Annotated in this window: 50 protein-coding genes, 1 tRNA gene and 1 pseudogene (1 of these 52 running past the window's edge); 22 read left to right on the plus strand and 30 right to left on the minus strand. The window is 69.0% G+C overall.

All coding sequences use genetic code 11. From position 1 onward, the window contains the following. Nucleotides 1-2,040 (plus strand): ABC transporter permease (locus GPY60_RS12890; protein ID WP_231639631.1); only part of this gene is annotated, 2,040 nt, incomplete at its 5' end. A 124-nt stretch (nt 2,041-2,164) separates the two neighbouring features. After that, a complete protein-coding gene (locus GPY60_RS12895) occupies nt 2,165-4,105 on the plus strand; it encodes an acyl-CoA dehydrogenase family protein (protein ID WP_156688069.1) in 1,941 nt (646 codons plus the stop codon). A 100-nt stretch (nt 4,106-4,205) separates the two neighbouring features. Here GPY60_RS12895 and GPY60_RS12900 read toward each other — a convergent pair whose 3' ends face one another. Beyond that, the gene (locus GPY60_RS12900) at nt 4,206-4,670 is read right to left on the minus strand and encodes an LppP/LprE family lipoprotein (protein WP_156688122.1); all 465 of its coding nucleotides are present in this window, start codon (nt 4,668-4,670) and stop codon (nt 4,206-4,208) included. A 305-nt stretch (nt 4,671-4,975) separates the two neighbouring features. Between GPY60_RS12900 and GPY60_RS12905 the strand changes: the two genes are divergently transcribed. The 6 genes from GPY60_RS12905 to GPY60_RS12930 all read left to right on the plus strand — a co-directional run bounded on the left by GPY60_RS12905 (nt 4,976) and on the right by GPY60_RS12930 (nt 14,568). Then, a complete protein-coding gene (locus GPY60_RS12905) occupies nt 4,976-9,124 on the plus strand; it encodes a bifunctional nitrate reductase/sulfite reductase flavoprotein subunit alpha (protein ID WP_156688070.1) in 4,149 nt (1,382 codons plus the stop codon). Between the two features lie 103 nt (nt 9,125-9,227). Further along, a complete protein-coding gene (locus GPY60_RS12910; RefSeq protein ID WP_231639632.1) occupies nt 9,228-9,512 on the plus strand; it encodes a hypothetical protein in 285 nt (94 codons plus the stop codon). Between the two features lie 221 nt (nt 9,513-9,733). After that, nucleotides 9,734-10,798: a sulfite oxidase gene (locus GPY60_RS12915; RefSeq protein ID WP_156688124.1), complete on the plus strand. Its 1,065-nt coding sequence runs from the start codon at nt 9,734-9,736 to the stop codon at nt 10,796-10,798. Nucleotides 10,799-10,818: 20 nt separating this feature from the next. Next, complete coding sequence (locus GPY60_RS12920) at nt 10,819-12,174, plus strand: MBL fold metallo-hydrolase (RefSeq protein WP_156688071.1); 1,356 nt, start codon at nt 10,819-10,821, stop codon at nt 12,172-12,174. Between the two features lie 61 nt (nt 12,175-12,235). Beyond that, nucleotides 12,236-12,832: a rhodanese-like domain-containing protein gene (locus tag GPY60_RS12925; protein WP_156688072.1), complete on the plus strand. Its 597-nt coding sequence runs from the start codon at nt 12,236-12,238 to the stop codon at nt 12,830-12,832. An 89-nt stretch (nt 12,833-12,921) separates the two neighbouring features. Continuing rightward, entirely contained in the window at nt 12,922-14,568 is a 1,647-nt protein-coding gene (locus GPY60_RS12930; protein ID WP_156688073.1) for an NAD-dependent malic enzyme, read from the plus strand. 5 nt (nt 14,569-14,573) lie between these two features. Here GPY60_RS12930 and GPY60_RS12935 read toward each other — a convergent pair whose 3' ends face one another. From GPY60_RS12935 to GPY60_RS12985, 11 genes are all read right to left on the minus strand, one after another. Next, nucleotides 14,574-15,080: a CAP domain-containing protein gene (locus tag GPY60_RS12935; RefSeq protein WP_231639633.1), complete on the minus strand. Its 507-nt coding sequence runs from the start codon at nt 15,078-15,080 to the stop codon at nt 14,574-14,576. Continuing rightward, on the minus strand, nt 15,080-15,562 hold the full coding sequence (locus GPY60_RS12940; protein WP_156688126.1) for a hypothetical protein: 483 nt from the start codon (nt 15,560-15,562) through the stop codon (nt 15,080-15,082). The genes GPY60_RS12935 and GPY60_RS12940 overlap by 1 nt, the downstream gene beginning before the upstream one ends. Before the next feature lie 125 nt (nt 15,563-15,687). Next, nucleotides 15,688-16,305, minus strand: coding sequence for an Mce protein (locus GPY60_RS12945; RefSeq protein WP_156688074.1), 618 nt, complete (start codon nt 16,303-16,305; stop codon nt 15,688-15,690). Between the two features lie 37 nt (nt 16,306-16,342). Then, nucleotides 16,343-17,812, minus strand: coding sequence for an MCE family protein (locus GPY60_RS12950; RefSeq protein ID WP_156688075.1), 1,470 nt, complete (start codon nt 17,810-17,812; stop codon nt 16,343-16,345). Further along, nucleotides 17,813-18,934: an MCE family protein gene (locus GPY60_RS12955; RefSeq protein ID WP_156688076.1), complete on the minus strand. Its 1,122-nt coding sequence runs from the start codon at nt 18,932-18,934 to the stop codon at nt 17,813-17,815. Then, on the minus strand, nt 18,931-20,265 hold the full coding sequence (locus tag GPY60_RS12960) for an MCE family protein (RefSeq protein WP_156688077.1): 1,335 nt from the start codon (nt 20,263-20,265) through the stop codon (nt 18,931-18,933). The genes GPY60_RS12955 and GPY60_RS12960 overlap by 4 nt, the downstream gene beginning before the upstream one ends. Then, nucleotides 20,262-21,425 carry an MCE family protein gene (locus GPY60_RS12965; RefSeq protein WP_156688078.1) on the minus strand — a complete coding sequence of 388 codons (1,164 nt, stop codon included), beginning with the start codon at nt 21,423-21,425 and terminating at the stop codon, nt 20,262-20,264. Before GPY60_RS12965 ends, GPY60_RS12960 begins: the two co-directional genes overlap by 4 nt. Further along, nucleotides 21,422-22,462 (minus strand): MCE family protein, encoded by a 1,041-nt coding sequence (locus GPY60_RS12970; RefSeq protein ID WP_156688079.1) that lies wholly within the window; start codon nt 22,460-22,462, stop codon nt 21,422-21,424. Before GPY60_RS12970 ends, GPY60_RS12965 begins: the two co-directional genes overlap by 4 nt. Then, nucleotides 22,459-23,727: an MCE family protein gene (locus GPY60_RS12975; protein ID WP_156688080.1), complete on the minus strand. Its 1,269-nt coding sequence runs from the start codon at nt 23,725-23,727 to the stop codon at nt 22,459-22,461. The genes GPY60_RS12970 and GPY60_RS12975 overlap by 4 nt, the downstream gene beginning before the upstream one ends. A gap of 4 nt (nt 23,728-23,731) precedes the next feature. Then, nucleotides 23,732-24,580 (minus strand): ABC transporter permease, encoded by an 849-nt coding sequence (locus GPY60_RS12980; protein ID WP_156688081.1) that lies wholly within the window; start codon nt 24,578-24,580, stop codon nt 23,732-23,734. Then, nucleotides 24,577-25,344, minus strand: coding sequence for an MlaE family ABC transporter permease (locus tag GPY60_RS12985; protein ID WP_156688082.1), 768 nt, complete (start codon nt 25,342-25,344; stop codon nt 24,577-24,579). The genes GPY60_RS12980 and GPY60_RS12985 overlap by 4 nt, the downstream gene beginning before the upstream one ends. Nucleotides 25,345-26,273: 929 nt before the next feature. Between GPY60_RS12985 and cysK the strand changes: the two genes are divergently transcribed. The 5 genes from cysK (at nt 26,274) to GPY60_RS13010 (ending at nt 31,981) form a co-directional block, all read left to right on the plus strand. Beyond that, nucleotides 26,274-27,206 carry a cysteine synthase A gene (cysK, locus tag GPY60_RS12990; protein ID WP_156688083.1) on the plus strand — a complete coding sequence of 311 codons (933 nt, stop codon included), beginning with the start codon at nt 26,274-26,276 and terminating at the stop codon, nt 27,204-27,206. A gap of 2 nt (nt 27,207-27,208) precedes the next feature. Then, nucleotides 27,209-27,904: a serine O-acetyltransferase gene (cysE, locus tag GPY60_RS12995; RefSeq protein ID WP_156688084.1), complete on the plus strand. Its 696-nt coding sequence runs from the start codon at nt 27,209-27,211 to the stop codon at nt 27,902-27,904. A gap of 248 nt (nt 27,905-28,152) precedes the next feature. Beyond that, nucleotides 28,153-28,434 carry an ANTAR domain-containing protein gene (locus tag GPY60_RS13000; RefSeq protein WP_231639635.1) on the plus strand — a complete coding sequence of 94 codons (282 nt, stop codon included), beginning with the start codon at nt 28,153-28,155 and terminating at the stop codon, nt 28,432-28,434. Between the two features lie 101 nt (nt 28,435-28,535). Further along, nucleotides 28,536-29,258 (plus strand): SDR family NAD(P)-dependent oxidoreductase, encoded by a 723-nt coding sequence (locus GPY60_RS13005; RefSeq protein ID WP_255457235.1) that lies wholly within the window; start codon nt 28,536-28,538, stop codon nt 29,256-29,258. 92 nt (nt 29,259-29,350) lie between these two features. Further along, on the plus strand, nt 29,351-31,981 hold the full coding sequence (locus GPY60_RS13010) for an FAD/NAD(P)-binding protein (RefSeq protein WP_156688085.1): 2,631 nt from the start codon (nt 29,351-29,353) through the stop codon (nt 31,979-31,981). A gap of 87 nt (nt 31,982-32,068) precedes the next feature. Here GPY60_RS13010 and GPY60_RS27830 read toward each other — a convergent pair whose 3' ends face one another. Together GPY60_RS27830 and GPY60_RS13015 are read right to left on the minus strand one after the other, a co-directional pair. After that, nucleotides 32,069-32,371: a CDGP domain-containing protein gene (locus tag GPY60_RS27830; protein ID WP_444850857.1), complete on the minus strand. Its 303-nt coding sequence runs from the start codon at nt 32,369-32,371 to the stop codon at nt 32,069-32,071. A 114-nt stretch (nt 32,372-32,485) separates the two neighbouring features. Then, nucleotides 32,486-32,558, minus strand: a tRNA-Asn gene (locus tag GPY60_RS13015). Between the two features lie 157 nt (nt 32,559-32,715). Between GPY60_RS13015 and GPY60_RS13020 the strand changes: the two genes are divergently transcribed. Further along, entirely contained in the window at nt 32,716-32,982 is a 267-nt protein-coding gene (locus tag GPY60_RS13020) for a hypothetical protein (RefSeq protein ID WP_156688086.1), read from the plus strand. Here GPY60_RS13020 and dnaG read toward each other — a convergent pair. Genes dnaG through GPY60_RS13035 form a run of 3 tightly spaced genes read right to left on the minus strand, consistent with a single transcriptional unit; the run spans nt 32,957 to nt 36,862 of the window. After that, nucleotides 32,957-34,918: a DNA primase gene (dnaG, locus tag GPY60_RS13025; protein ID WP_156688087.1), complete on the minus strand. Its 1,962-nt coding sequence runs from the start codon at nt 34,916-34,918 to the stop codon at nt 32,957-32,959. The genes GPY60_RS13020 and dnaG overlap by 26 nt on opposite strands. A 26-nt stretch (nt 34,919-34,944) precedes the next feature. Beyond that, nucleotides 34,945-35,550 carry a superoxide dismutase[Cu-Zn] gene (sodC, locus tag GPY60_RS13030; protein ID WP_156688088.1) on the minus strand — a complete coding sequence of 202 codons (606 nt, stop codon included), beginning with the start codon at nt 35,548-35,550 and terminating at the stop codon, nt 34,945-34,947. A 10-nt stretch (nt 35,551-35,560) separates the two neighbouring features. Next, on the minus strand, nt 35,561-36,862 hold the full coding sequence (locus GPY60_RS13035) for a deoxyguanosinetriphosphate triphosphohydrolase (RefSeq protein ID WP_156688089.1): 1,302 nt from the start codon (nt 36,860-36,862) through the stop codon (nt 35,561-35,563). 77 nt (nt 36,863-36,939) lie between these two features. Here GPY60_RS13035 and GPY60_RS13040 point away from each other — a divergent pair, with 77 nt between their 5' ends. Then, nucleotides 36,940-38,919, plus strand: coding sequence for a TPM domain-containing protein (locus GPY60_RS13040; RefSeq protein WP_156688090.1), 1,980 nt, complete (start codon nt 36,940-36,942; stop codon nt 38,917-38,919). 92 nt (nt 38,920-39,011) lie between these two features. Here the strand turns inward: GPY60_RS13040 and GPY60_RS13045 are convergent, their stop codons facing one another. The 5 genes from GPY60_RS13045 to GPY60_RS13065 form a co-directional block, all read right to left on the minus strand. Then, entirely contained in the window at nt 39,012-39,296 is a 285-nt protein-coding gene (locus tag GPY60_RS13045; protein WP_156686980.1) for a WXG100 family type VII secretion target, read from the minus strand. Between the two features lie 48 nt (nt 39,297-39,344). Then, complete coding sequence (locus GPY60_RS13050; RefSeq protein WP_156688091.1) at nt 39,345-39,641, minus strand: WXG100 family type VII secretion target; 297 nt, start codon at nt 39,639-39,641, stop codon at nt 39,345-39,347. A gap of 123 nt (nt 39,642-39,764) precedes the next feature. Beyond that, the gene (locus GPY60_RS13055) at nt 39,765-40,127 is read right to left on the minus strand and encodes a hypothetical protein (RefSeq protein WP_231639636.1); all 363 of its coding nucleotides are present in this window, start codon (nt 40,125-40,127) and stop codon (nt 39,765-39,767) included. A gap of 489 nt (nt 40,128-40,616) precedes the next feature. Then, a complete protein-coding gene (locus GPY60_RS13060) occupies nt 40,617-41,819 on the minus strand; it encodes a PPE family protein (protein ID WP_255457236.1) in 1,203 nt (400 codons plus the stop codon). 337 nt (nt 41,820-42,156) lie between these two features. Beyond that, entirely contained in the window at nt 42,157-43,554 is a 1,398-nt protein-coding gene (locus tag GPY60_RS13065) for a glycine--tRNA ligase (protein WP_197283658.1), read from the minus strand. A gap of 213 nt (nt 43,555-43,767) precedes the next feature. Between GPY60_RS13065 and GPY60_RS13070 the strand changes: the two genes are divergently transcribed. From GPY60_RS13070 to GPY60_RS13080, 3 genes and pseudogenes are all read left to right on the plus strand, one after another. Further along, nucleotides 43,768-44,172: an ArsR/SmtB family transcription factor gene (locus GPY60_RS13070; RefSeq protein WP_156688093.1), complete on the plus strand. Its 405-nt coding sequence runs from the start codon at nt 43,768-43,770 to the stop codon at nt 44,170-44,172. Then, entirely contained in the window at nt 44,169-44,558 is a 390-nt protein-coding gene (locus GPY60_RS13075; RefSeq protein WP_156688094.1) for a Fur family transcriptional regulator, read from the plus strand. The genes GPY60_RS13070 and GPY60_RS13075 overlap by 4 nt, the downstream gene beginning before the upstream one ends. A gap of 133 nt (nt 44,559-44,691) precedes the next feature. Then, nucleotides 44,692-45,633: pseudogene (locus GPY60_RS13080) on the plus strand (alpha/beta fold hydrolase); the annotation flags it as partial. Between the two features lie 145 nt (nt 45,634-45,778). On the opposite strand, the gene GPY60_RS13085 reads toward GPY60_RS13080, so the two are convergent. From GPY60_RS13085 to recO, 3 genes are read right to left on the minus strand one after another with little or no spacing between them, the layout of a single operon-like run. After that, nucleotides 45,779-46,207, minus strand: coding sequence for a hypothetical protein (locus GPY60_RS13085; protein WP_156688096.1), 429 nt, complete (start codon nt 46,205-46,207; stop codon nt 45,779-45,781). Next, entirely contained in the window at nt 46,207-47,100 is an 894-nt protein-coding gene (locus GPY60_RS13090; protein WP_156688097.1) for a decaprenyl diphosphate synthase, read from the minus strand. Before GPY60_RS13090 ends, GPY60_RS13085 begins: the two co-directional genes overlap by 1 nt. Further along, nucleotides 47,093-47,857: a DNA repair protein RecO gene (gene recO / locus GPY60_RS13095; protein WP_156688098.1), complete on the minus strand. Its 765-nt coding sequence runs from the start codon at nt 47,855-47,857 to the stop codon at nt 47,093-47,095. Before recO ends, GPY60_RS13090 begins: the two co-directional genes overlap by 8 nt. 135 nt (nt 47,858-47,992) lie before the next feature. Here recO and GPY60_RS13100 point away from each other — a divergent pair, with 135 nt between their 5' ends. The 4 genes from GPY60_RS13100 to GPY60_RS13115 all read left to right on the plus strand — a co-directional run bounded on the left by GPY60_RS13100 (nt 47,993) and on the right by GPY60_RS13115 (nt 52,951). After that, nucleotides 47,993-48,448, plus strand: coding sequence for a 2,4'-dihydroxyacetophenone dioxygenase family protein (locus tag GPY60_RS13100; protein ID WP_156688099.1), 456 nt, complete (start codon nt 47,993-47,995; stop codon nt 48,446-48,448). Nucleotides 48,449-48,452: 4 nt separating this feature from the next. Further along, the gene (locus tag GPY60_RS13105; protein WP_156688100.1) at nt 48,453-49,667 is read left to right on the plus strand and encodes a cytochrome P450; all 1,215 of its coding nucleotides are present in this window, start codon (nt 48,453-48,455) and stop codon (nt 49,665-49,667) included. A gap of 77 nt (nt 49,668-49,744) precedes the next feature. Then, on the plus strand, nt 49,745-51,244 hold the full coding sequence (locus tag GPY60_RS13110) for an amidase (RefSeq protein ID WP_156688101.1): 1,500 nt from the start codon (nt 49,745-49,747) through the stop codon (nt 51,242-51,244). Nucleotides 51,245-51,307: 63 nt separating this feature from the next. Continuing rightward, on the plus strand, nt 51,308-52,951 hold the full coding sequence (locus GPY60_RS13115; protein ID WP_231639637.1) for a RecQ family ATP-dependent DNA helicase: 1,644 nt from the start codon (nt 51,308-51,310) through the stop codon (nt 52,949-52,951). A gap of 6 nt (nt 52,952-52,957) precedes the next feature. On the opposite strand, the gene GPY60_RS13120 is transcribed toward GPY60_RS13115, so the two are convergent. From GPY60_RS13120 to GPY60_RS13140, 5 genes are all read right to left on the minus strand, one after another. Continuing rightward, complete coding sequence (locus GPY60_RS13120; protein WP_156688102.1) at nt 52,958-53,743, minus strand: SDR family NAD(P)-dependent oxidoreductase; 786 nt, start codon at nt 53,741-53,743, stop codon at nt 52,958-52,960. Nucleotides 53,744-53,924: 181 nt separating this feature from the next. Further along, the gene (gene era / locus GPY60_RS13125) at nt 53,925-54,821 is read right to left on the minus strand and encodes a GTPase Era (RefSeq protein ID WP_156688103.1); all 897 of its coding nucleotides are present in this window, start codon (nt 54,819-54,821) and stop codon (nt 53,925-53,927) included. A gap of 64 nt (nt 54,822-54,885) precedes the next feature. Next, the gene (locus tag GPY60_RS13130; RefSeq protein WP_156688104.1) at nt 54,886-56,184 is read right to left on the minus strand and encodes a hemolysin family protein; all 1,299 of its coding nucleotides are present in this window, start codon (nt 56,182-56,184) and stop codon (nt 54,886-54,888) included. Further along, nucleotides 56,181-56,714 (minus strand): rRNA maturation RNase YbeY, encoded by a 534-nt coding sequence (ybeY, locus tag GPY60_RS13135; RefSeq protein WP_156688105.1) that lies wholly within the window; start codon nt 56,712-56,714, stop codon nt 56,181-56,183. The genes GPY60_RS13130 and ybeY overlap by 4 nt, the downstream gene beginning before the upstream one ends. Before the next feature lie 10 nt (nt 56,715-56,724). Further along, nucleotides 56,725-57,671, minus strand: the 3' portion of a protein-coding gene (locus tag GPY60_RS13140) for a PhoH family protein (protein WP_156688106.1). Its footprint extends 91 nt past the window's final position; the window shows 947 of its 1,038 coding nt (coding positions 92-1,038); the start codon falls outside the window, past its right edge; it ends in the stop codon at nt 56,725-56,727.

A 57,671-nucleotide genomic window follows, 5' to 3' on the forward strand; every position in this document is an offset into this window, starting at 1 on the left:
GCGCAACCGGATCGACCGCACCCGCCCGGCGGGCCCGACCTGCGCGCCCCGACCGAGCGGGACACCCAGCACATCCGGATCGCCCCGCCGCGCCCGACCGAGCGGCCCACCGAGCCGGCGCGGTCGGATACCGTTGCGCCCGAACCGGATTCATCGCCGCCGCCACCGCAGCCGCCGGCCACGCCGGTACCGGCAGCCGCGGAACCGCTCGAAGCCGCCGAGCAGCCGGCGGGCCGCGGCCTGATCGAGCGAATGGTCACCCGGAAGATTCGCGTGCCCCGACCGGCGGCCCGCACCGAGGAGGGCAGTTCCACCTACCGCCTGCCGCTGCGGGCGGACGCGCGGACCATCGGGGTGGCCGCCCACCAGCTGGGGCTGGTTGTCGACGGACACGAGATGCTCAGCGGCATCTCCTTCACGGCGCGCCCGGCGACGCTGGCCGCGGTCGTCGGCCCGTCGGCGCCCCGCAATTCGGCGCTGCTGGCGCTGCTGGCCGGGACCCGGCGACCGAGCTCGGGGGTCGTCACCGTCGACGGCCACGACGTCCACGCCGAGCCGGAGTCCATGCGCGCGCGGATCGGGATCGTGACGCGCGACGAGTGCCTCCATCCGCGGCTCACCGTCGAGCGGGCCCTGGGCTACGCCGCCGAACTCAGGCTGCCGCCCGACACCTCGTCGGAGCACCGCGGCCGCGTGGCCGACCAGGTGCTCGAGGAGCTCGACCTCACCGAGCATCGCGCCACCCGGATCGCCAAACTCCCGCCCGACGTGCGCCGGTGCGTCTCGATGGCGGTCGAGCTCGTCACCCGACCGACGCTGCTGGTGGTCGACGAGCCGGGCGCGGGCATGGACGAGGCCCAGGAAAACCATGTGATGGCAATCCTGCGGCGGCAGGCCGACCTCGGCTGCGTCGTCGTGGTGACGATGTCGTCGCACCCGTCGCCGAGCAACCTCGACTTGTGCGACCAGGTCATGGTGTTGACCGGCGCGGGCAGCCTCGGGTTCCTCGGCGCGCCGCAGCAGGTCGAGTCCGCACTGGGCACCTCCGATTGGTCCGACGTTCTCGCCCGGGTGAGCGCCGATCCCGGGGCCGCGCATCGCGCCTACCGAAGCGGGCTCGAGGAACCGGCCGCGCCGCCCGAGGTCGCCGAGCCCTGGCCGCCGCCCGCGCAGCTCCCGGCGAAGCGGCAGATCCGAATGCTGACACGCCGCCAGATCCGCCTGCTGTTCGTCGACCGGGTGTACTTCCTGTTCTGGGCGGTCCTGCCGTTCGTGCTCGGGGCGCTGGTGGTGCTGATTCCCGGCGACTCGGGCCTGGATCGACCGACGTCGAGCAGCGACAACCCGCACGAAGCGGTCGAGATCCTGGCCGCCCTCAACATCGCGGCGGTGCTGCTGGGGACCGCGCTCACCATCCGCGTCGTGGTCGCCGAGCGCCGGGTGTTCCGGCGCGAGCAAGCCCTCGGCCTGTCGGCGCCCGCCTATCTGGCGGCCAAGGTTCTGGTGTTCAGCGTGGCCGCGGCGATCCTGACGGCCATCGTGTTCACGGTCGTGGTCGCGGTCAAGGGCGGACCCGTGCACGGCGCGGTGTTGCTCGGTAACGCCACCGTCGAGCTCTACGTGGCCGTGGCCGTGACGGCCATCGTGTCGGCGATCGTGGGGCTGGCGCTGTCGACGCTGGGGAGGTCGCTGCGGGAGGTGGTGCCTCTGCTGGTGCCCGTGATCCTGGCGTCGGTGTTGTTCGACGGCAGCCTGATCCCGCTGGTGAGCAAGTGGGGCTTTCAGCAGATCTCGTGGTTCGTGCCGGCGCAGTGGGGCTTCGCCGCGTCGGCGTCCACCGTCGACCTGCGCCGGGTCGACCCGTTGGCCGCCAACGCCGAGATGTGGGCGCACTACAGCGGCTGGTGGGTGTTCGACATGATCATGCTGTTGCTCTTCGGCGGGCTCGCCGCCGGTGTGGCGCTGTACCGGTTGCGGCCGCCCCGACGCGAGAACGTGTCCAGCGGCACCCGGCAGCAACCGGGCGATCCGGGCGAGTGAGGGAGCGCCGAGCGTGCACTGAGCGCGACAATTCGGTTGCGAACTCGCATTGAATGCACGTTCGGCGGACCGACTTTGGCCGGGGTTGTTTCCGTGACGCCAGCGGCGGGTTAACTTCAAAGCTATGGCGCCTGAGACGAGAACCACTGCCGAACATTTGCGCAACGCGTTGGACGGGCGTTGGCGTGACGTCAGAAACCAGCTGCGGGCGACGATGACCGAAGATCTTTTTCGCCCCCACTACACCCCCAACACGGTGATCGCCCGCACCAAGGTCGCCGAGCAGATGCGGATCATGGCCGCGTTCGGCGCCGCCGCCGACAACTTCCGCAAGGAGCACGGCGGCACCGGCGACATCGGCGCGGCGATCACGATGATCGAGATGCTCGCGATGTCGGACCTGTCGCTGATGGTGAAGGCGGGCGTTCAGTGGGGCCTGTTCGGCGGGGCCGTCGAGAACCTGGGCACCGAGCGGCACCACGAGGCCTACGTGAAGGACATCATCAGCCTCGAGCTGCGCGGGTGCTTCGCGATGACCGAAACCGGCCATGGCAGCGACGTGCAGTCGCTGGAGACGACCGCCACCTACCACCCCGACACGCAGGAATTCGTCATCGACTCCCCCACACCGACCGCCCGCAAGGACTACATCGGCGGGGCGGCCGAAACCGCCACAATGGCAGCGGTATTCGCGCAACTCATCACCACCGAGAACGGCGAGCCGGTCAACCACGGCGTGCACTGCTTCATGGTGCCCATCCGCGACGAGGACGGCAACGACCTGCCCGGGGTGACGACGTCGGACTGCGAATACAAGGGCGGCCTGCCCGGCGTGGACAACGGCCGCATCGTGTTCGACCACGTCCGGGTGCCGCGGGTCAACCTGCTGAACAAGTACGGTGACGTCGCCGAGGACGGGACGTACAGTTCGCCGATCGACAACCCGAACCGCCGGTTCTTCACCATGCTCGGCACCCTGGTCCGGGGCCGGATCACCGTGGGGGGCAGCGCGGGCGCCGCCGCGCGCGTCGCGCTCGACATCGCCACCCGGTATGCGTTGCAGCGCAAGCAGTTCAGCGCGCCCGACGACGACGGCGAGGTGATCATCATGGACTACCTGGTGCACCAGCGCCGGCTGTTCCCCTTGATCGCCAAGTCCTACGCGCTGCAGTTCGCGCAGAACGAGCTGGTGAGCAAGTGCCACGACATCCAGACCGCGGACGCGCCCGACGCCGAGGAGCAGCGGGAGCTGGAGTCGCGTGCCGCGGGCCTCAAGGCGGCCAACACCTGGCATGCGTCCCGCGCCATCCAGGAGGCCCGGGAGGCCTGCGGCGGCGCCGGATACATGGCCGAGAACCGGCTGATCGGGTTGCGGGGCGACACCGACGTCTTCACCACGTTCGAGGGCGACAACCACGTGCTGACACAGCTGGTCGCCAAGGAGTTGCTGACCGCCTACCGCGACGACATTCGCAGCATGAGCCCCGTCGAGTGGGTGCGCTTCGCGGCCAGCACCGTCAGCGAGCGCGTCGTCAAACGCACTGCGGCCGAAGCGATCATCCAGACGATCGTCGACTCCCGGCAGGACAGCGAGGAGGAGGGCAGCCTGTTCAACCGCGGGACCCAGATCAAGATGTTCGAGGACCGCGAGGAGTACCTGCTGGCCTCGGTGGCGCGCCGGCTGCAGTCGAAATCCAAAGAGATGTCGGCCTTCGACGCGTTCAACTCGGTGCAGGACCACGTGTTGCACGCCGCGTCCGCGCACATCGACCGGGTGGTGCTCGAGGCGTTCGTCGCCGGGATCGACGCGTGCCCCGACGAGGAGGCCCGCGAGTTGCTCGGGATCCTGTGCGACCTGTATGCGCTGTCTGTGATCGAGGACGACAAGGCGTGGTACATCGAGCACCGGTATCTGTCCACCGAGCGGGCCAAGGCGGTCACCCGGGGCATCAACGACCGGTGCCGGGCGCTGCGCCCGCACGCCGAGACGCTCGTCGACGGGTTCGGGGTGCCCGAGCCGCTGCGTTACGCCGAGATGCTGCACCCGGAGAACCTGCCCGTATAGCGCTGGCGCGCAAGGGTTTCCGCGTGCCGGTGCACGTCGGGCGTTGGGTGTGAACGCGGGCGCACCCTCAAAGCCTCGAGCGCACAGTCGATTCGCGGGCCTATTGGTGCGGAATCTTGCCCAGCGCCTGCAGCTTCCCGTCCGGCCCGATCGTGAATTTCACCGAGCCGTTGCCGGTCGGACAGCACGGCTGATCGCTGCCGACCTGCCACCGGTACAACACCGTGACCGTGTCGTCGGCGGGCGGCAGCACGGTGATGTACGGCTTCGGCTCGGTTGTCGGCGTTCCGAGCGTGCGATTGTGGTCGAAGAACAGCAGCTGCTGGGGCGTCGATTCGCTGGCGATGGTCGGAATGATCTGCACCCAGTACAGGCGGCAGTTCCTGGTGTGTCCCCGCGCGATCTCCACCCACATCGAGCCGGGGACCGTCACGGGCACCGAGCCGATCGCCTGCCGCACGGTGTCGGGCGTCGGGCCGTCGGAATCCTTGCACTTGTCGGGCGGGGCGGCCGGGGGTGCATGCTGCTTGTCGCCGCAACCGGAGACCAGCAACAGCATCAACATTGCGATCGCCCGGCGCACGCGGTGAGCTTAACGAAGACTGTGAATGTTCCCCCTGTTTCGTCAAAGATCCCGTTGCGACCGCGGCGCCCGGCGACGCGCCGGCGAAGGCCCGAGATGGGCCTGAGCTGGGCCGACACAGCCGACCGCCGGACCGCTTCCTGTGACATCACCGTCATGGCGCCCCCATTGAGAGGTCGCCGTAAATAGGCGGAAACATCGCGACCTTGGTGCGCAACATCGTTGCCGCAGAATCGGCGGGGACGATGCATCCGAGGGAGGGAACGACAGCCGTGGGCGGGGAGTCCATGCCGGCCAGGACGCCAGCAGCGCGTGGGGCATCGGTGGACGCCGTGAGCACCACCTGCGCATACTGCGGCGTCGGCTGCGGCATGGTGCTCCAGGTCACAACCGACCCCCGAAGCGGGCGCCGTCACATCGCGAAGTCCGTTGGCAACAAGCAACACCCGGCCAACTTCGGCCGCCTGTGCACCAAGGGCGCGACCACCGCCGACATGCTCGCCGCCCCGGGCAGGGTCGAGTCGGCTCATGCGCGCGCCGACCGCGGCGAACCGCTCCGGCCCGTCGACATCGACGAGGCGATCGCCCAGTGCGGGCGGCGATTGCGCGCCATCGTCGACGAACACGGCCCCGACGCCTTCGCCATGTACGTGTCGGGGCAGATGTCGATCGAGGCCCAGTACCTGGCCAACAAGCTCACCAAGGGCTTCGTCGGCACCAACCAGATCGAGGCGAATTCGCGACTGTGCATGGCCAGCGCGGGTTCCGGCTACAAGCTGTCGCTGGGCGCGGACGGCCCGCCCGGATCCTACGAGGACTTCGACCACGCCGACGTCTTCTTCGTCATCGGCTCGAATCTCGCCGACTGCCACCCGATCCTGTTCCTGCGCATGATGGATCGCGTCAAGGCGGGCGCCAAACTGATCGTCGTCGACCCGCGCCGCACCGCGACCGCGGAGAAGGCCGACCTGTTCCTGCAGATCGCGCCCGGCACCGACCTCGCGCTGATGAACGGCCTGCTGCACCAGATCGTCGAAAATGGCCACACCGACGACGAATTCATCGCGGAGTTCACCGAGGGCTGGGAGGCGATGCCCGGCTTCGTCGAGCAGTACACGCCCGACAGCGTCAGCGCGATCACCGGCATCCCCGCCGACGACATCCGCACGGCCGCACGCTGGATCGGTGAGGCCGGCAACTGGATGAGCTGCTGGACAATGGGACTCAACCAGAGCACTCACGGCACCTGGAACACCAACGCGATCTGCAACCTGCACCTGGCCACCGGCGCGATCTGCAAACCGGGCAGCGGGCCGTTCTCGCTGACCGGCCAGCCCAACGCGATGGGCGGCCGCGAAATGGGTTACATGGGGCCGGGTCTGCCCGGTCAGCGCTCGGTGACCCGCGCCGAGGACCGCGCATTCGTCGAGGACCAGTGGGGGCTCCCCCGCGGCTCGGTGCGCACCGACCTCATCGACGGCACCGTCGACATGTTCGCCCGGCTGGCCGACGGACGGATCAAGGCGTCCTGGATCGTGTGCACCAATCCCGTTGCCACGGTGGCCAACCGCAGAACGGTGGCCGAGGGCCTCGAAGGCGCCGAGTTCGTCATCACCCAGGACGCCTTCGCCGAGACAGAGACCAACGAGTACGCCGACGTGCTGCTGCCGGCCGCCCTGTGGACCGAGGCCGAAGGGGTGATGGTCAACTCCGAGCGCGACCTGACCCTCTTCCAGCCGGCGGTCGCGCCCCCCGGCCAGGCGCTGCCGGACTGGCAACTCATCGCCAGGATCGCCTGTGCCATGGGGTATTCGGACGCGTTCAGCTACGACTCCGCGGAGCAGGTGTTCGAGGAGATCAAGCGGTTCTCGAACCCCGCCACGGGCTACGACCTGCGCGGAGCGAGTTACGACCGGTTGCGTCGGTCGCCCCTGCAGTGGCCCTGCCCCCCGAACGCCGGTGACCGCAACCCGACCCGGTATCTCAACGACGGCGTCAGCCAGACCCAACTGGTCCGCGAGGACGGGCACGTGCCCCGGCTGGCCTTCCCGACGCCCACCGGCCGCGCGGCCTTCTTCCCCCGCCCGCATCTTCCGCCCCAGGAGATGCCGGACGACGACTTCCCGTTCGTGCTCAACACCGGTCGCCTGCCGCACCAATGGCACACGATGACCAAGACCGGCAAGGTGGCCAAACTCAACAAGCTGAACCCCGGACCGTTCGTCGAGATTCACCCCGACGACGCCGCGCGGCTGAATGTCGCGGCGGGCGACCGGGTCGAGATCGCCTCCCGCCGCGGCCGAGCCGTGCTCCCCGCCGTCGTCACCGACCGGGTGCGGCCCGGCGACTGCTTCGCGCCGTTCCACTGGAACGACGTGTTCGGCGAATACCTGTCGATCAACGCCGTCACCAACGATGCCGCCGACCCCGTGTCGTACCAACTGGAGTTCAAGGCCTGCGCGGTCACCCTCACCAAGGTCGCCGCCGCCCGAACCGAGCCGGCGAACGAGCCCACCGCGGACGCCTCCGACCCGATCGGCCTCGCCAGGGTCGATGCCCTGGCCGAACTCCTGGGCGTCGCCGACGAACCCGCGCCGCAATTGGAACCGCGCGGCCGCGCGTACCTCGCGGGCCTGGTGACCGGGCTGCGTTCGGAGGCGGGCCGCCGCGCGGCCGGGGTGCCCACCCTGCCGCCGAGCGCCCCCTTCGACCCGGCCACCAGGCTGTGGGTGGACGGTCTGCTCGCTGGGATGTTCGCGCGCAGCGACGCGCCCCCGACCACCGCGAGAGAGCCCGAGCGGACGACGGAACGATCCGCCGCACAACAGAACCCGATCGTGGTGCTCTGGGCATCGCAGACCGGCACCGCCGAAGAGCTGGCCGCCAACGTGGCCGCGCGACTGGGGGAGGCCGGTCTGCCGGTGGCGTTGCACGGCATGGACGACTTCGACGCGGCGAAGCTCGCCACGGTGCGCGACCTGCTCCTCGTCACCAGCACGACCGGCGACGGCGAGCCGCCCGACAATGGCGCCGCGCTGTGGCGGGCGCTGACGGCCGACGGGGCGCCACGTCTCACCGACACGCGGTATTCCGTTCTCGCACTCGGCGATTCGAACTACGACGACTTCTGCGGTCATGGCCGCAAGCTCGACCACCGCCTCGCCGAACTGGGGGCGACCCGCCTCGTCGACCGTGTCGACTGCGAACCCGACTACGAGGACGCCGCCGCCGGCTGGCTCGACCGGGTGATCGACGCGTTGGCGCCCGCTCGAGCGCATGCCGCGCCACGGCAGCCGGTTTTGTCCTCGACGCAGCGGGGTTACTCCAAGAAGAATCCGTTGATCACCGGCCTCGTCCGTAACGTCACGCTCAGCCATCCGAAGTCGGCGAAGGACGTGCGGCAGTTGGTGTTCGGCCTACCCGAAGCCAGCGCGACCTACGAGGCCGGCGACGCGCTCGGGGTGTGGCCACGCAACAGCGACCAGTTGGTCGACGAATGGCTGGCCGTGACCGGACTGGACGGCCAGACCCCGGTCGAGGTCGGCGAGCACGGCCTGATGTCGCTGCGCTCCGCACTAACGGAGCGAATCGAGATCGCCCACATCAGCCGGGACCTGGTGCGGTTCGTCCAGGAGCGCACCGGCGACCCCACGCTCGCGGAGCTGCTGAAGCCGGAGAACAAGGCGCGGCTGGACAATTGGGCGTGGGGGCGCCAGGCCATCGACCTGCTCGCGCAACGGCCGGTTTCGGCGTCGGCGCACGAGTGGGTGCGGGTTCTCAAACGCCTTCAGCCGCGGCTGTATTCGATCTCGTCGAGCCCCAAGGAGTACCCGGGGCAGGTGCACCTGACCGTCTCGCCGGTGCGCTACGACTTCCGCGGGGTGCCGCGGCGCGGGGTGTGCTCCAACTATCTCGCCGCCCGCTCCCCCGGCGACCGGATCGCCGTCTACGTGCAGACGTCGAGCAATTTCCGTCCGCCGGGAGATCCCGACACCGGCATGATCATGATCGGTCCGGGCACCGGTATCGCCCCCTTCCGCGGCTTCCTGCAGGAACGACGCGCGCTCGGCCACACCGGTCCGAACTGGCTGTTCTTCGGCGAACAGCACGCCGCCACCGACTACTACTACCGCGACGAGATCGAACAGATGCACGCCGACGGGTTGCTCACCGAACTCGATCTCGCGTTCTCCCGGGACCAGCGTCACAAGGTCTACGTTCAGCACCTGATGCGCAACCGGGGTGCCGAGCTGTGGCGGTGGCTGCAGGACGGCGCGCACCTGTACGTCTGCGGCAACGCCGACCCGATGGCCAAGGACGTCGACCGCACCCTGTGCGAGATCGCGGCCGAGCACGGCAACCTCGAACCGGAGGCGGCGGAGGCCTACGTGCGGTCGCTGAGCGTCGACAAGCGCTACCACCGCGACGTCTACTAAAGGCCACTCGTAATAAGGCGGAAACGTCACGCATCCGCCGCGGAAACATGCCCGGCGCACGATACGCCTAAGGGTCACTCCGCAGCCGAGGAGGGAAGTAGGCGTGACGAGGGAGCGTGGCGGTCCCGACGTGTGCCCGCTGCGGTGCCAGCGGCGGCTCGCAGAGGACAGCGACCAGGCCGACCGGGTCGACTGGGCCGGGCTGCCGGTGAACCTGGACCTGGTCTTCTCCCAGCAACAGCTCGACAAGGTCTACATGCAGTACCTGACGCGCAGGCCCGGCACCCGACAGTGGCGCTGGTCGCGCAACGGCGCGCCGCGATGCGCGTGTGAGCTCGCCGCCCACGACGGACGGCGCTCCGCAGCAGAAGGAATCACCGCGGTTTAATTCCCCGGAACGTTTCGCCACGAGCGGCGTTTGCCGCCATGCGTAGGCCGGGGCCGTCCAAACGGCGCCGTTGATCGGCCCCGCTACCGCACGACCTCGCAATACTCTCCGAGTCATTTGTCAATCCCGCTGGTCGACCCCCGCGGCCGCACGGCGCGGGGCGGTTTGCGGGCCATTAGATTGGATCGGTGACCGAGTCGGACTGGGGCAAACGCGGCGACATGATTGTGCACGAGTCGTCGCCGTTCAATGCCGAAGCACCCCGGTCCGCGTTGGCGGTGGCCGACATCACCCCGGTCGACACTTTCTACGCCCGAAACCACGGGCCAATACCCGACATCGCCGCCGACGACTGGCGGCTGACGGTCGGCGGCCTCGTCGACCACCCCCTGGTGCTGAGCTTCGAGGACCTCACCACCAGATTTCCCACGCACACCGTGGTGGCCACGCTGCAGTGCGCGGGCAATCGTCGGGCGGGCTTCAACGACGTCCGCCCGATCGTCGGCGAAGATCCGTGGGGCCCGGGAGCGACCTCAACCGCCGAGTGGCACGGGGTGCGGCTCGCCGACGTGTTGACCGCGGCGGGAGTGCGGCCCCGCGACGGGCTGCACGTCGCCTTCTGCGCCCCCGACCGCTCCAAACTCGCCACCCCGCCACAGCCGTACGGCGGCTCCATACCGCTGGACAAGGCCCTGTCGGACGAGGTGCTGCTGAGCTGGCAGATGAACTCGCGGCCACTTGCCCGGCCGCACGGCGCGCCCGTGCGGGTGGTGGTGCCCGGCTACATCGGCGCACGCAGCGTCAAGTGGGTGACCGACATCAGGGTGCAGGACTCCCCCTCGGACAACTACTTTCAGAGCACCGCGTACCACATCCTCCCCGCCGACGTCGATCCCGACACCGCCGAGCCGCACACCGGCTTCCCGCTGACGTCGGTCGCGTTGAACTGCGAGATCCTCGAGCCCGACGACGGGCGCAGCGTTGCGGCCGGCCCCCTGACGATCAGCGGTTACGCGTTCGCGGGCGACGACCGCCGAATCACGCGCGTGGACGTGTCACTCGATCGCGGCGAGAACTGGCGGCAGGCGATTCTCGGACGAGACCTCGGCCCGTGGGCCTGGCAATTCTGGTCGTTGACGGCGGAGGTCGAACCGGGGCCGCTCACCATCACGGCGCGGGCGTGGGACAGCACCGGCGCCAGTCAGCCGGAATCGGCTGCCTCGCTGTGGAATCCGAACGGCTATGCGAACAACTCGTGGGCGTCGGTCACGGTTGCGGCGCGCTGAGCGAAAGGTCCGGGGAGCAAGTGGTTGATGTGTCGGTCATCGAAACGTCGGGGTTGGGCGATCGCAGCTACCTCGTGAGCGACGGCTCCGTGGCCATCGCCATCGATGTGCAGCGTGACATCGACCGGGTGCTCAAGTTGGTGAGTGGTCTGCGGGTCACCCATGTGCTGGAAACGCACATCCACAATGACTACGTGACCGGGGGCCTCGCACTGTCTCGGGCGCTCGGAGCCGAATACGTCGTCCCCGCAGGCGAGCCCGTCGAGTTCGCCTGCCGCCAGGTGGAAGACGGTGATCGGATCGACAGCGGGGGCGTCCATCTGGAGGTCCTCCTCACGCCCGGACACACGCATCACCACGTCAGCTACGCGCTGAAGGACGATTCCGGCGAGACCGTCGGCGTGTTCACCGGCGGATCGATGCTCTTCGGCAGCACCGGCAGAACCGACCTCGTGGCCGACGAGCACACCGCCGAACTGGCCCGGCTGCAATGGCATTCGGTTCGGCGCCTCGCCGGGGAACTTCCCGAAGCGGCGGCGGTCTACCCCACCCACGGATTCGGCAGCTTCTGTTCGGCGACGCCGGCCGACGGTGACGCCTCCACCATCGGCGACGAGCGGCGGAAGAACCCGGCGCTGACCCAGGACGAGCAGCACTACGTCGACGACCTCCTGGCCAACCTCGCCGCCTATCCCGCCTACTACGCCCACATGGGCGTGATCAACAGGTCCGGCCCGCACGCGCCGGACCTCTCCCCGCCGCAACCGGTCGACCCGCGTGCGCTACGCGGGCGAATCGACGCCGGCGAGTGGGTGGTCGACCTGCGCAAGCGAACGGCGTTCGCGGCCGGGCACCTTGCGGGAACCTACGGATTCGAACTCTCCGACTCCTTCGTCAACTACCTCGGCTGGCTCTACCGGTGGGGCGCACCGCTGACGCTGATCGGGGACGACACCCGGCAGGTGGCCGACGCCCAGCGCGAACTCGCCCGCATCGGCGTCGACAACCTGACGGGCACCGCAACCGGGGACATCGGCACGCTGGCCGCCGGGGAGCGGTTGCGCAGCTACCCGGTGCGGCCGTTCGAGGACCTCGCCGACGTACTCGACAGCGACCACGTCGTGGTGCTCGACGTCCGCCAGTCGGGCGAATACGAAAGCGGTCACGTCCGCGGCGCGGTCAACGTCGCGCTGCACGACCTGCCCGAGCGGATCGGCCGGCTCCCCGAGGACCGCGAGCTGTGGGTCCACTGCGCCAGCGGCTACCGCGCATCCGTGGCGGCCGGCATGCTCGACCGCCACCATCGCCGCGTCGTGCTCGTCGACGACGACTTCGCCAACGCCGAAAAGCTGGACCTCACCTCGAATTCACGCTGAGCGAAAGCTCCGCGACGGCGGCCGGCCCGGGTATCACAGACGACAAGAGAACGGAGGAACCATGAGCGCACCGACCGCCGACGCGATCACGTCGATCGAGCTTCGCGCATTGCTCGAATCGTCGGACGAATCGTCGGGCACCCCACGCGTCGTGGATGTGCGGACCCCCGCCGAATTCGAAACCGCCCACATCCCCGGGTCGTTCAACGTGCCGCTGGACGTGCTGGACAAGCGCACCGCCGAGGTGGCCGCTCGCCTCGAGGACGACGACGTCGTGCTGGTGTGCCGGTCCGGACAACGGTCGGCCAAGGCCCAGACCTCGTTGCGGAACGCGGGACTGCGTGGCGGGCGCGTCCTGCAAAGCGGCATCCTCGATTGGGAGGGTCGGGGTTTCGCGCTCGACCGTGGGGCGCAGCGCTGGGACCTGGAACGCCAAGTGCGCCTCGTCGCAGGATCGGTTGTGCTGTCGTCGGTCCTCGGCAGCGTGGCCGTTCCGCGACTCAAATGGCTGGCCGCCGCTATCGGCGCCGGGCTCACCTATGCGGCCGTGAGCGATACCTGCGCCATGGCGACCGGCCTGTCCAAGCTGCCCTACAACCGGGCCGCGACACCCGACCCCGAACAGATCCTGTCCCAGCTCGCGACGAGTTCTCCCTAGGGGACAATCCGCTTCAAAAGCTCTTCAGGATCCGTTCACCGCCATCGGCGCTACGGTGACTTCATGCGCAACGTCATCGGAGCCCGCTGATGGGCGACCCGCACGCACCGCGGATCCCTGCGGCCCTCGCCGCGCCGAGCCTGAACCGCGGGGTGGGGTTCACCCACGAGCAGCGGCGCCAGCTCGGCCTGACGGGCCGGCTCCCGTCGGCGGTCCTCACGCTCGAGGAACAGGCCGACCGGGTGTGGCACCAATTGCAGGGCCTGGCAACCGACTTGGGCCGCAACCTGCTCCTCGAGCAGCTGCACTACCGCCATGAGATCCTCTATTTCAAGGTGCTCGAGGACCATCTGCCCGAACTGATGCCGGTCGTCTACACGCCGACCGTCGGCGAGGCCATCCAGCGCTTCTCCGACGAATACCGCGGCCAGCGCGGGCTTTTCCTGAGCATCGACGAGCCGGACGAAATCGAGGAGGCGTTCGAGACGTTCGGGCTGGACCCCGACGACGTCGACCTGATCGTGTGCACGGACGCCGAGGCGATCCTCGGCATCGGCGACTGGGGCGTGGGCGGAATCCAGATTGCCGTCGGCAAGCTCGCCCTCTACACCGCCGGTGCCGGCATCGACCCCCGGCGGACCATCGCGGTGTCGCTCGACGTCGGCACCGACAACGAACAACTGCTGCGGGACCCGTTCTACCTCGGCAACCGCCACCCCCGCCGGCGCGGCGCCGAATACGACGAATTCATCAACCGCTACATCGAGACCGCCCACCGCCTTTTCCCGCGGGCCATCCTGCATTTCGAGGACTTCGGGCCGCTCAACGCGCGCAAGATCCTGCAGACCTACGGCGACCACTACTGCGTGTTCAACGACGACATCCAGGGCACCGGCGCGGTGGTGGTCGCCGCGGTGTACGGCGGCTGCCACGTCACCGGCCTGCCGCTGCGCGAGCAGCGCACCATCGTCTTCGGCGCCGGCACCGCCGGCATCGGCGTCGCCGACCAGATCCGTGACGCCATGGTCGCCGACGGCGCCACCGTCGAGCAGGCCGCCGCCCAGATCTGGGCGATCGACCGGCAGGGCCTGCTGTTCGACGACATGGACGACCTGCGCGGCTTCCAGGCGCCCTACGCGAAGAACCGCCGGCAGTTGGGCGTCCCCGAGGGGCAGCGGGTGGGGCTGGTCGACGCCATCAAGCTGGCCTCCCCCACCATCCTGCTCGGCTCCTCGGCGGTGTACGGCGCCTTCACCGAAAAGGTGGTCGCGGCGATGACCGCGTCGTGCGAGCGACCGATGATCTTCCCGCTGTCCAATCCCACGTCCCGCATGGAGGCCATGCCGGCCGACATCCTGGAATGGTCGAAGGGCCGGGCACTGATCACCACCGGAACACCCGTCGCGCCGGTCGAATACGGTGGCACCAGCTACACCATCGGCCAGGCCAACAACGTGCTGGTGTTCCCCGGGATCGGGCTGGGCATCATCGTGGCCGGCGCCCGGCTGGTCACCCGTGGGATGCTGCAAGCCGCCGCGAAAGCCGTTGTCCTGCAAGCCAGTCCCAGCGCTCCCGGCGACTCGCTGCTGCCCGACGTACAGAACCTGCAGGGCATATCGGCGGCGGTCGCCGAGGCGGTGTACCACGCCGCCGTCGAGGACGGCGTGGCCACCAAGACACACGCCGACGCCCGGCAGGCCGTCCTAGAGACGATGTGGCGGCCCTGTTACGACTGAGCCGCCTAGTGGGCGGGCTGTCCGTAGACGGCCACGACGACGGTGCGGTCCAGGCTGTTGTCCGACCACACCCCGATGCTGGTGTTCGCGCAGTCACGGATGATCGCCATGTCGTCGGGGTCGTGGTACCACTGGTTGACCAGTTCCAGGCTGCTCATGGCCAGGGCCGGGTTGATCGCGACCGTCTCCGCGGCCCTGCCGCTGAAGCCGGCGGCGTTGGCCCGGTCCTGCGGCGTGGAACCGTCGGACCCGATGTCGCCGTTGATGTTCCGGTTGTTGATCATGTCCTCGGCGTGCCACTCGGCGGCCAGCGTCAGCGCGTTGTTCCGGACGACGTCGTTCGTGCAGCCGGCCTGGTGTTGCAGGGTGTAAACGGCGGAGACGACGGCGCTGTTGAGCCGCTTGTTGTCGGCGTGGGCGACATCGGCCGTCGCCACCGCGGCGCACGAGGTGAGGACGGCGGCGACCACCGACCGGACCGGACCGCGCACCCGAACCACCACGTCCCGCATCACACCGGATCGAAGTGCGAAACCAGCCAGCGGCCGTGCACCTTGTCCAACGCCACCCGGATGACGGGCTGGGTGTCGGTCGGGACGCCCTCGCCGATGGTCACCGTCTGATTGGCGAACAGCAGCACCACCGCGTGGTCGGCGGCCACCGAAACGGGCGCCGCCGCAGTCACTTTGACCACCGCCGTGATGTGTTTTTCCCTGGCGCCCGGAATGACGACCTCGTGGATCAGCGTGGAGTAGGCGTCCTTGAACTCGCCGGTCAGCCGTTCGCGCGCCGCGCCGAGGTCCTTGTCCACCGACTCCGGCTTGTAGGACAGGAGCGCGACGGTGTCGTCACTGGCCACCCGCACCGCTTCGGCCCGCGCCCCCGCGAGGTCGTCGGCCGAGCCGCCCGCCCACCTGAGGTACCCGGCGCCAAGCGCCAGCAGCAACGCCAATCCGGGCAGCACACCGAAAGCCATCACACGCTTGAACTCGATGCGCCGTTTCGCGCGCGCGCCGTCCGACGCCTGGTCCTCGCCGGTGGCTTCCGCATCGTCGTGCGTGGTCTCCTCGTCGACCACCACATCGACGTCGTCGGTGTCGGTCTTGTCACTCAGGATCGTCATGGCACGAACACCACGTTCGACACCTTGGGGTCGCCCGCGACCGAGCGGACCTCGATGCGCATGCGCCACTCCCGCGGCGCCTCCTCGCCGACGGCGGTCCGTGACTTCACCGCGACCGCGACCAGCACCTGGGCGGCGTCACCCCGCTGCGATTCCAGACCCGCATCGGTGACGGTGCCCTCCGATTTGGACTGCGCCGCCTTGACGACGTCGATGAACGGCTTGGACCGCTGCTCGAAGTCGTCGCGGAACGCTCCGGTGGCCCCGTCGAGGATCCGCTGCACGTCGGCCTCGGCCTCGGTGTAGCTGATCGTGGTGAGGTTCACCGCGGCCTGGCGGGCGGTCCGGACAAACGACTCACGGCGGGCCTGCTCCTCGTGCTTCTGGTAGGCGTGGTACCCCAGCCAGCCGGCCAGCGCGGTCAGCGCCGCCACGATGACGCTTCCGGCCACCAGGGCCGAGCCGACGTGGGAGAGCCGCCGACGCGACAGGCGGTCCCGCCAGCGCAGCGGTGGCGGCTCGGGTTCGGTTGCCCCACCGTCGATCTCATCGAGGACAGTCTCGGTGTCGCTGACGAGTTCGCCGTCGTCGGGCTTGTCGGGTTCGTCGGCCATGGTGCTCCTCACTGTCCCGGCCGGGGGCCGGGACCATCTACGGTTGCGGGACGAGAAGTGACTGCCAGTTCCTGGCACGTGGGTGGGACAGATCGGACTCGGTGTAGCGGTGTCCGTCGGGGCCGATGTAGTCGCCGGTGGCCGGGTCGTACGTCGCGACCGCCAGCGGCGCGGGCGGCGGTGCGGTGCCCCGCGGCGGGGGCAGCCGCGGATCCTGCCCCGGCGGATACTGGGGCACCCCCTGGCCGCTGTAGGTGGCGTTGGGGTCGCCCTTCCAGTTGTAGCCGTCGTTGAGCGGCACGTACTCTTCGTCGCTCTCACACAACTCGACCGTCGGCGCGCGCTTCCAGGGCTTGGTCTCGCACGGAATGTTGCGCGCGCCACGCACATTGAGCTCGGAGTCCTGCGGGACGCGGCAGTAGAGCTCCGCGGCGGGCCGGTCCGGTGCGTCGACGTCGGCGGGTGAGCGGCGCTGGGTGGGCGGCAGGAAGCCCGTCGTGCATGGTGGGGGCAAATTCAGGTTGAGGTTGAAATCCAGGTAGAAGCCCTTGTATTCCTGCTTGCTGTACAAGTTGGGAACCAGGGCCGCCGACATCACCGCGATGCCCTGCGGAAGCAACACCAGGATCTGCTCGATGTCGTGGCGGTACACCACGGCGATGTCGCCGAGGCTGACCAGGTTTGCCATCAGCACCGGCACGGCCGGCGCCACCCGGTCGAAGAGGGCCCGCCCTTCCTCCAGCCCGGAACTGCCCTGGGTCAACAGGTCTCGCACCGCCGCGTTCTGCGCCTTGAACTGCGCCATGATGGCCGAGGTGTGGCTGGCCCACGTCCCGATCGCGTCGGACGTCTGCACCTGAGAGTTGAGCACGGCGGGCGACTGGTCGATCAGGGCGGCGAGCGGGTCGGCGGTGCGTCCTCCCGCGATGGCCAGCGCGGCGGACCCGTCCACGATCCGGGACAGCTCGGGTCCCAGCCCGCTGACGGCGCGGTCCGTCTCGTCGATCACGGTGCGCAGGTTGTCCCGTGGGATCGCCTGCAGCGCGCGGTTGGTCAGGTCGAGGAGGTGCCCGATGTCGACGGGGACGTCGACCCGCCCGGCCGGGATGACGTCGCCGGCGCGCAGCGGCCGGGACGGTTCGCCCTCCTTACCGGGGGGCGGCGTCAGGTCGAGGTACTGCTCGCCGATCGCCGAGCGGCTGTGCACCGAGGCCTGTACATCAGAGGGCACTTTGACGCCCGACCGCAAGGCGAGCACGGCACGCACGCCCGTCGCGGTGACGTCGACCGACTTGACCTGGCCGATGTCGGTGCCGCGATAGGTGACGACAGATGTCGTGTAGAGCCCGCCCGAGGAGGGCAGGTCCACGGTGACGGTGTACTCACCGATCCCGAACAGGGTTTGCGGCAACTTCATGAAGTTGAATGCCATTGCGCCACAGGAGACGACGGTGACCAAGGACAGCACGGCCAGCTGAATCCAGGTCCGGCGGTTCAGGCGCAGCATTCAGTACCCCCCATTGTGGTAGGGGAAGGTGAGCGGATTGCCCCCGGTCACCGGACTCGGCTGCATGCCGATCGTGCGCCCCCACTGCATCTCGAGTTCGGTGAGGTTGCCCTCCCAGCGGGACCCGGTGAAGAGCGAAGTGTCGATGCGGCTCAGCGTCAGGTCGACGATCATCGTGAGGTTGGCGTAGTCACCGCGGAACCAGTTCTTGACTGTGGACGTCGGCCACGGGTAGGTGGCCAGGCCGTCCAGGCCCTTGGTGAGCGCCGGTCCGGCGTCGGCGAGCGACCGCAGCACCGGGGCGATGTTGCGGAGGTTGTTCACCAGAGATTCCTTGCTCTGGTGGATGGTGTCGGCCGCGATGGCGCTGAACTTGCCGAGTTGATCGATCGCGTCGGCGATCTTGGTGCGTTCCTCGGCCAGGATCGCCAGCGCTCTGGGCAACGTCATGAGGGCCTTGTCCACCACCGGGTCCTTGTCGGCGAACTGCCCGGCGAGCGAGTTGAGGTTCTCGGCGGCGGCGATGATGTCGTCGGTCTGCGCGTTGGTGCCCCTGATGAACTCGTCGAGCTGGCCGAGCAGGCTGCGCATCTCGTTCTCGCGTCCGCCGAACGCCTTGGCTATCGCCTGATTGATTTCCTGCAGCTGCCCGATTCCGCCGCCGTTCAACAGGATCGACACCGAGGCCAGGGTCTGTTCGGTGGTCGGATACATACTCGCACGCGACAACGGGATCACCGACCCGTCCTTGAGCTCGCCGACCGGCGGCTCGTCCCTGGGCGGTGCGAGTTCGATGTGCATCGATCCCAGCAGGCTGGTCTGCCCGAGCTTGGCCGTCGCATTGGCCGGCAGGTGGACGTCGCCGTTGATCCGCATGGTCACCAGCGCATGCCAGTCCTGCAGCTCGATCTTCGTGACGTCGCCGACGTTGACGTCGTCGACCCGCACCCGGGTGTTCTGCTGGATGGTGACCACGTCGGGCAGCTGCGCCTGGATCGTGTAGGCGCCCGGCCCCCCGCCGGCGGTACCGGGCAGCTTGAACGAATTCAGGCCTCGCCATTCGCATCCCGACAATGCGGCCAAGCAGGCGAGGCCGACCGCGGCGGCCAGCGCGCGTCTCACGGCGCCCCCGTCGGCAGCATGAGGTTTTGCAGCACCTGGGTCGAGCTCACGTTGTTCTCCGGGGGCGGCGGCGGCGCCTGCGTGGGCTGCGGCTGGTTGTCGAGCACCGCGGGCGGGGACGCCCCCGGCGGCTGCGGCGCCTCGGGCGGCGCGGGCGGCGTGTAGCCGGGGCGGAGCCAATCCTCGCTGTAGGTGATCTCGTTGGGCCTGGCCTGCGTCCCGACGAACGGGTTGATGCCCGCCGGGATGTAGTTGTAGATGCGGTTCTTGATGATCGGGTTGACGTATTGCAGGCACAACTTCGACACCCGGTCCAGCCGCGCCCGGGCCGCCGCCTCGATCGAGCTGCAGATCCACTGCGGGATGTCGGCGAAGTTGTTCAGCGCCAGGATGCCGGTCATCGCGCTCTGCGCCGGCTGATAGATGTTCATGAAGTTCTGGAACACCGTCGGGACGACGTGCAGGATCTGCTTGATGTCGGCGCGGCTGTCGTTGAGGGCGGTCGTGATGGAGCTTAGCCTGTCGAACGTGACGCCCACGGATTCCCGGTTCTCGGCGAGGAATTCGCGTAGGTCGGCGAGCGCCCCGTCGAGGCCCTTGACCGCGTTCGCGACTTCGTTGGGGCTGTTCGACAGGATCGTCGTCACGCTGGCCAGGTTCTGGTTGAAGGAGGCCAGCAGGTCGCTGCTCGAGTACAGCGCCGAGACCAGCAACTGGAGATTGCGCACGGTGCTGAAGATGTCGTCGGCGTGGTCGCCGAGCGCCGAAATGGCTTGCGACAGTTTGATGACCGTGTCCCGGGCGGTATCGCCCCGGCCGCGCAGGTTGTCCGCGGCGGAGTTGATGAATTCGCCCGCCGAGTTCACACCGCCGGGGGTCGTCGGCTGCAGCGCGTCGGTCAGCTTTTCCAGCTGTTTGCGGAAGTCGTCCCATTCCACCGGAACCGCCGTGCGGTTGAGCGGAATCGACGCCCCGGGACTCAGTTTGGGTCCGCCGGAGTAGGCCGGGACGAGTTGGATCGCGCGGGGGGTGACCAACGACGGCGACAGGATTGCGGCGCGGGCGCCGGCAGGCACGGCGTACTGCTTGTCGACGGAGAACGTCACCTTGGAGCTCGCCGGCTGTGGCTCGATCTTGTCCACCACGCCGACGGCCACTCCGAGGATCCGGATCTCGTCGCCGACGAACAGGCCGTTGGCCTCCGTGAAATAGGCGGAGTACGTGTTCTTTTCGACGTCATTCCACAGTCTCTTCGCCACCAGGAACGACGCGACGACCAACGTCACGGACAGGCTGACGGCGGTCACCCGGCGCAGGGCTCGTCGTGTCATTGCCCGCCACCTTCCGCGGGCACGGGGCTCGGCTCGGGAGTCGGCCCGGGTGAGGGCGGCTGCGACCAGATCGGGTGCGGCGCATTCTCCGGCGGAACGGGCGGCGTGCCAGTCGGCGGGTCGACGGCCTCCGACGGCAGCTTCTGGTTGGGGTCCAGTGGCCGGTCGTACATCCGCGCGTCGAGGGTAGGGCCGCCCAGCTGACCGGGGATCAGGTTGGCGACGTATGCCTTGAAGAACGGCCCCGACCCCAGGACCTCGCCGAACGACATCGCGTAGCGCTTGAACTTCGGCAGCGTCTGCTGCAGGTCTTCCTTGCGGTTGTCCAGGATCTCGAGGACGCCGTTGAGCTTGTCGAGGGCCGGCTTGAGCTGGGTTCGGTTGTCGTTCACCAACCCCGAGATCTGGTGCGACACCGCGGTGAGGTTGTTCATCAGCGCGTCGATCGAATCCCGTTCGTCCAGCAGCGCCGCCAGTAACGCGTTGGAGTTCGCCACCAGGCCCGCGATCTGTTGGCTGCGCCGGCCCAGCACGCCCGACACCTTGTTGGCGTTGCCCAGCAGGCTGCGCAGTTGCTCGTCGCGGTTGTTCAGGGTTTGCGAGAACCGGGCCACGCCCTGCAGCGCGGGCCGCAGATCGTCCGGTGTCTCCTTGAACGTCTCGGCCAAAGTCGTGAGCGCCGAGGACAATTGGTTGGTGTCCAGGCCACTGATGGTGGTCGTCAGGTCGCCCAGCGCCACCGGAAGGTCGTAGGGCGAGGTGGTGCGCTCCAGCGGAATGACGCCGGTCAGCGCGCCTTCGCCGCGCGACGTCAGCTCCAGCATCTTGCTGCCCAGAATCGTCTCGGTCTTGATCGACGCTTCCGTGCGGTCGCCGAGCTGAATTCCCTTGCGGACGGTGAAGCCCACCCGGACCTTGGTGCCCTCCAGCCTGATGTCGCGGACCCTGCCCACACCCATGCCCGAAACCCGCACCGTGTTACCCACTTTGATGCCGCCGGCCTCGGAGAAGTACGCCGCGTAGTCGTTGGTGTTCTTGATGAACGGCAACTTGTCGTACTGGAAGGCGGCCACGGTGACGCAGAGCAGGATCGCGGTTCCGATCACACCGATCGTGACCGGGCTCCGCGCGCGCAGCGACTTGGGCTTCGGCAATCTCATTTCGGCGTGCACCGCCCGCTCGGCTGGCCGAGCAGCTTGACGTAAATCGGATTGCCCCCCTTGCCGTTCAGCTTCAGCAACACCTCGCAGAAGTAGAAGCCGAAGTAGTCGCCGTTGAGCCCCTGGCGGGCCAGCACCTGGTAGGTGTCGGGCAGCTGCTTGAGCAGGTTGTCGACGTACTCCCGGTCGGCCAGGACCTGGGCCGACATCCGGTCCGTCTCTTGCACCACGTCCTTGATCGGCTGCCGGGCCTGCACCAGCAGATCGGTGACGGAGCCCGCGGCCGCGTTGATGTAGGCCAGGCCGGTCGAGATGTCGTCCTTGCGCTGCGCCAGGCCGTCCACGAGCGCGGACAGCTTGTCCAATCCGTCGGAGAACTCGTGGTCGCGCGCGGCGAAGGTGTGCAGCACGGTGTTCAGGTTCTTGATCAGCTCACCGATCAGCTCGCTGCGTCCCGCCAGGGTGGAGGTCAGCGTCGAGGTCTGCGCCAGCACGGAGGCGAGGGTGCCGCCCTGCCCCTGGAAGATCCGCAGCAGTTCCCCGGACAACGCGTTGACCTGGTCGGGGTCCAGCGCCCGGAACAGCGGGCGGAAGCCCCCGATGAGCGCGTCGATGTCCAGCGCGGGCGACGTCCGCGCCAGCGGAATGGTCGCGCCGGGCGCCAGGCGGTGCGGCGGCCCGGGCCCCTCCTCGAGGGCGAGATAGCGATCGCCGATCAGGTTCTCGTACCGCACAACGGCTTTCGTGCCCTCGGTGAGGCGAACCCCCTTGTCGACCGAGAAGCCGACGGTGACCGTGCCGTCGCGATGCAGGGTGAGGTCGCCGACCTTGCCGACCTCCACCCCGGCGATGCGGACGAAGTTGCCGGACTTCAGGCCGGAGATGTTGGTGAAGACGGCCTGATAGCCGGTGCGGTCCTCGAAGCGCAACTGCCCGAACACCGCGATGAGGGTGAACGTGAACACCAGGCAGATCGCGGTGAAGAGCGCGACGCGCGCCCAGATCTTGACGATGCCGGGCCTTTCTCCTTTGCTCATGGGGGCGGCTGACCCCCGCGGAAGAAGTAGCGCGGCGCCTCGGGCGGGTTCTTGGTGGTCGGGAAGTAGTTCGACCACCAGGGGTTGCCGGCGGCGACGTTGGTGCGGATCTCGTTCGGCGCGGCGCCCCACCCGGTGTCGGTGACCAGCGCGCGCACCGGGAAGTTGGCGCTCGGGTCCGGCAGCGACCCGCAGCTGGGTTTGCCGCCCGGGCCGCCGGTGGCATTGATCTTGGGCAGGTGCTTCGGGTACCGGTACGGGTCGTCGCCGAACAGCAGGCCGGCGTCCATGATGAACGAATAGCCGTTGCCGCCCAGCATGTCCCGGCCGCCGTGGTCGACGTACCACTGCGCACCCTGGAACAGGCACGTGAACGTCGGCGAGTACTTGTTGAGCAGCGCCGTGGTCGGATCGAGGGAGTTGACCGACGTGACGATGTTGGCCTCGTTCCGGCCGATGACGTTGATGCCGGCCTGACTGAAGCCCGCCGCGGACAACAGCAGCGCATCGAGCGACCGCTGGCTTTCGGTGAGGGTGGCGCTCGTCGTCGTCGCCGAGTCCAGGATCGACAGGATGTTCTGCGCGGCATCGGAATAGATGGCGGCCGTTTTGCCGAACAGCCGCCAGTCACGGTGGATGGTCTCCATGCGGGGGTTGACGGTCAGCAGGATGTCGTTCGCCCCGGTGATCGCCTGCCCGATCCGGTCGCCCTTGCCGCGCACCGACTGCGCGAACGCCGACAGGATCGAGTTCAGCTTGGCCGGGTCGAGGGCCTGGACCACCGACTGCAAATTCTCGAAGACCGTGTTCACCTCGACGGTGACATTGCGGGAGTGCAGCACGGCGCCGGGCTTCAGGGGTGTGGCGCTGGGGTGCTCGGGCACGATCAGGTCGACGTACTTGGACCCGAAGGCGGTGGTCGACTTGATCTCGGCCTCGAGGTTGCTCGGCAGGTACTTGAACGCCTTGGGCTGCAACTTCAATTGCAGCTCAGCCGCTTTCACGTCGGTGCCGATGGACGCCACCTGTCCCACTTCCACGCCGCGAAGCTTGACCTTGGCCCCGGTTTCCATCACCAGGCCGGCCCTGTTGGACACGAGCGTCAGCGGGACGAAGTCCTCGAACGTGCCGGAGAACGACGCGGCGGTCAACGCGACGAGACCGCCGATGAGGACGAACAGCGTCGGCGCCAGCCAGATCGGGTCCATCTTGCCGGCGCGGACCCTGTTCATGCGGCCCGGGTCGCCGCTGTCGTGGTTGCTCATGTCGTCATCCCGACAGGTTGAAATTGCCGTGCTGGCCGTAGACGGACAGCGAAATCATCAGGCAGACAAAGGCGGTGATGATCATCGACGTTCGCACGGAGCGGCCCACCGCCTCCCCCACCCCGGCGGGACCACCGGTCGCGTTGAAGCCGTAGTAGGTGTGCACGACCATCACGCCGGTCGCCATGCTCAGCGCCGCCACGAACGACCACAGCAGGTCGTTGGGGCGCAGGAACGTGGAGAAGTAGTGCTCATAGACGCCGCGGGACTGCCCGTAGACGTAGATGGTGAGCGACTTCGCCGCGACGAACGACATCAACACCGCGACGGCGTACAGCGGGATCACGACCAGGACGCCCGCGATGATCCGCGTCGACGCGAGGTAGGTGATCGCGCGGATGCCCATCACCTCGAGCGCGTCGATCTCCTCGTTGATCCGCATCGCGCCCAGTTGGGCGGTCGCGCCGGCGCCGATCGTCGCCGACAAAGCCAGCCCGGCCGTGCACGGCGCGATCATGCGGACGTTCAGAAACGCCGACAGGAAGCCGGTGAGCGCCTCGACACCGATGTTGGACAGGGTGTCGTAGCCCTGCACCGCGACCAGCGCGCCGGTGGTCAGGGTCAGGAACCCGATGATGCCCACCGTGCCCCCGATGACCGCCAGCGCCCCGGTGCCCATGCCCATCTCGGCGATCAGGCGCAGCAGCTCGCCGGGATAGCGCCGCACCGCGTCGCCGGTGTTCGCCAGGGACCGTCCGTAGAACGCGGTCTGCTCGCCGAGCTTGCGGGTGGCGTCCACCAGCCGGGGACCGAGTTCGGCCAGCCACGACGGCTCGCGGGCGGCGTCGCTCATTTGGCGGTCACCTTGACCCCGAGCGCGGTGCTCAAGATGTTGATGAAGAACAACGCCATGAAGGAGAACACCACGGTCTCGTTCACCGCGTTGCCGACGCCGGTCGGACCGCCGCCGACCGACAGGCCCTTGTAGCAGGCGATCAGGCCGGCCGACAGCCCGAAGAGGGTCGCCTTGATCAGCGAGATCACGACCTGCGGCAACCCCGTGACCAGAGTCATGCCCGCGATGAAGGCCCCGGGTGTGACGTGCTGGACGAAGACCACGAAGAAGTAGCTGCCGACCAGCCCGGTGACGGCGACCACCGAGTACAACAGCACCGCGACGAAGATGGCCGCGAGGATGCGGGGCACCACCAGCGCCTGGATCGGGTTGATCCCGATCACCTTCATCGCGTCGATCTCCTCGCGGATGGTGCGCGCGCCCAGGTCGGCGCACATCGCGGTCGACCCGGCGCCCGAAACGACCATCGCCGTGACGACCGGCCCCACCTGGGTCACCGACGCCAGCCCCGCCCCCGCGCCGGAGAGGTCGCCGGCGCCGATCTCGACCAGCAGGATGTTGAGGACGAACACGATGAGCACCGTGTAGGGGATCGACAGCATGATCGTCGGAAAGATCGACACGCGGGCGACGAACCAAATCTGTTCGAGGATCTCGCGCCAGGCCCACGGCCGGCGCACCACCGTGATCAGCGCTTCGGCGGTGAACAGGAAAAACTCGCCCAGCGCGTTCATGGGCTTGGCAAGGGCCGTGCCGCTCATGACGCGGGCTCAGCCCTGCGCACGTCCGCATACCTCAACGCGTTCCCCAATTTCGCAACACCATTGATCCGTTTGTAATCAGCTGGTCCGACGGTGTGCCGCGCTGTTTACAAACGACCGCGATGTCTCGTTGCGCGCATAGACCACGCGAGGAATTTATTGGCAAAGCGATGAACGACATCAGGTTTGCAATCAACAAGACGAAAATCTGACCCCGTGCTGATGAAGCTGCGACAACGTCGCGCCGACGGGCGGCAAGGTCAGCTGAGCTGGGCTTTGAGGCCGTCGGCCGGAATTAAAGCCCTCGTCCGGGCGGCGCACGCGCACCAGTCGGCCGGCGTCGCACTGCGCCGCATCGCGAGTTCAACACACCCATGCCAGACCTGTTCGACTGCTCGGCGCCGCCGCGACAATTCCGGCTATCGCCACCGCACGCCACGGTTCGGATTACTCGCCGAGAAGGCAAGGGTTGGGTTCAGGATGAGCACAACCGAAATGCCGCGGGGCGCAATTCTTCGGCCGCTCCCGAGGTTGGGTGCGGAATCCGTGATGGGCAATCGGCGCGTCGCGTCGCGCGATACATTTCCCGCGCGGCCCGCTAGTCGCACATCGCCGGACACCTGATTGGGCCCGCCGCGTCCGGCAAAGTCACGAGCGCAGGTCACCGGATCGGCGTCAAGGCAAATGTCTATAGTGGGGCGTATGCAACAGGCCACACAGCCGCGCCCCGACCTCACGTGTCGCACCGCCGCGGACTGTTGTTGTTGTCGCTGATCTCGGCGATTCCTTCCCAGCGCTGAGCGTGTTGCGCGTTTCCCGATCAGGGGAATTGAGACGGGCAACGCCACTGTTCGAAGAAGACGAACCGCCATCGAATCCGACATCCACCGGCAGGCTGACGAGTCCTGTACCGACGCCCAGGAAGACAGATGAGCATTGCTGAGAACGTCACCCAGCTAATCGGAAACACCCCGCTGGTCCGGCTTAACCGGGTCACCGAGGGCGCTGTCGCCGACGTCGTCGCCAAGCTGGAATTCTTCAACCCCGCGAACAGCGTGAAGGACCGGATCGGGGTGGCCATGCTTGACGCGGCCGAAGAGGCCGGTCTGATCAAACCCGACACGATCATTCTCGAGCCCACTAGCGGCAACACCGGCATCGCGCTGGCGATGGTGTGTGCCGCGCGCGGCTATCGGTGTGTGCTGACCATGCCGGAGACGATGAGCACCGAGCGGCGAATGTTGTTGCGCGCGTTCGGCGCCGAGATCGTCCTCACGCCGGGCTCGGAGGGCATGGCCGGCGCGATCGCCAAGGCCGAGGAGCTGGCCAAGAGCGACCAGCGGTACTTCATCCCACAGCAGTTCGAGAACCCGGCCAATCCGGCGATTCACCGCAAGACCACCGCCGAGGAAGTGTGGCGCGACACCGACGGAAAGATCGACTTCTTCGTCTCCGGGGTGGGCACCGGCGGCACCCTTACGGGTGTGGCGCAGGTCGTCAAGGAGCGCAAGCCGTCGGTGAAGTTCGTGGCCGTCGAGCCGGAAGCGTCGCCGGTGCTGTCGGGCGGCCAGAAGGGACCTCACCCCATCCAGGGCATCGGCGCCGGGTTCGTCCCGCCGGTGCTGGACATGGATCTGGTCGACGAGGTCGTCACCGTCGGCAACGATGAGTCGTTCACCATGGCCCGGCGGTTGGCCCGGGAGGAGGGGCTCCTCGTCGGCATCTCCTCAGGAGCGGCCGTCGTCGCCGCTTTGCAGGTCGCCCGGCGGCCAGAGAACGCCGGCAAACTCATCGTCGTGGTGCTGCCCAGCTTCGGGGAGCGGTACCTGAGCACGCCGCTCTTCGCCGACCTGGCGGACTAGCGATGCTCGCGGCGATACGGCAGGACATCCGGGCGGCCCGGGAGCGCGACCCGGCCCGCCCGACCACGCTGGAGGTGATCTTCGCCTATCCCGGCGTACACGCCATTTGGGGCCACCGCATCAGCCACTGGATGTGGAAGCGCGGCTCCCGGGTGGCGGCGCGGACGCTGGCCGAACTCACCCGGATCCTCACCGGCGTCGACATCCACCCCGGCGCCGTCCTCGGCCCCCGCCTCTTCATCGACCACGCAACCGGCGTGGTGATCGGGGAGACGGCCGAGGTCGGCGAGGACGTGATGATCTACCACGGTGTGACCCTCGGCGGCAGCGGCGGCGACACCGGCAAGCGCCATCCCACCATCGGCGACCGCGTGATCATTGGCGCCGGGGCCAAGGTTCTCGGGGCGATCAAGGTCGGTGACGACAGCCGGATCGGCGCGAACGCCGTGGTGGTCAAAGAGGTGCCGTCCAGCGCGGTGGTCGTCGGCGTTCCTGGCCAGGTCATCAGCCGGCACGGCCGCAGCAGCCCGGACGACTCGATGATGCCCGACCTCGTCGGGGTCAGCCTGCAGTCCCTACTGACCCGGGTGTCCAAGCTGGAAGCCGGCACCAACGGTCACGGGGACGGCCGGCAGACGGACCAGGTCATTCGGCCGCCGGAGGCCGGGGTGTGGCACGGCGAAGACTTCTCCATCTGAGCGCCTCGGGGACACTTAAACCCGTTGTGAGCCAAACGGTTACGGGATCTCGGCGACGTCTTACAGTGGTGGCCATGCGGTCGTGCGTGCAGCGGTGTCCCGTCGAGCGGTTTCGCGCCGTCGGCCGTTGTCGTTGATTCCGTGCAGCTCGTTCTCCGTTTGTGCTCTGCTTGCCAATACGAAACGTAGGCCGAGTAGACGGGACTCCGACGCCCCTTCCCGCCACCCCGACCAGGAGGTCGACCACCGTGATCGAAACCATCGCGACCCAGCAGCCTCCCAACGCGAGCCGTCGGCAGGCCAGCCGGGTCCTTGACACCGCGGTGGGGATACTCGTCGGCTGGCGTCGCTGCAGCACGGATGCCGCTTTCCGGGAACTGATCGGCGTCAGCGAGCGGCACGAGGTGCCGATTTTCGCATTGGCCGCCGCGCTGGTGGCCCTGGCGAGCAGGGACGCCGACCGGCCGCCCGCCGACGCCGCGGCCCGGCTCGCCGCCGAGAAGGAATGGGGCCTGACCCACCTGCTCTGACGGTCACGATAGGGCCTCACCCGTCTGTGGGCCATGCGCGCCCCGGCCGCATACAGTTGTCAGTCGCGGCCGTGCATCGGTCCGAGTGAGGGGGATCGACAGTGACCGCTGAGCCCGCCCGCAGAAAGGTCGCGATCGTCACCGGGGCCTCGCAGGGCATGGGGGCCGCGATCGTGGACGCCTACCGCGGACTCGACTACGCGGTCGTGGCCAATTCGCGGTCGATCTCGCCCGCCGACGACCCCGCCGTCGCCGCGGTCGCGGGTGACATCGCCGATCCGGCCACCGCGGATCGCGTCGTGGCGACGGCGCTGGAGCGCTTCGGCCGGGTCGACACGCTGATCAACAACGCGGGCGTCTTCGTCTCGAAGCCGTTCACGGAGTACACCGTGGCCGACTATGAGTTCGTCACCGCGGTGAACCTGGCCGGCTTCTTCCACATCACCCAGCGGGCGATCGCGCAGATGCTCGCCCGGGGCGAGGGCGGCCACGTGATCAACGTGACGACCACACTGGTCGAACACGCCAGCTCCCAGATCCCGGCCGGTCTGGCGGCACTCACCAAGGGCGGGCTGGCGGCGGTCACCAGGTCTCTCGCGATCGAATACGCGTCCCGGCACATTCGCGTCAATGCGATCTCCCCCGGCCACATCGGCACACCCATGCACGCCGACGGCGATTCGTCCGCGCTGGCCGCCATGCATCCGCTCGGCCGGATGGGCACGATCGCCGACATCGTCGCGGGGATCCGTTATCTGGAGGCCGCGACGTTCGTCACCGGGGAGACGCTGCACATCGACGGGGGCCAGAGCGCGGGGCACTGATCGAGTGTTCGACGGCGCGTCTCGGGCGCCCGCGCTAACGGTGGGCCTCGATAACCCTGCCCCGATCCGCCCTCAGGGATACATTTCACCGCATGCGCGTCGCAATTGTGGGTGGTGGCGCCGCCGGCGTGCTCACGGCGGTGCACCTCCGCCGGCGCAAACCCGATGCGCAGATCACGTTGATCGACGCGTCCGGTCGTCCCGGCACCGGTGCCGCATACGGCACCAACGACCCGACGCACCTGCTGAACGTGCCCGCAGCCCGCATGTCCGCGTGGCCGGACGATCCCGATCACTTCTGCCGTTGGCTCGACGAGCGCGCCGTCACGCCGGCCGAGGGCTTTGCGCCGCGTCTCGCTTACGGCCGTTACCTGCAAGAACAACTCGCGGCCGCCGACGTGCGGTTCGAAACGGCGGAGGTCGTGAATTTGGCACCGGGCGACCCGGTGCGCGTGGAACTGAACGACGGGCGGTCGATATCGGCCGACGCTGTTGTGCTCGCATCCGGTCGCCCCGAAGGCGGTATGCCGGACTCACTGGAACGCGCCTTCGCGCCGGTGCTGGAGTCGGGCACCGACGGCAAGGTCGTGGTGGACCCTTGGGCACCCGGCGCACTCACGGCCCTGGCGGCGCGCCGGCCCGCCAACGTGTTGGTGGTCGGTTCGGGTCTGACCGGTGTTGATGTCGCGCTGCATCTCATGGCGCGCGGCGCCACGGTCACGCTGCTGTCGCGTCACGGCGAACTCCCGCGGCGATTCCGCGCCACCGGTGCGCCGACGGAGTTGCCCCACATCGACGCGCTTCCGCCCGAAGTGTCGCTCGAGCAGCTGCGAACCGCGCTGGCCGCAGACCTTGAGCACGCGCGCGAATTCGGGCTGGACTGGCGGCAGGTGATCGACGCGCTACGGCCGAGAACGGCACGGCTGTGGCGCTCGCTGGGGTGGGAAGACCAGCGCCGATTCCTGCGCGAGGACCTGCGGCAGTGGGAGATCCGCCGCCACCGCATGCCGCCCACGATCGCCGACGCGATCTACGCCGCGGTGGACAAGGGGCAGTTGGTCGTCGAGGCGGGTGAGGTCGCGGAAGTGTCGTTGCGCGGCAACGGGGTTGAGCTGGCCGTGACAACGGATGAGCGATCGGTGCGTCGCCATGGTGACGCGGTCGTCGTCGCCACCGGAGCCGCGTGGGATCGACGGGCGCTGCAACGCTCCCCGCTCTGGGCAAGCCTGTTGGCCAACGAGGTCGCGTCGATGCACCCGTGCGGCATAGGCGTACGACTCGACGCGGACGGCCATCTCATCGACGCGGCGGGGGCCGCGGTGCCGAACATCGTGTGCATCGGCTCAATTCGTCAGGGCGAATTGTGGGAAACGACGGCGATTCCGGAGATCCGCGCGCAAGCGGCCGCGATCGCGGAGCTACTCGCCGACGACGCCCGGGGCCGTCCTGTCTCGGCGCCCAGGCTCGTCGTGGCCACGCCGAAATTGTCTGGCGCGCAGGCGTCGTACGCCGAGGGCGTGCGTCGGCTCCTCGCCGTCCAGGACGGCGCGTCCGTCGCCTTCGCCGCCGCGGTCGCCGAAGATCCGCACCACGCGCGCGCCCACGTGGCGCTCGCGATGATCGCCACCGAAAGGCCCGATCGCGCGGGCGGCCCGAACGCGGTCACCGGTCATCTCGCCCGGGCGCGCGCGGCGCTTGCGCACGGAAGCGACGAAGACCGCAGCCATGTCGAGGCCATCGCGACATGGTGCGAAAAGGGAAACGCGGCAGGCACCGACGCGCTCATCGACCATCTCGAACGCGTACCGGACGACGCGGTCGCGCTGCTTGTGCTCGCGCCGTCGATCGCGTTCGCGGGGGCGGGCGACGCGTTGCCGGATGCCTGGCGCTACGTCGAGCAGTTCACCGGCGTACACGGCGAGGCGCCCTGGTATCTGGGCTTGCGCGCCTTCGGCCGAACGGAGCAGGGCCTGTGGTACGACGCGGCCGACCTGGCCGACGCCGCGCTCGAACTCGACCCCGGCAACGGCAATGCGGCGCACGCGCTGGCGCACGTGCATTACGAGACCGACGCCCACAGAGCCGGGCTGAAATGGCTGACGGACTGGATCGCGGGTGACGGCCGCACGCAGCGCTACCTCCCGCACTTTCAGTGGCACGCCGCGCTGCACGAGCTGGCGATAGGCGACGCGGCCGCCGCGGCGCGCCGGTACACGGCGTGCCTCGCGCCGCCGCTCTCGAAGGACGTCCGTTGCCTCGTCGACGCCGGTTCGCTCGCATGGCGGGCACGTCTGCACCCGGATTGGGTCACCCCGCCCGATCCGATCCCGGTGCTCGCCGAGGCCGGTCCGCTCGTCTACGCCCCCCAAACGCCGTTCATCGCATTCCACGCGATGCTCGCGCTGGCCGCCGCCAACGATCCCACCGCGATCCGTGCGATCAATGTGCCGGGGGCAACCGACGAACAAGCCAGGACCCTGCGCCTCATCGGCGAGGGTCTGATCGCGTTGACGGAGGGCCGGCCGCGCCTCGCACTCGACAACCTCCTCGAATCGATCGCCGGGCTTCCGTCGATCGGTGGCAGTCGTGCGCAACAAGAGGTGATCCTCGAAACGGCGCTGGCCGCGATGCTTCAACTCGGTGCGCCGGGACAAGCGGCACGCCTCTTGTCGCGGCATCGCGCGATGCCCGGCAAGGTGGTGACACGCGGCGCCGTCAACTGACGCCGCTCATTCCGTGGGTAGCCAGCCCGTCGCCGGTCGCTCTCGGCGACGGTCGAGTCGTACCCGCGGTCAGAAACCCGGCGAGCCTCAATCGTCGATGTGGAACTGTGGCTGTCCGGCCGGCGTTGGCGCCCACGGCTGCGACGGATCGACCCGGTAACAAGACTTGGTCGGCGGCAGTCGCTTCCACACCCAGCCGCCCTGGTACACGATCAGGGACGTTTCATGGCATCGCTGCCAGGTCCCGTCTGGTGCTGCCGGGCCATCGCAATAGGTGTTCTCCTGATCGACCCCCAAGCACCCCGCGGAAGCCGGCGGTGCCGTAACGATGCCGGCCCCCATCGCAGCTGCGGCGAGGGCCGTGGTCAGCAGTCCCCCGCTGAATTTCATGACCAACGATAAGACGCGGCTGGTCGGTTCGCGACTCCGAACCTGGTTGAGGGCGCAGCAGCCCCGAGTCGTTTGTCAGGGTGTGCAGGGCATACAGATAATCCTCTGACCTTGCTCCCCCGCCTGGACTCGAACCAGGAACCTATCGGTTAACAGCCGAACGCTCTGCCAATTGAGCTACAGGGGACTAACCCGAACGCGGGACGACTCTAGCGTACTGGCATACCCGAGCCCAAGCGCCGCGGGTAGAGGGAATGGCACCGTCCGCCCAGCTAGAGGTATCGGACGCGCGTGCCCCTCCCGGGTGAGGCAGGATGGAGCCATCGATTGTCGGGAGGAACGCTTTGATCGGATATGTCGTGGTGCTCGGAGTGGGTTACGTGCTGGGCTCCAAAGCCGGACGTCGCCGCTATGAGCAGCTCGCCGGCACCTACCGCGCGCTGACCAACAGCCCGGTGGCCAAGTCGGTGATCGAGGGTGGGCGTCGCAAGATCGCCAACCGGATCTCCCCCGACGCCGGGTTCGTGACGGTCGCCGAGATCGACGAGCACACCGCGGTCCAGGAGCGCGCCGGCGACGTGGCCCTCACGCCGTCAGATCGTCGCCGCTAGCCTGCTCGAGCAGGCTGCGCCGGTAGGCCTCCATGGCGACCAGGTCGCCGAATAACGCGTGGTATTCGTCGCCCTGCTCGATCGGCGACATGCGCTGCAGCTTGGATTTCACCTCCGCGATCTGGCGGCCCATCCAGACTTCCTGGAGGCGTGCCAGCACGCCGGCGATGTAGCGAGGCAGCTTCTCGTCGTCGACCGCGACGGCCTCCACGCCGAGCTCGCTGATCAGGCCCGCGGTCAGCTCGGAGGTGGCGCTCTGGCGGACCGCGTCGATCCACTGCGCGCCGGTGACGCCGGTCGACGTGCCGCCGGCGGCCTCGATCGCGGCGCGCACGGCCGCGTACCCCGGGTGGGTGAAGCTCTCGACGGTCAGGGTGTCGAACACCGGCCCGGCGAACGCCGGGTACTGCAGGGCCGACTTGAGGGCCTCACGTTGCGGCCACAGGGTGGGATCCCGCGGGTCGGGACGGCTGGCGGCCGGCCGCTGCGGCGGCGCGTCGCGGCGCTGCGGCGCTGAGCGCTGCGCGGCGGCTCCCGAACCGTTGCGCGTCGGGGTCTTGGCCTTCTTGGAGTGCTCGCGCACCCGGTCGATGACCTGGGCGACGTCGTCCCAGCCAACCCAGCCCGCGAGCTGCCGCGCGTACTCGTCGCGCAGGGTGGGGTCCTTGATCTGCCCGACCATCGGCACACAGCGCCGCAGCGCGGCCACCCTGCCCTCCGCCGTGTCGAGGTCCATCTCGGCGAGCGCGGTGCGAATCGCGAACTCGAACAACGGGGTTCGCCGCGCCACCAGGTCGCGCAGCGCGCCGTCGCCCGACTTGAGCCTCAGGTCGCACGGGTCCATGCCGTCCGGCGCGACCGCGACGAACGACTGACCCGCCAGGTTCTGCTCACCGTCGAACGCCTTGAGCGCGGCGGCGCGTCCGGCCGCGTCGCCGTCGAACACGTAGATCAGTTCGCCGCGGAAGAAGCTGTCGTCCATCATCAGCCGGCGCAGCATCGACAGGTGCTCGTCACCGAAGGCGGTGCCGCACGATGCCACCGCCGTGGTGACCCCGGCCAGGTGCATCGCCATCACGTCGGTGTAGCCCTCGACGACGACGGCCTGATGCCCTTTGGCGATGTCGCGCTTGGCCAGGTCGAGCCCGAACAGCACCGACGACTTCTTGTAGAGCAAGGTCTCGGGCGTGTTGATGTACTTGGCTTCCATCGGGTCGTCGTCGAACAGGCGCCGCGCCCCGAAACCGATCACCTCACCGGCCGACGTGCGGATCGGCCACAGCAGGCGCCGGTGGAAGCGGTCCATCGGGCCGCGGCGGCCCTGGCGTGACAGCCCGGCGGCCTCCAGCTCGTTGAACTCAAAACCCTTGCGCTGCAGATGTTTTGTCAGCGAGTCCCAGCCGGACGGCGCGAAGCCGCAGCCGAAGCGGCGGGCCGCGTCGGCGTCGAAGTTGCGCTCGGTCAGGTACTTACGGGCGGGTGCCGCTTCCGCGGATTCCAGGGCGGCCGCGTAGAACTCGGCCGCGGCGGCGTTCGCCGCGACGAGCCGGCTGCGGCTGCCGCGGTCGCGCTGCACGCTGGTGGCGGGGCCGCTGTAGCTGATGGTGTGGCCGACGCGGTCGGCGAGCAATTCGACCGCCTCGACGAAGCTGGCGTGCTCGATCTTCTGCACGAACGCATACACGTCACCGCCCTCGCCACAGCCGAAGCAGTGGAAGTGGCCGTGGTTCGGGCGGACGTGGAACGACGGCGACTTCTCGTCGTGGAACGGGCACAGGCCCTTCAGCGAGTCGGCGCCGGCGCGCCGCAACTGGACGTAGTCGCCGACGACATCCTCGATGCGGACCTGCTCGCGGATGGCGGCGATGTCGCGATCGGAGATCCGGCCCCGGCCCCCCGAGCGGCCGGGATCCCTTGCACCCGCCGGACTGGACATCGGCTCAGTCTAAGGGCGGACGGTCGCTAGCCGGTGCCGATGACGCCACATGCCACCCGATCCATCGCCTGATCGGTGTCGGTGGCGCCGTGCAGCATCAGCGCGGTCTTCGAGCCGGCCAGCAGGTCGTCCCGGGTGAACGCGTCGGTGGTGGTGACCAGGTAGGCCGAGCCGTCCTGGCGCACCTCGAGGGAGGTCAGATCGCCGCTCTCGGGCTTGCCGGTGTGGCCGGGCGCCTGGTAGTGCTCGCCGGCAGACAAGAAGTTGCCCGGCGCACCGCCGGTCGGCGCGACCGAGTTCGGCTCGCACTTGCCGATCTGGTGGACGTGCATCGCGTGGAACCCGGGTGTGAGGATGCCCCCGGCCACGGTCTTGACGGTGACGGTGACGTACCCGCCGGTGAAGTCGAACGTCGCCGTGGCGGCGTCGCGGCCGTCCGGGGTTTTCAGGTGCGCGGTAAGCGATTCGCCGCCGGGCGATGCGCTGCCGCTGGCCGGCGGCGTGGATTCGGCGCCCTTCACCGGCGGCGTGGTGCCCGGCTGACTGCTCGCGTGCTGAGGTGAATTGCAGGCGGTCGCGGCGACGACGGGAAGCGCCGCCAAGAGAGCGGCCGCACCACTGAATCTCATCATGCCGGGCAGCCTATCCCGGGGCGCTGACGCCGCTTTGGCGGGCGTCGACACGCTCCAGCCGGCCCTCGGTGTACGACGCGATCTGGTCGACCACCACCCGCAACCGGGCGCCGTCGTCTGCCGCGGCGTCGAACGCGGCGGCGAAGATCGGGTCCAATGTGCCGGGCGCCCCGGCGTAGAGCCACTGCGCCACGCGGTGAATGCGTTCGCGCTGGCGGGCCTGGGTGTCGCGGTGCCGCGGGTCGGACATGATGAACTGCAGCGCCAGGATTTTCAGCAGGGCCACCTCGGCGCGGACGACATCGGGGACGTGCAGGTCGGCCCGGTAGCGCACCAACGTATCCGTCGCCGCCGCGCGGGTGGCCGCGATCGCGGCCGACGCGAACCTGCCGACCAGCTCGCTGGTCAGCCGCTTCAGCGCGACCGACGCCGCGAGCGTGGCGTCGTACTTGCCCACCGCCGCCACCACGGGCAGGCCGGACAGCCGCCGGGCGGCGGCCATGAAGTCGTCGGCGCTCACGTGGGGGAACTCGCTCTCACCGAGCTTGGCCAGCGTGGCGACCTCGTCGTCGTCCGCCAGCACCCGCAGGTCGATGCGCTGCGAGACGACGCCGTCCTCGACGTCGTGCACCGAGTAGGCGACATCGTCGGCCCAGTCCATCACCTGCGCCTCGAGGCAGATCCGGTCGGGCGGCGCGCCGCGTCTCACCCAGGCCGCCGGCTCACGGTCCTCCTCATAGAAGCCGAACTTCCGCCTCCCGGTGCTCTTCGTGTTCGGTGGGCAACGCCCGCGTGTCCAGGGATACTTCGTCACCGCGTCCAGCGCGGCGCGCGTCAGGTTCAGGCCGACGCTGTTGCCGTCGGCGTCAAGGACTTTGGGCTCGAGGCTGGTCAGGATCCGGAAGTTCTGGGCGTTGCCCTCGAAGCCGCCGTGGCTCTCGGCGACCTCATCGAGTGCGCGTTCGCCGTTGTGGCCGTAGGGCGGATGCCCGATGTCGTGGGCCAGGCCCGCGAGTTCGACCAGGTCGAGGTCGCAGCCCAGGCCCACCGCCATCCCGCGCCCGATCTGGGCAACCTCGAGCGAATGCGTCAACCGGGTGCGCGGGGTGTCCCCTTCGCGGGGCCCGACGACCTGCGTCTTGTCAGCGAGTCGACGCAGCGCCGCGCTGTGCAGGACGCGCGCGCGGTCGCGGGCGAACTCGGTGCGGTGTTGGTTCTCGGTGCCCGGCAGACCGGCAGCCTTCGGCGCTTCGCGTACCCGTCGCTCACGGTCGAAGTCGTCGTAGGGGTCGTGCTCGTGCGTGTTGTTCACCGCAGCACAGTCTGCCAGGGCGCCCGCACTTGTCGTCACGCCGCGGGCGCTGACGGTGGCCGGGCTAGATTGACGCTATGCGCATCGCTCGCCTGCTCGGGGTGATCCTGACGCTGCTCGGCCCGGGACTGCTGCTGGCGCCGGCGGCAGGCGCCCAACCGCCGTCACGGCTGACCGATTACATCACCGACGACGCGGGCGCGCTTTCGGACTCGGGTCGCGCGGCGGTCAGCTCGGCGCTGGACGAGCTGTACACCCATCGCCACGTCCGGCTCTGGGTGGTCTACGTCCACGACTTCTCGGGCCAAAGCGCGGAGGACTGGGCGAGGCAGGTCCGCCGCATGAGCGACCTGGGTGACTACGACGCGCTGCTGGCCGTGGCCACCACCGCGCGCTCGTACGCCTTCCTGGTGCCCACGGCGGTCAGAAGCGTGAACGCGGCCCAGGTGGATGACCTGCGGCGCAACAAGATCGAACCGGCGCTGCACAACGGCGACTGGGTTGGCGCGGCGGACGCGGCGGCCGACGGGCTCGACCCGCCGAGCAGTTCGTCGGGCCCCGCGTTTCTGCTCGTCGCGCTGGCCGCGATCGCCGTCGCCGTGGTCGTGCTGCTGGTGGTGATGCGCTACCGGCGCCGGCGCCGGCGCGCCGCCGCACTGGCCGCGGCCCGTCGGGTCGACCCCACCGACGTCAACGCGCTCACGGCGGTGCCGCTAGAGGCGCTCGACGACCTCTCGCGCTCGATGGTGGTCGACGTCGACAACGCGGTGCGCACCAGCTCCAACGAACTCGACCTGGCGGTCGCCGAGTTCGGTGACCAGCGGACCCAACCGTTCACGCAGGCCGTCAACAACGCCAAAGCCGCTCTGTCACAAGCCTTTACGGTGCGTCAACAGCTCGACGACGACGCGCCCGAGGCACCGGCGCAGCGCCGCGAACTGCTTACCCGGGTGATCGTGTCGGCCGCGCGGGCGGACCGCGAACTCGAGTCGCAGACCGAAGCCTTCGAGCAGCTGCGGGACCTGGTGCTCAACGCGCCGTCGCGGCTCGACGGTCTGACGCAGCAGTACGTGGAACTGACGTCCCGCATCGACCCGGCGGCCGAGCGGCTGACCGAGCTGCACAACGAATTCGACTCGACCGCACTGGCTTCGGTGTCCGGCAACGTCGCGGCCGCCAAGGAGCGGCTGGCCTTCGCCGACCGCAACATCGGCGTTGCCCGCGAGCGGTCCGGTCAGGCGGTGAGTGGGCAGCAGACCGCGCTGGTGGACGCCTTCCGCGCCGCCGAGTCGGCGCTCGGTCAGGCGCGGGCGCTGCTCGACGCGGTGGACAACGCCGCTGCCGACATCCGGCACGCCGTCGACGCCCTGCCGTCCCTGCTGGCCGACGTCGACGCCGGAGTCGCGCGGGCGGACGGTCTGCTCAAGCAGGCGCAGAACGCGAGGTCGTCCCACAGCGGCGAGTTGGCGTCGGCCCGAGAGGCGGCCGCCCACGCGGTCGACGGCGCGCGCGCCAGGGGGTCCGCCGACCCGCTCGGCGCCTTCGCAAACCTGACCAAGGCCGACGCCGACCTGAACCGGGTGATGGCGGAGCTAGCCGAGGAACAGGCGAGCGCCGAGCGGCTCCGGCGCTCGTACGAGCAGGCCGTGTTCACGGCCGAGTCCCGGGTGCGCGCCGTGTCCGACTACATCGACACCCGCCGCGGCAGCGTCGGCCCGGAGGCCCGGACCAGGCTCGGCGAGGCCACCCGGCACCTCCAGGCCGCGCGGGACAAGGGGACGAGCGATCCGGGCGAGGCGATAGCGCACGCCAACGCGGCGTCGACGCTGGCCGCTCAGGCGCAGTCGCTGGCCAACGCCGACGTGCAGTCGGCCCAGCAGGCCTATGCCGGGCGCGGCGGGAGCGACACGGGGGCCATGCTCGGCGGCATCATCATCGGTGACCTGCTGAGCGGCGGCATGCGCGGCGGGTTCGGCGGTTGGAGCCCGACGTCGTTCGGCGGCTCGGCCGGGGGCTCGTCCGGCGGCGGCCTGATGGGTGGCGGCGGCCGCTTCTGAGCGGTCCAGATACGTCATGCCCCCGGGTACGAGTACCCGGGGGCATGACGTTGCTTACGCGAGGTGCGGGCGGGCGCGCCGCCCGTACCTTGCTAGGCCCAGCTGGAGCCGACGGCGCTGTCGGTGCTCGACATGTTGTTGCCCGCCGTCTGCACCTTCTGGCCGTGAGCGTTGGCCTGCTCGTAGATCACCTGGAAGTTACGACCCAGCTGGGTGATGAACTCCTGGCAAGCCACCGAACCGGCGCCACCCCAGAAGTCACCGGCAGCCAGCACATCGCGAACGATGGCCTGGTGCTCGGCCTCCAACGAGGCGGCCTGGGCGCGAATCGTCGCGCCGTGGGCGTCGACGTCGCCGAACTGGTAGTTAATCGTCATGGTTTACGTCCTCTCAAAGTTTGAATGTCTGGGAAAGTTGGCCGGCGACTAGCTGCCGAGGATCTGCTGCGAAGCCTGCTCTTGCTGCTCGTAGTTGTTGGCGTCGCGGATCAGGCCGTCGCGCACCCCGTGCAGCATGTTGACGATGTTGCGGAAGGCCTGGTTGACCTGCCCCATCGTGTCGTAGGAGGTCGCCTGGGCCTGGCCGCTCCAGCCGGCACCGGCGATGTTCATCGACGACGCCCACATCTTGCGGGCCTCGTCCTCAACGGTCTGGGCGTGGACCTCGAAGCGGCCCGCCATCGCCCGCATCGAGTGCGGGTCGGTCATAAAACGTGTTGCCATGTCGGCTGTTCCCTTCTGGTTAATTACTTGGACTTGACATACAGATTGAGTCTTGATGCCCGGCGTCGGGGCCTGACCAGCCGCCGGTCATGTGCGCATCACCGACAGTCCTCATCCCCTTTCTCAACCGGCCGCCGGGGAATGCGGTACCACCTTGCTCGTGCGCGGCAGGTCGAAGCGCGGTTCGGCCTCGCCTTCCCACGCACTCCATTGGGCTTGCTCGCCCCACTCGGCTTGCTCGCCCCATTGGGCCTGCTCGGCCCATTCGTCCATCCCCTCGGCTGGTTCCGTGGAAATCAGGCCGGGGATCGGCTGGTCTGCGACGTTGGTGCCCTCGTCCGTGTCGGTTGCCCAGTGGTCGTAGTCGTCGGGCGGGACGGCCACGCCCCAGGTCAGCGGGACGGACAGCCCGCCCAGCATCCCCGATTCACCCCGAACCGCCGACACCGAATCGTCCGGCAACGGCGAACCGAGAGGTAATAGCACGTTGCCCCCTTCCGCAACCGGTTTGGAACACTCGGCTCAGCGGCGACAAATAACCACCGAGCACTCGAATCGTAAGCCAATGCCGAAGACAATATCGAGGAATCACCGATTTTCGCTTGGTTCGGCGGTAGCCTTCCGTCCCCGGGCTCGATTCCCCGGGTGTGGGGCCGGGCGCGAAGACCTGGCACCGATCGGGCGGGCCCGGCCGCACCAACGATCTGTCGACTGGAAATCCCTTGTGCGTCAGGGTGATCCCACGCAGGACGACGTTAGGTAGGTCACCTGCGTACACCGGGAATGGCGGGTCGGCGGCATTCGGGTCGCCATCAAGGACCGAGATTCCGTTCTCGCCGATCCGAAAAATGCCGTCGCTTGCGGGCAGAAAATTTCTTGATCGACGGCCGAAAACACGCCAATGGCGCGGGTGACACCGTGCTCTCCCGGTTTGCCATCCGCGCCATGACGTTAGTCAAGCCGCTTGACCTGCTGTTATCCGACCCCGGTGCGCGGGACCACGCTGGGCCGATTCTGCACCACGTGCGGGCTCGCTCCGCCGCGACCGAGCATGCCACCGGGCGCGCCGCCGGCGCCCATGCCGCCCATCGGCATCGGCATCATCGGCATGCCGCCGCCCATCGGCGCGCCGGCGGCTGCCGCGGCGCCGCCGGGCATCTCGCCCAGACCCGACATCGCGGCGCTGACCATCTTGGCCGGGGCCGATCCCTGCCAGGTCGGCGGAACGGACATGGCGCCCACCAGGCGCGCCTTGCCGAGGCCGGCCGCGGCGTCGCCCAGGCCACCGACGCCTCCGCCTCCCATGCCCTTGGGCAAGCCGGCCGGAGCGACGTTGTCGACGAACTTGGGTACGGCGGCGGCCGTGTTGGCGCCGGCCAGCGAGGCCGAGTTCGAGGCGCCCATGCCGGCCTGCGCGGCCATCATGATCGGCGAGATGGCCATGCTGCCCGCCTGTATCGCGGGTGAGGCCACCGATTGGAGGGTGGAAATCGGCAGCGCGTTGGCCAGCGCGGAAACCCCCGCCACGGCGGGCTCGACCCCGGCCTCGACGGCGCCCAGCGGAGCAGCGAGCCCTGCCGTCGCCGTAGAAGCCAGCGTCCCGGCCTGCGCGGCGAGCCCCGTCAGCGGATCCGCCAGGCCCGCCAGACTCAGCGGCGGCAGGCTGAACGCCGGCAGCGCCGAGGCAACCGTCAGCGCCCCGGTGTGATAGCCGAACATCGCGGCCACGTCCTGGGCCCAAAACTCCATGTATTCGAATTCGGTCGCGAAGATCGCGGGCGTGTTCTGGCCGAGGATGTTGGTCGCGATCAGGGCCATCAGCTGAGTGCGGTTCGCGGTGACCAGGGCCGTCGGGATGGTCGCAATCTGCGCCACCTCGAACGAGGACGCCGCCGTCCGTGCCTGGGCACCGGCCGCCTCGGCCTGAGCCGCCGCGGCGCTCAGCCACCCGATGTACGGCGTCGCGGCGGCTGCCATCGCCACCGAGGCGGGGCCCGCCCACGGGCCGCTGGTCAGGGCCGAGACCACTGACTGAAACGACGAGGCCGCCCCCGCCAGATCGGCCGCCAATCCGTCCCAGGCCGACGCCGCAGCGTGCAACGGTCCGGATCCCGCGCCCGCGTACATCAGCGCGGAGTTGATCTCCGGCGGGAACCACGGAAAGGAAGGAAACGTCACAGGCCCACACCTCCAGCCGCGTCAGCGGCTTCGACTCTCACTCGGCACGCGCGACAACGGACGTATTCCGCGCCACAACAGGATCGTAAGCCAATCCCGCCACGAAAAGTGATGCTTTCACCAAATCATTATGCCCGTCCCGGGTCGAGACTGCGGCACGAAAGAACGCACCTCAGTCAGCCGTCCGCGGCGACGTCCAAAACCCGCGCTGAGCAGGCCTTTCCATCGCCCCGACCAACCGGCGCCCATGCGCTCGTCCGCATCCCGGTGCGTCACCCCGCCCCGGGCGGCCGTCCGAAAGTGCGAAAGGCCGAATTTTCGCTGGCGCCCGACGACGTCAGCAGCCCTTGAGCCGCTGGGCCAGGTAGTCGGCGACCCCGCCCATCGGGACCCGTTCCTGGGTCATCTTGTCGCGCTCGCGCACGGTGACCGCATTGTCCTCGAGCGAGTCGAAGTCCACCGTCACGCAGAACGGCGTCCCGACCTCGTCCTGGCGCCGGTAGCGCCGACCGATCGCGCCGGCGTCGTCGAAGTCGATGTTCCACGATCCGCGCAATTCGGCCGCCAGGTCGCGGGCCTTGGGACTCAGGTCGGCGTGCCGGGACAGCGGCAGCACGGCGGCCTTGACCGGCGCCAGCCGCGGGTCCAGCCGGAGCACCGTTCGCTTGTCCACGCCCCCCTTGGCGTTCGGGGCTTCGTCCTCGGTGTAGGCATCGATCATGAACGCCATGAACGAACGGGTGAGGCCCGCCGCCGGCTCGATGACGTACGGCACGTAGCGGGTGTCGGTGGCCTGGTCGTAGTACGACAGGTCGGCGCCGGAATGCTTTGCGTGCGTGGACAAGTCGAAGTCCGTCCGGTTCGCCACACCCTCCAGTTCACCCCACGGGTTGCCGGCGAAGCCGAACTTGTATTCGATGTCGACCGTCCGGTCGGAGTAGTGCGACAGCTTCTCGGGCAGGTGTTCGAACAGCCTCAGGTTCTGCGGATCGATGCCGAGGTCGACGTACCACTGGTGCCGGGTGTCGATCCAGTACTGGTGCCACTCCTTGGCGGTCGACGGCTCGACGAAGAACTCCATCTCCATCTGCTCGAATTCGCGGGTGCGGAAGATGAAGTTGCCCGGCGTGATCTCGTTGCGGAAACTCTTGCCGATCTGCCCGATCCCGAACGGCGGCTTCTTGCGCGCCGTCGTGACGATGTTGGCGAAGTTGACGAAGATGCCCTGCGCGGTCTCGGGGCGCAGATAGTGCAACCCCTCCTCGGTCTCGATGGGCCCGAGGTACGTCTTGAGCATCATGTTGAACTCGCGCGGCTCGGTCCACTGACCCTTGGTGCCGCAGTCGGGACAGACGATCTCCGTCATCGGCACGGAGTCGGGATCGTCGATGCCCTTCTTGGCCGCGTACGCCTCCTGCAGGTGGTCCTGACGATGCCGGTGATGGCAGTTCAAGCACTCGACGAGCGGGTCGTGGAACACCTCGACGTGGCCCGAGGCCACCCACACCTGGCGCGGCAGGATGATCGACGAGTCGATCCCCACGACGTCGTCGCGGCCATTCACCACGGAACGCCACCATTGGCGTTTGATGTTCTCCTTCAACTCCACGCCCAGCGGGCCGTAGTCCCACGCCGACCGCGTGCCCCCGTAGATCTCGCCCGACGGGAAGACGAACCCCCGCCGTTTGGCCAGGTTCACTACGGTGTCGATGACGGACGCCACGGCGTGGTGCACTCCTTTGACTTTGGGGTTGAGCCTTCGGGGGTCGAGGGGCCGGACATGCGCGGCGGGCATAGCAGCGCGCGGAGCACCAGTCATGGTAACGATCGGCGTCGCGGTCTTTGACATGCGTCATCACGCATGTGACAGTGGAGGTCGGGCCGACGGCTACCGCTGACGGCCAGCGATCCCCCTACCTGGCACTTTCGAGGTGACGGTCTCTCTCCCATGGCGATGTCCTCCTCCGTGCCCGCTTCGGCGCCGTCCTCCCTGGGCGTCCTGAGCCCCGACGTGACTCACGCACACGACGCCGCGGGCCCGCGCGAGCGGTACGCGGAACCGCCGCCACGCGAGATCCTCGACGCCGCCGGCGAGCTGCTGCGAGCGCTGGCCGCGCCCGTGCGCATCGCGATCGTCCTGCAACTGCGCGAGTCGCAGCGCTGCGTGCACGAGCTCGTCGACGCGCTGGGCGTGCCGCAACCGCTGGTCAGCCAGCACCTGAAGATTTTGAAGGCGGCCGGCGTGGTCGCCGGGGAGCGGTCCGGCCGCGAGGTGCTGTACCGGCTCGCCGACCACCATCTGGCGAACATCGTGGTGGACGCCGTCGCGCACGCCGGCGAGGACGCTTCATGACGGCCAGCGTCCGCGCCACCCGGCAGCGGGCGGCCATCTCCACACTGCTGGAGACGCTCGACGATTTCCGCTCGGCCCAGGAACTGCACGACGAACTCCGCCGGCGCGGCGAGAACATCGGCCTGACCACCGTGTACCGGACGCTGCAATCGATGGCGACCGCGGGCCTGGTCGACACGCTGCGCACCGACACCGGCGAGTCGGTGTACCGGAGGTGCTCGGAACACCATCACCACCATCTGGTCTGCCGGGTCTGCGGCTCCGCCGTCGAGGTGGGCGATCACGAGGTCGAGGAATGGGCCGCGCAAGTGGCCGCCAAGCACGGCTTCTCCGACGTCAGCCACACCATCGAGATCTTCGGCACCTGCTCGCAGTGCGGGTCCTGACCGGCCGGAAACGGCGCGGCCCGGCCACCGGAAATTTTTCCTCCAGAAAGTTGTCCGACTGGCGCACGCCGCGCGCTCCTACCCATGAGTGGCCCACGGGCCAAGACCAGAACTCACGGGAAGCGAGAACACGATGGGCACAAAGTCAGCGCCCCACCTGCGGCCGGTACACGATGTCGAGGGCCCGTCCCTGCAATTTCGCACCATCCACGGCCACCGGCGCGCCTTCCGCACCGCCGGATCCGGACCCGCCCTGCTGCTGATCCACGGCGTCGGCGACAAGTCCGCTTCCTGGGGGCCGGTGCACGCCAAGCTCGCGCAACGGTTCACGGTCATCGCGCCCGACCTGCTGGGCCACGGCGAGTCCGACAAGCCGCGTGCCGACTACTCGCTGGCGGCGTTCGCCAACGGCATGCGCGATCTGCTCGCCGTGCTCGGCATCGACCGGGTGACCGTCGTCGGGCACTCGTTCGGTGGCGGGCTCGCCATGCAACTCGCCTATCAGTACCCGCACCTGGTCGAGCGCATCGTGCTGGTGAGCAGCGGAGGGGTCGCGCAGGACGTCTGCGTCGGCTTGCGGGCCGCGGCGATGCCGATGGGCAGCGAGGCGCTGGCCGTACTGCGCGCCCCCGGGGTGATGCCCGCGGTGCGACTGTTCGGACGGGCGGTCGAAAAGACCCTGGGCTCAACGAAGTTCGGGCGCGATGTCGGCGACGCCGTAAGCCTGCTCGAGGGTTTCCAGGACGCCAAAGCGCTGTCCGCGTTCGCCCGGACGCTGCGGTCGGTGGTGGATCGGCGCGGCCAGTTCGTCACCATGCTGGACCGAAGTTACCTTGTGGAACACGTTCCGGTGCAGATCATCTGGGGCGAGGACGATCCGATCATCCCCGTGCGGCATGCCCACATCGCCCACGAGGCGATGCCGGGCTCGCGCCTCGAGGTGTTCGAGGACTCCGGGCACATGCCGTTCAGCGACCACCCGGACCGCTTCGTCGAGGTTGTCGAGCGGTTCATCGACTCGACGCGACCGGCCCACTACGACCAGGACCGGCTGGCGTCGCTGCTGCGCACCGGAACCCACCCGGAGGCGGGTGTCGCGTCGGCGGCGTCCTAGGCGGATGGTGGCGAGCCGCGTCGTCCGGCTTCACCGCCTTGGCGGCGACCCACTGCGCCCGGCTACGCCGCGCTTGCGATCGCCGCGGCCGCACTCGCGATCGCCACTAGGCGGTCAAGGCGTCACGGATCTGCACGCCCGTGTCGAGCACCAAGAGGATGAGGGTGCGCAGGGCATCGTCGGTGAGGCCGCCGCCGGGGAAGTTGTAGCGCAGCATGACGTCGGCGGTCTTGGACGCGCCCCTGCCGGAGTTGCCACGGACGGCCTTGTCGGCGACTTTCTCCACCACCGTCACGCTGCCGAAGTTGACGTCGCGGGCCTGCTTGGCGGCCCGATCGCTGACCTTTCTGGTGAGCGGCAGGTCCCACGCCAGCACCTGGGTGAGCGACACCAGGTCCAGGCCGTCGGCGATGGTGACCACGCGCAGCGACGCGAAGGTGCCGTTGTGGCGGACCGTCAGCGCGCCGTCGGACTCTTGCTCGACGGGAAGGGCGTCGCTGAGAAGCGAAGCGAGCCGATCCTGCAGCGATGGCATCATGCGCTCCCGAATCTGCGATTGCGCGACGCGTACTCCTCGCACGCGGCCCACAGGTCGCGGCGGTCGTAGTCGGGCCACAGCTTGTCCTGGAAGATGAACTCGGCGTAGGCCGCCTGCCACAGCATGAAATTGCTGGACCGCTGCTCCCCCGACGTGCGCAGGAACAGGTCCACGTCGGGGATGTCGGGGCGCTGCATGTGACGGGCGATCGTCGACTCGTTGATCCGCTCGGGGTTCAGCCGGCCGGCGGCGGCCTCGCGCGCGATTTGCTTTGTCGCCTCGGCGATTTCGGTGCGCCCCCCGTAGTTCACGCAGTAGTTGATCGTGATCACGTCGTTGTTCCTCGTCATCTCCTCCGCCACCGCGAGCTCGTGAATCACGCTGCGCCACAGGCGCGGACGCGACCCGACCCAGCGGATCCGCACACCCATCTCGTTGAGGTTCTCCCGGCGCCGCCGCACCACGTCGCGGTTGAATCCCATGAGGAAGCGCACCTCCTCGGCGGAGCGCTTCCAGTTCTCGGTGGAGAAGGCATACAGGCTGAGCCACTTGATGCCGAGTTCGACCGCGCCGCAGGCGATGTCAATGACCACCGCCTCACCCATCTTGTGGCCCTCGGTGCGACGCAGCCCCCGCTGGGTGGCCCAGCGGCCGTTGCCGTCCATCACGATCGCGACATGGTTGGGCAACCGGTCGGCCGGGATCCGCGGCGCGGCCGCCTTCGAGACGTGCTGCGGTGGCCGCCGCGGGCCACCGCCGGGCAACGGCGGCAACTCGGGGAACACCACGGGCCAGGTCGACGTGTCGGGGAAGGTGGGGTAGTCGTCGGGCGCGGGGGGCAATTGGGGGAACTCGGCGGACGCCCGCCGTCGCTCGGCCCGGCTAGCCACAGTCCACGTCCTGGCCCGCCCGGTCGTACACGCGCTCCACCAGCGGCAGCGTCTTCAGTTGCCGCTCCAGGTGCCATTGCAGGTGGGCGGCCACCAATCCGCTGACGTAGCCGCGATGGGGCTGGGGCGCCTGTTCGGCGAACTCCCAGTCCCCGTCGTGCAGTGCGGACATCAGGTCCAGCACGCCCGGCGGCGGAGTGGTGGAACCGGCCGGACGGCAGTGCGCGCAGACGCTTCCGCCGGCCGCGATGTGGAACGCCCGGTGCGGGCCGGGTGTGGCGCAGCGGGCGCACTCGGTGATCGCCGGCGCCCACCCCGCGATGCCCATCGCGCGCAACAGGTAGGCGTCCAGTAGCAGGTCCCGGGGTCGGCGCCCGTCGGCCACCGCGCGCAGCGCGCCGACCGTGAGCCGGTGCAGCTCCGGGGCCGGCGCCCGTTCCTCGCCGGCGAGGCGTTCGGCGGTCTCCAGCATCGCGCATCCGCACGTGTACCGGCCGTAGTCGCTGACGATGTCGGTGGCGAACGCGTCGATGGCGACGACCTGGGTGACGATGTCGAGGTTGCGGCCGGGATGCAGTTGCACGTCGATGTGCGCGAACGGCTCCAGGCGCGCGCCGAATTTGCTGCGGGTGCGGCGGACGCCCTTGGCCACCGCGCGCACCAGACCGTGATCGCGGGTCAGCAGGGTGACGATCCGGTCGGCTTCGCCGAGCTTGTGCTGGCGCAGCACCACCGCCCGGTCTCGATACAGCCGCATCCGGACAATTCTGCCCCGTTGCCGCCGAGTCTGTTTTGGTGACACGCTCCGGGTATCAGGCGGGTAAATCACCCGTTGCATATTTCGTGAATTCTGATCCATACTTAGCCACACGGAATCGAGGAGGCTTCTCACATGACGATCGTTGACGTGCCGAGCGCCGTGCACATCGGCGCCGACGAGCTGCCGTTCGTCGACCTCGGGGACGGCTCCCGGCTGAAGGTGATCCAGGTCAAAGAGGCCGAGGGCCTCTGGATCGTCGAGAACGTCTTCCGCGCCGGCTACGAGGTGCAGCGCCACAAACACACCGGGCCGGTGTACGCCTACACGACGGCGGGCGCGTGGAGGTACAAGGAATACGACTACGTCAACCGCGCGGGCTCGTTCCTCTACGAACCGGCGGGGTCGATCCACACGCTGCGGGTTCTCGAGGACGACACCCACGTCTGGTTCCAGATCTACGGCGCCAACCTCAACCTCGACGCCGACGGCAACGTGGACAGCGTGGTCGACGGCGCGAGCGCCCTGGCGACCTATCGGACGCTGTGCGAGGCGGCCGGTCTGCCCAGCCCGAACGTCTTGACCGGCTGACACCATGACCAGCACCGCGTCGGTTCCCGTCGACCTGGCCAGCCCCGACACCTTCGTCGCGGGCGCGCCGCACGAGGCGCTGGCGGCGCTGCGGGACACCGATCCGGTGCACTGGCAGCCGATGGACAACGAACCGGGATTCTGGGCGGTCCTGCGCTACGCCGACGTCGTGCACGTCGCCCGCCACCCCGAAATCTTCTCGTCCCACCACGCGGGCGTCGTCGTCGAGGATCCGCCGCCCGACACGCTGGCCCGGATGCGCAACATGCTGCTGGCGATGGATCCGCCCCGCCACACGGCCCACCGGGGGCCGTTGTCCCCGCATTTCCGGCCCCGCGCGGTCGCGCGGCTCGAGGATCGGGTGCGCGCGATCTGCCGCGACATCATGGCCGGGGCGCGGGAGAAGGGCGAGGTCGAATTCGTTCACGAGGTCGCCGCCGGCCTGCCCACGCAGGTGATCGGCGAGTATTTCGGCCTGCCGCGCGGCGATTGGGACTACCTCCGAAAGCTGGCGGAGCGCACCACGTCCAGCCAGGATCCGGAGCTGGGCGACCCGACGGCCCCGAACTCCACCGGCGGGGGCGAGATGGCCGCCTACGCCGTCGAGTTCGCCGCCGCGAAACGCCGGCGTCCCCCCGCCGACGACCTGACCAGCGCCATATTGCACGCCGACTTCGGCGGCCGGCGGATGAGCGACGCCGACTTCGGCGACTTCTTCGTGCAGCTCGTCACCGCGGGCTTCGACACCACCAAGGCCATGCTGTCGTCCGGGCTGCTGACCCTGCTGCGCCACCCGGACCAGCTGGCCGAGCTGCGGGCCGACCCCTCGCTGCTGCCGGGCGCCGTCGAGGAGATCGTCCGCTACGACAACCCGCTGCACTACTTCCGGCGCACCGCGCTCGTCGACACCGAGCTCGCCGGCACCCGCATCGCGGCCGGGGACAAGGTGGCGATGTACTACACGTCGGCCAACAGGGACGACGCCGTGTTCACCAGCCCGCAGACGTTCGACATCCACCGCCGGCCCAACCACCACCTGTCGTTCGGCTTCGGGAGCCACTTCTGCCTCGGGGTGCACCTGGCCAGGCTCGAGGGCCGGGTGTTCTTCCGGGAGCTCCTCGAGTGGTCTCCGACGATCGAGCTCACCGGCGAGCCGGTCCGGGTCCGCTCCAACCTGAACAACTCGCTGAAACGCCTCCCCATCCTGCTGGCCGGCTGAGGCTCAACGCGCCGCGGACCAGCCATAACCACCCCGCTGCGCGCTCACGGGCGTCCGCGCCGATAGTCTCCTCACCTGTGATTGGCGCGTCCGCCCCTGATTTCGGGTCCGTTTCCGGGCCCCGTGGCCAGCGCCTGCCCACCCTCACTGACCTGCTCTATCAGCTGGCCAGCCGGGCCGTGACATCCAACACACTGGTACGCCGCTCGCTGCACGCGATCAACACCAGCCAGTCCACGCTCAACGCCTTCCGCGTGGTGCTCACCGAGTCGGCGCTGGCCGACGCGGCCGAGGCCGACCGCCGCCGGGCCGCCGGCGACACGGCGCCGCTGCTGGGCATCCCGATCGCGGTCAAGGACGCCGTCGACATCGCCGGCGTGCCCACGGCCTTCGGCACCGAGGGACACGTCCGGCCGGCCGCGCACGACTCGGAGGTGGTCCGCCGGCTGAAGGCCGCCGGCGCGGTGATCGTCGGCAAGACCAACACCTGCGAGCTGGGCCAGTGGCCGTTCACCAGCGGCCCCGGGTTCGGCCACACTCACAATCCGTGGTCGCGCCGGCACACCCCGGGCGGTTCGTCGGGGGGCAGCGCGGCCGCGGTGGCGGCCGGCCTGGTCACCGCGGCCATCGGCTCGGACGGCGCCGGCAGCGTCCGCGTCCCCGCCGCATGGACCCACCTGGTGGGCATCAAGCCGCAGCGCGGCCGCATCTCCACCTGGCCGCTGCCGGAGGCGTTCAACGGCCTCACGGTCAACGGGGTGCTGGCCCGCACGGTGGCCGACGCGGCGCTGGTGCTCGACGCGGCGTCGGGCAACGTCGACGGCGACCGGCACAAGCCGCCGCCGCTGACCGCCTCCGACTACGTGGGGATCGCGCCCGGACCGCTGAACATCGCGCTGTCCACCCGCTTCCCGTGGACCGGTTTCCGCGCCAAGTTGCACCCCGAGATCCTGGCGGCCACCCGCGCGGTGGCGCGGCAGCTCGAGCTGCTCGGTCACACCGTCGTGACCGGCAACCCGGACTACGGCAAGCGGTTGTCGTGGGACTTCGTCGTCCGAGCCACCGCGGGCCTGCGGGAGTGGGAGGAGCGGCTGGGCGACGGCGTCACGCTGGACCCGCGCACCATGTCCAACCTGCGCCTCGGTCACGTCCTCGGGGAGGCGATCCTGCGCAGCGCGCGGCTGCACGAGGTCGCCGCACAGCGCCGGGTGGGCTCGATCTTCGACATCGTCGACGTGGTTCTGGCGCCGACGACCGCCCAACCGCCGCCGCTGGCGCGCTCCTTCGACCGCATGGGCACCTACGGAACCGATCGGGCGATGGTGGCCGCGTGCCCGGTGACCTGGCCGTGGAACGTGCTGGGCTGGCCGTCCATCAGCGTTCCGGCGGGCTTCACGTCCGACGGCCTGCCGATCGGGGTGCAGCTGATGGGTCCGGCGAACAGCGAGGGCATGCTGATTTCGCTGGCGGCCGAGCTGGAGGCGGTGTGCGGGTGGGTGTCGAAGCAGCCCACGGCGTGGTGGCACCACAGCACGGAGACCCCGCCGGTGCCCGGCGCTCCCCCGCCGCGTCGCTAGTTTCACCGAAAACCCAAGCGTCACAGCGCGTTTGTGGGCGACGGCACCGGGTAGTCCGCCCCGGTGGAATCCCCTCACGATGCCTCGGACCTCGACGCGGTCGCGCGCAGCCACTTCGGGTGGGAGCGCCTGACCGGCGACCAACGCGAGGCGATGCGCGCGGTGCTGCGGGGCCGCGACGTGCTTGCCGTGCTACCGACCGGGTCCGGGAAGTCGGCGATCTACCAGGTGCCCTCGCTGCTGATCGACGGGTTGACGCTGGTGGTGTCGCCGCTGATCGCGTTGCAGGAGGACCAGATCAGCGCGATCGAGGACGGTGGTGCGGGCACCGCCGTTGCGATCAATTCCGGCCTGCGGGCCCGCGACCGGTGGCGCAGCTGGGACTTGATCGACAAGCGCGAGGCGGACTTCGTCTTCGTCGCCCCCGAGCAGCTGGCGAACGACGAGGTGGTGGCCCGGCTGGGTGCCGTGGGGCCGTCGCTGATCGTGGTGGACGAGGCGCACTGCGTGTCGGCGTGGGGGCATGACTTCCGGCCCGACTACCGGCGTCTCGCCGATGTCTTCCGGCGGCTCGGCGAGTCGATTCCCGTTGTGGCGCTGACGGCGACCGCGTCGGTGGTGGTGCGCCGCGACATCGTCGACCGCCTCGGTCTGCGCGACCCCGCCATCGTGGTCGCCGGCTTCGACCGGCCGAATCTGCGGCTCGCGGTCCAGCGTCACCTCGACGACGAGGACAAGCGGCGCGCGGTCCTCGACGCGCTGCCCGGGCTGCCCGGCCCCGGCCTGTTGTACGTGGCGACGCGCAGGGACGCGGAGTACTACGCGGAAGCGTTGCGGGACAAGGGGCTTACGACGGCCGCCTATCATGCGGGCATGTCGGCCGCCGAGCGCGACGACGTGCACACGGGATTCCGCGACGACGAGTACGAGGTCGTGGTGGCGACGTCGGCGTTCGGGATGGGAATCGACAAACCCAACGTGCGCTTCGTCGCGCACGCCTCGGCCCCCGACTCGCTGGACAGCTACTACCAACAGATCGGCCGCGCCGGGCGCGACGGCGATCAGGCGCTGGCATTGCTGTTCTACCGCCCGGAAGATCTTGGCCTGGCACGCTTTTTCTCCGGCGGCGGCCCGGACGAGGAGGCACTGCGCGCGGTGTCCGCCGTCCTCGACAGGTCCGACCCGACGCGGCTGAAAGACCTGCGCGACGGGCTCGACGTGCGCGGACGCACGCTCACCAACGCCGTCAACCTGCTCGAGGAGGCCGGCGCGGTGCGCTCCACCCGGAAGGGCTTTGTGAGCGCCGGCATGTCGACGGACGACGCGGTGACCGCGGCGTTGCGGGCGGCCGAGCTGCGGGAGCGGGTCGATCTCAGCCGCATCGAGATGATGCGCGGGTACGCCGAAACCACCAGCTGCCGAAGAGTTTTCCTGCTTTCCTATTTCGGCGAGCACCTGGGCGGCCCGTGCGGTAACTGCGACCTCTGCTCGGAGGCCGAGCGGCTCGACGCCGGATCCGACGAGCCCGCGTTGCCGATCGACACCGCGGTGCGACATCCCGAATTCGGGCCGGGCGTGGTCATCGGCGGCGACCGCGACCGCATCGTCGTGCTTTTCGAGCAGTTCGGCTACCGGACGTTGTCCGTGGCCGCGGTCCGCCAACACGGACTGCTCGAGGTCGTCGGGGCGGTGGCCGAACCGGCCTGACGGCAGCTAATTGCCGCGGGGCCTCGCCAGCACCCGGTTGCCGATCGCCTTGACCTCGTCGGGCAGCACGTGGTTGGCGGCGCCCATGACCTTCGTGAGGATCGAGCCGCCGACGACCTTCTGCCGGCCGCGCATCAGCGCCTCGAACCCCTGCCGGGCGACCAGTGCCGGGTCCTCCTTCGGCCCCTTGCCCATGAGGGAGTCGGTCATTTTCGCGCGGCTGAAGAAGTTGGTGTCGGTCGGGCCGGGCATCAACGCGGTGACAGTGATTGCCGTGTCGCGCAATTCGTCGCGGAGCGCCTCGGCGAACGACAGGATGAACGACTTGGAGGCGTTGTACACCGGCTGATACGGTCCCGGCATCTGCGCCGCGATCGACGAGGTGAACAGCACCTTGCCTTCGTCCCGATTCGCCATGTCGCGCAGCACCAGTTTGGCCAGGTGCACCGTCGAGCGCACGTTCAGATCCACGATGCTCAGGTCGTCGGCCAGTTCGCTCTTCAGGAACATCTCGCCGCGGCCGATGCCGGCGTTGAGCGCCGCGGCGGCCAGCACGCGGTCACCTTCGATCGTGCTCCGATAGAGGTGCTCGACGCCGTCGGGGCTGCGCAGGTCCACCTGCACGGGCTGCACGGAGGCGCTGTATTCGGACAGCCTGTCGGGCACGCCGTGAATGGTGTCGTCGTCGGCGGCCACCACGAGGTCGTAGCCGTGTTGGGCGAATTGCCTTGCCAGTTCGAAGCCGATGCCGCTGGACGCGCCGGTTACGAGCGCTAGTTGTGGTTGCGTCATGGGGCACGGCTACCCGTGGCATGGGCGGCGAAACCTCGACGCCGCGCCGGGATTGCGCAATCGGCCTGGGAGCTTTCCCCGCACCGAGACTGCGCTCACAGCGTCATGTTCGGACGAATCGCGCTCTGCACGCAGGCTCGGTGCCGCGACCGCAAGCTCGATGCCCGAAGCTCGGCCGCGATCAAAAGCCGAGACGGCCAAGCTGTTTGGGGTCGCTCTGCCAATTCTTGGCGACCTTGACCCTCAGGTCGAGGTAGACCTTGGTGCCGAGCAGCTTCTCGATCTGCCCGCGCGCCGCGGTGCCCACCTCGCGCAGGCGGGCGCCGCCCTTGCCGATGATGATTCCCTTCTGGCTGTCGCGCTCGACGAAGAGCAGCGCGTGCACGTCGATGAGGTCGTCGCGATCCTCGCGCGGGTTGACCTCGTCGATCACCACCGCCAGCGAGTGGGGCAGCTCGTCGCGCACCCCCTCGAGGGCGGCCTCGCGAATCAGCTCGGCCATCAGGGTTTCTTCCGGTTCGTCGGTCAGCTCCCCGTCGGGGTAGTACGCGGGGCCTTCGGGCAGCGCAGCGGCGAACACGTCGACGAGCACGTCGACCTGCTCACCCGTCGCCGCGGACACCGGGACGATCTCCGCATCGCCGACGAGCTCGCTGACCGCGACCAGCTGGGCGGCCACGCGGTCTTTGGGCACCTTGTCGATCTTGGTGACGACGGCCACCAGCGTCGTCTTCGGCGCGGTCGCGCGGATCTGGTCGACGATCCAGCGGTCGCCCGGGCCGATCGCCTCGTCCGCCGGGATACACAGTCCGATCACGTCGACCTCGGTGTAGGTGTCGCGTACCAGCTCGTTGAGCCGCTTGCCCAGCAGCGTCCGCGGCCGGTGCAGACCCGGGGTGTCGACGAGGATGATCTGGAAGTTCTCGCGGTGCACGATGCCCCGGATGGTGTGCCGGGTGGTCTGCGGCCTCTTGGAGGTGATGGCCACCTTGGTGCCGACCAGCGCGTTGGTGAGCGTGGACTTGCCGGTGTTGGGCCGGCCGACCAAACACACGAAGCCCGAACGGAATTCGGTCATGTCGCCGAACGTGAAGCTGTGGCGGGTTTTCGCCCGATTTTTCGCCGTGGTTTCACGCTCGGCGTCATGAATGTCCCACCCCATCGGAGCCGTCGGATTCGACCGGGCTCAACAGGACGGTGCCGATCCGCACGCGCCCGCGGTGGTCGGGGCCGCCCTCGGCGTGCAGCCGCAAGCCGTGCGACACCGCCTCGGCGCCCGGCAGCGGGACCCGGCCGAGTTCCAGGGCCAGCAGCCCGCCCACGGTGTCGACGTCGAGGTCGTCGTCGAACTCCACGCCGTAGAGCTCGCCGACGTCTTCGATCGGCAGGCGCGCCGAGACGCGGAAACGCTTGTCGCCCAACTCTTCTATCGGCGCAGTCTCGGCCTGGTCGTACTCGTCGGCGATCTCCCCGACGATCTCCTCGAGCACGTCCTCGATGCTGACCAGGCCGGCTATCGCCCCGTACTCGTCGACGAGCAGCGCCATGTGGATGCGGTCGCGCTGCATTTCGCGCAGCAACGCGTCCAGCGGCTTGGAGTCCGGCACGAACACCGCCGGGCGCATCACCTGCGCCACGGTGGTGGACTTGCCGCCGTCGCGCGCCAGAAGGGTCTGCTGCACAAGGTCTTTGAGGTACACCACCCCGACGATGTCGTCGACGTTCTCGCCGATGACCGGGATGCGGGAATGCCCGCTGCGCACGGCCAGGTTGATCGCCTGGCTGGCCGTCTTGTCGCTCTCGATCCAGATCATCTCGGTGCGGGGCACCATCACCTCGCGGGCCGGGGTGTCGCCGAGCTCGAAGACCGACTGGATCATCCGGCGCTCGTCGGCGGCGACGACGCCGCGCTGCTGGGCCAGGTCGACCACCTCGCGCAGTTCGATCTCGGACGCGAACGGCCCGTTGCGCAGGCCGCGGCCCGGGGTGAGCGCGTTGCCGAGGACCACCAGCAACCGGCTGAGCGGCATCAGCAGCCACGAGATCAGCCGCAGCGGAAGGGCCGTCGCCAGCGAGATCGAGTAGGCGTGCTGGCGGCCCAGGGTCCGCGGCCCCACCCCGATGACGACGAAGCTCGTCACCACCATGATGGCCGCGGCGCCGAACACCGCCCACTTCATGCCGAAATTGTCGTAGAGAAACACCACCAGCAGCACGGTGGCGGTGATCTCGCACGCGATCCGCAGCAGCACCACCAGGTTGATGTAGCGCGGCCGCTCGGACATCACCGCGCACAGCGACACCGCGCCGGGTCGTTCCTCACGGACCAGTTCCTCGACCCGCGCCAGCGACACCGTGCTGATGGCGGCGTCCACCGCGCCGAACACGCCGCCCATGGCGATCAGGACGATCGCGCCCAGCAGCTGCGAAACGCCCGTCAATTGTCGAAATACCTTGACTTGTCCAGCAGTCGGCGGTCGCGCTCGGACTGGCGGTCCTGCTCGTAGGCCTCGACCTGCTCGGCGACCCACTCCTCGAGCAGCCGCGCCTGCAGGTCGAACATCTCCTTCTCCTCGGCTGGTTCGCCGTGGTCGTAGCCGAGGAGATGCAGGACGCCGTGGATGGTCAGCAGCGCGAGCTCGTGACCCAGGCTGTGGCCCGCCGCGGCCGCCTGCTCGGCGGCGAACTCCGGGCACAACACGATGTCGCCGAGCATCGACGGCCCCGGCTCCGGTGCGTCGGGCCGCCCGCCCGGCTCGAGCTCGTCCATGGGAAAGCTCATCACGTCGGTCGGACCGGGCAGGTCCATCCAGCGCATGTGCAGGTCGGCCATGGCAGCGGTGTCCAGCAGTACCATCGACAGCTCCGCGGCGGGGTTCACGTCCATCTTGGCGATGACGAACCGCGCCACGCTGACCAATTCGGCCTCGGAGACGTCGATGCCCGACTCGTTGGAGACTTCAACGCTCATGCGGGTCCTGTCACCGGCGGCCGCGGGACCCCGACGCGCGCCGCGCCGCCCGGTTCACCGCCAGCCCCGGTTCCTCGAATTTGGCGTAGGCGTCGACGATTTCGGAGACCAGCCGGTGGCGCACCACGTCGACACTGGTCAGCTCGGCGACGTGGATGTCGTCGACGCTGTCCAGGATCTCCATGGCCGCCCGCAACCCCGACCGGGCGCCCCCCGGCAGGTCGACCTGCGTGATGTCGCCGGTGACAACGATTTTCGAGCCGAAGCCGAGGCGGGTGAGGAACATCTTCATCTGCTCGGGGGTAGTGTTCTGCGCCTCGTCGAGCACGATGAAGGCGTTGTTCAAGGTTCTACCCCGCATGTACGCCAGCGGCGCCACCTCGATGACGCCGGCCGACATCAGCTTCGGAATGAGTTCGGCGTCCATCATGTCGTACAGGGCGTCGTACAGCGGCCGCAGGTACGGGTCGATCTTCTCGCTCAGCGTCCCCGGCAGAAAGCCAAGGCGCTCACCGGCTTCCACCGCCGGGCGGGTGAGGATGATGCGGCTCACCTGCTTGGTCTGCAGCGCGCGCACGGCCTTGGCCATCGCGAGGTACGTCTTCCCCGTGCCCGCCGGGCCGACCCCGAACACGATGGTGTTGGCGTCGATCGCGTCGACGTAGCGCTTCTGGTTGAGCGTCTTGGGCCGAATCGTGTTGCCGCGGCGCGACAGGATGTCGAGGGTGAGCACCTCGGCCGGCGACTCGTCGCCGGTGCCCCCGACGAGCATCGCCACGCTGTGGCGCACCACCTCCGGGGTCAGCGGCTGGCCGCCGGCCACGATGGCGATCAACTCGGAGAGCGCCCGCTCGGCGAGGGCGACATCGGCCGGCTCACCGGAGATGGTGACGGCGTTGCCGCGCACGTGCAGCTCGGCGTTCAGGGTGCGTTCGAGGGCGCGCAGGTTCTCATCCG

Source organism: Mycobacterium sp. Marseille-P9652 (genome assembly GCF_902652685.1).
GTDB lineage: Bacteria > Actinomycetota > Actinomycetes > Mycobacteriales > Mycobacteriaceae > Mycobacterium.

Excerpts from the sequence above, each read along its gene's own strand:
- GPY60_RS12895 (WP_156688069.1), top strand. The coding sequence starts at position 2,165 with ATGGCGCCTGAGACGAGAACCACTGCCGAACATTTGCGCAACGCGTTG.
- GPY60_RS12900 (WP_156688122.1), bottom strand. The coding sequence starts at position 4,670 with ATGTTGATGCTGTTGCTGGTCTCCGGTTGCGGCGACAAGCAGCATGCA.
- GPY60_RS12905 (WP_156688070.1), top strand. The coding sequence starts at position 4,976 with ATGCCGGCCAGGACGCCAGCAGCGCGTGGGGCATCGGTGGACGCCGTG.
- GPY60_RS12915 (WP_156688124.1), top strand. The coding sequence starts at position 9,734 with ATGATTGTGCACGAGTCGTCGCCGTTCAATGCCGAAGCACCCCGGTCC.
- GPY60_RS12925 (WP_156688072.1), top strand. The coding sequence starts at position 12,236 with ATGAGCGCACCGACCGCCGACGCGATCACGTCGATCGAGCTTCGCGCA.
- GPY60_RS12930 (WP_156688073.1), top strand. The coding sequence starts at position 12,922 with ATGGGCGACCCGCACGCACCGCGGATCCCTGCGGCCCTCGCCGCGCCG.
- GPY60_RS12935 (WP_231639633.1), bottom strand. The coding sequence starts at position 15,080 with ATGCGGGACGTGGTGGTTCGGGTGCGCGGTCCGGTCCGGTCGGTGGTC.
- GPY60_RS12945 (WP_156688074.1), bottom strand. The coding sequence starts at position 16,305 with ATGGCCGACGAACCCGACAAGCCCGACGACGGCGAACTCGTCAGCGAC.
- GPY60_RS12950 (WP_156688075.1), bottom strand. The coding sequence starts at position 17,812 with ATGCTGCGCCTGAACCGCCGGACCTGGATTCAGCTGGCCGTGCTGTCC.
- GPY60_RS12960 (WP_156688077.1), bottom strand. The coding sequence starts at position 20,265 with ATGACACGACGAGCCCTGCGCCGGGTGACCGCCGTCAGCCTGTCCGTG.
- GPY60_RS12965 (WP_156688078.1), bottom strand. The coding sequence starts at position 21,425 with ATGAGATTGCCGAAGCCCAAGTCGCTGCGCGCGCGGAGCCCGGTCACG.
- GPY60_RS12970 (WP_156688079.1), bottom strand. The coding sequence starts at position 22,462 with ATGAGCAAAGGAGAAAGGCCCGGCATCGTCAAGATCTGGGCGCGCGTC.
- GPY60_RS12975 (WP_156688080.1), bottom strand. The coding sequence starts at position 23,727 with ATGAGCAACCACGACAGCGGCGACCCGGGCCGCATGAACAGGGTCCGC.
- GPY60_RS12980 (WP_156688081.1), bottom strand. The coding sequence starts at position 24,580 with ATGAGCGACGCCGCCCGCGAGCCGTCGTGGCTGGCCGAACTCGGTCCC.
- GPY60_RS12985 (WP_156688082.1), bottom strand. The coding sequence starts at position 25,344 with ATGAGCGGCACGGCCCTTGCCAAGCCCATGAACGCGCTGGGCGAGTTT.
- cysK (WP_156688083.1), top strand. The coding sequence starts at position 26,274 with ATGAGCATTGCTGAGAACGTCACCCAGCTAATCGGAAACACCCCGCTG.
- cysE (WP_156688084.1), top strand. The coding sequence starts at position 27,209 with ATGCTCGCGGCGATACGGCAGGACATCCGGGCGGCCCGGGAGCGCGAC.
- GPY60_RS13010 (WP_156688085.1), top strand. The coding sequence starts at position 29,351 with ATGCGCGTCGCAATTGTGGGTGGTGGCGCCGCCGGCGTGCTCACGGCG.
- GPY60_RS27830 (WP_444850857.1), bottom strand. The coding sequence starts at position 32,371 with ATGAAATTCAGCGGGGGACTGCTGACCACGGCCCTCGCCGCAGCTGCG.
- dnaG (WP_156688087.1), bottom strand. The coding sequence starts at position 34,918 with ATGTCCAGTCCGGCGGGTGCAAGGGATCCCGGCCGCTCGGGGGGCCGG.
- sodC (WP_156688088.1), bottom strand. The coding sequence starts at position 35,550 with ATGATGAGATTCAGTGGTGCGGCCGCTCTCTTGGCGGCGCTTCCCGTC.
- GPY60_RS13040 (WP_156688090.1), top strand. The coding sequence starts at position 36,940 with ATGCGCATCGCTCGCCTGCTCGGGGTGATCCTGACGCTGCTCGGCCCG.
- GPY60_RS13045 (WP_156686980.1), bottom strand. The coding sequence starts at position 39,296 with ATGACGATTAACTACCAGTTCGGCGACGTCGACGCCCACGGCGCGACG.
- GPY60_RS13050 (WP_156688091.1), bottom strand. The coding sequence starts at position 39,641 with ATGGCAACACGTTTTATGACCGACCCGCACTCGATGCGGGCGATGGCG.
- GPY60_RS13070 (WP_156688093.1), top strand. The coding sequence starts at position 43,768 with ATGGCGATGTCCTCCTCCGTGCCCGCTTCGGCGCCGTCCTCCCTGGGC.
- GPY60_RS13075 (WP_156688094.1), top strand. The coding sequence starts at position 44,169 with ATGACGGCCAGCGTCCGCGCCACCCGGCAGCGGGCGGCCATCTCCACA.
- GPY60_RS13085 (WP_156688096.1), bottom strand. The coding sequence starts at position 46,207 with ATGCCATCGCTGCAGGATCGGCTCGCTTCGCTTCTCAGCGACGCCCTT.
- recO (WP_156688098.1), bottom strand. The coding sequence starts at position 47,857 with ATGCGGCTGTATCGAGACCGGGCGGTGGTGCTGCGCCAGCACAAGCTC.
- GPY60_RS13100 (WP_156688099.1), top strand. The coding sequence starts at position 47,993 with ATGACGATCGTTGACGTGCCGAGCGCCGTGCACATCGGCGCCGACGAG.
- GPY60_RS13105 (WP_156688100.1), top strand. The coding sequence starts at position 48,453 with ATGACCAGCACCGCGTCGGTTCCCGTCGACCTGGCCAGCCCCGACACC.
- GPY60_RS13120 (WP_156688102.1), bottom strand. The coding sequence starts at position 53,743 with ATGACGCAACCACAACTAGCGCTCGTAACCGGCGCGTCCAGCGGCATC.
- era (WP_156688103.1), bottom strand. The coding sequence starts at position 54,821 with ATGACCGAATTCCGTTCGGGCTTCGTGTGTTTGGTCGGCCGGCCCAAC.
- ybeY (WP_156688105.1), bottom strand. The coding sequence starts at position 56,714 with ATGAGCGTTGAAGTCTCCAACGAGTCGGGCATCGACGTCTCCGAGGCC.